Origin of the sequence: Verrucomicrobium sp. BvORR034, from assembly GCF_000739635.1 — a bacterium.
In the GTDB taxonomy this organism is placed as follows: domain Bacteria; phylum Verrucomicrobiota; class Verrucomicrobiia; order Verrucomicrobiales; family Verrucomicrobiaceae; genus Verrucomicrobium.
The window spans coordinates 1-55,025 of sequence record NZ_BATQ01000009.1; the positions used below are offsets into that span (position 1 = coordinate 1).

A 55,025-nucleotide genomic window follows, 5' to 3' on the forward strand; every position below is an offset into this window, starting at 1 on the left:
CGCGGGTAGCTCGTAGCTGCACTTGTGAAAGTGCGGTGGAGCGCAGTCTGACGCGAGAGATCGATGGACGCAGTCTACCGTCGCCACTGATAATCCCATCGCTCGGACACGGGGCGGGCTTCATCCAGCAGGTCACATGTCAGTTCCACCAGATCGGTGCCTGGCGGGATCTCCACGTTCAGGCTTACGCGCCAGCCGTTGGTTTCAGGGTTTGACTGCACCTTGCAGCCCACCAGCTTAGCCGCTCCGCCACGTACATTGACTCCGCACTGGGGGACCCACTCGCCGGCCTTGGTCGCGCCGAGGGCCCCCTTGGCAAAGTCCACCACGAACGTGCAGACATTCGGAAGATCCAGCGCACGGGGCGCAGCCCCCCAGCGGGTGGCGATGACCCGGGCCAGGGGATGGGTGTGAGTGTCCTGCCAGTGCAGGTTGTAGGAAATACGCATGGGCTGGGTGGCGGTGGGCAGATTTTCCGGCTCCCAGAATGTCACGATGTTGTCCCAGGTCTCCTCACCGGTGCTCAGCTCAATGAGGTGCAGACGGCCGCGGCCAAATCCCTCACGGGGCTCCACCCACACGGCGGTGCGCTCATGATAGCGGGCCTCCAGATCCTGGAAGTTCCGGAAGTCACGGTCCCGCTTCTGTAGGCCAAAGCCCTTGAGCTGGTCGATGCCGAACACGCTGTGACGCATCTGTTTGCCGTTGTCCAAGGGACGCCACACCACGGGCTGCCCTTCCTGCTCAAAGAGGAGCCCATCGGAATCATGCACCTCGCGCCGGAAGTCTTCCGGCTTCGGTTGGGTGTTTTCCCCGAACCAGAACATGCTCGAGAACGGGGCCACGCCGAGCAGTGCCACGGGCTTGCGGAGAAAGAGCGACGCCGTCACCGCAGTGGTCGTGGTGGCTGCATACTGCACTTCAAATTCATAGGCCCCAGTGATGCTGGGACCGTTGAGCAGGGCCAGAAAACGAAACGTGGTGTCTCCCTCCTTGGGCTTGAAGAACCAGATGTGGGTGAAGTCCGGGAATTCCTCGGGGGCGCCGCCTACGGTATTGATGGCAATCCCGCGGGCCGACAGTCCCCATCCCAACCCGGCGCCCACGGCGCGGAAGTAGCTGGCCCCGTTGAAAGCGAGAAACTCGGGACGATTGCCCGTCGCGCGGTCCACTGCCGCGATCTTGAAGCCGGTGTAGCCGTCAGGGTAGGAAACGCCATCCGGTACTTTGAGACCAAAGTAGTCAAACTCCTTGGGATCGAACGGCACCTTGGTCGGTTGGCCAGATTGGATCTCATAGAAGTGCACCGGCTTCTTGAACATCCAGCCAGGATGGAAAAACTCCACGGCCACTGGGCCTGCATTCGCATAGTGGGAGCGATCCTTGCGGAACTGGATGCGCCGATGGTCGTCGTAGTTGAGCTTCGAGAAGAACGGGTCCAGATCTGGGGTCGGGATCACATGCGGTTTCTGCGCCAGTTCTGATGCATAGGCCTCAAGGTCAAGCAGGTTGCGGATGTCTGGCGGCTCCGGATCCCGCCCGGAAAGGCCTGGAACAAGCCCAAAGAGCAAGGCGAAAACCGCGAATCCCGCGGAGGGGTGAGACAGAAAGTGCATGGTAATTTCCATAGTCCCCAGTTTTGGGGACGGATTTGAGACGGCGGCGCATTGGCTGCTCGTGAGACGAGGCTGGCCTTTGACCTATTCACCGGACTTCTGTTTCTTTTTTCTCAACGGAGTTGCGATTTAGATCCGGTCAGTGAATGGCTTTAGTTTGGAAAAACTCAAGAATGGATCGTAGAGACACGACCTTCCGGGTCTAAGAATCTTCATAAGCTCGCATTTAGCCTCCTGTGGAACAATGCGATCAGGTTCACACAGCAGACACCCCTTCTTTGTTTGCCTTGAATCGTGTGGCGGGTTTTCTCATCTGCGCTGCGCGCATGGAACTTTGCGTGGGGCCGCGTCCAGGATGCATTCATCGAACCCGGAGGGTTCGGAACCAGGGCGGGCATCCTCCCTTGAGGGAGTTGTCGCCCATTCACTTCGTCACGCCAGCCCCAGGGCTGGGGGCGGTGCCTCCCGTTATCTCCGCGATGTTTCCCTCCTTGACGGCATCTTTGGAGTGGATCAGCCACATCACGGCCTTGTTGGGGATGCCGTAGCTCGATCCGGTGGCTGGAGGAGGCTCCTGCTGGGGGTTCAGAGACCGGTTGTTGCGTAGCACGAGACCCTCGGATGATGAAATAACAAAGTGCGGCCCGGCACCGCATTCAACGGTGTTGCCTTCAATGACGAGGTTTTTGAACACCGGGTCGGCACGCAGTTCGGAGCTGCCGTTCGTGGCGGTGATCGAGATGATGCCCGCCTGACTGGACCAGGGGGCGGCGCAGAACCAGCCCCCATTGCGGATGGTGTTGTTGCGGATGATCAACCCTTCAATGCCAGCGGCGGCACCAGCGGGGAGCTCGGGACAAACGACGAGGCCATGCGGTGTGTCGAGCGTGTTTCCTTCCATCAGCCCGCCTGCTTTCAGCAGCACACGTCCGGGACTGTGCAGGTGGTTGTTGCGGAAGATGAAGCCGTTGCCCATGCGATCGGGTGAATACACGCAGTCACCGGGAGCGAGGCTGGTCGGCGCGTTCAGCGTCACCACGATGCATCTGGGGCTGACCTTCCAGAGTGACCAGGTCGCCGCTTCACGCAGCTTTTGCAGCACGTCCTCAGAGAGACCCGCTTCGGCTCTGCTCACCACCTTGCGGGAAGTGATGCGGAACTCGGGGCCTTTCACGGCCTGGCGCAGGCGGTCACCGTTTTGCACGCCATCGGTGAACTCATCCCGGCTGGCGAGGACCACCGTGCCGCCTTCGTTTTTCAACACCAGATAGTCCGAAGACTGCACGCTCCAGGAGTCATCACCAGCGTGGGAGATTTCGCAATCTTCGACCACGGGGCCTTTGCGGATGGTCTTGCTTTGAAAGGCATCCCAAGAGGTGCTGAGGAGCCGGATCTCCGTGGCTCCCACCGGCTTGGGCCCCGGGACGATCTTGCATTGAACGAAGGAGGAGCCGCCTTCGCCATCGGCTTCGAGAATGCCCATGCCCGGAGCGCTGTGCACGGTCACGTCGCGGAACGTGATCCGCTCACACCCGTCCACCGAGATGGCATGAGGGGCTCCCGTTTCCTGACCGGTGCTGAGTGAAACCAGATCACCTACCTGCGCTGCCCTGGCAATGCCGGGGAGGCGGACTCGCACTACATCCACTGCCACCATCTCTGCTTTGGTGCCCCAGAGGAAGGGCATGCCCTTTTTGCGGTAGTGGGTCCTCGGGTCCACCACGTCGATGCGCGAGTACGGCTTGCGGGGATAACCAGCGTGAAGCTTCACGTCGATCGAGCCGTTGTCTGCCGCAGCGGCGATGACTTCGCCTTGAGTGAAGGGCAGGGGATCATAGTCCACGGTGAGACCTTGCAAGGTCAAGCCGCTGCAGCGGTGCAGACCGATGGCTCGCATCAGCTTGGTCCCCAGCAGGATCACTCCGTCCGCGACGATTTCCACGTCCCGGGCACCCTGGATTAGCCACAACTCGCCTCCACCCTGCGGGCCGAGCCGATAGGTGCCGGGCGGAATGACGATGCGTTTCTCGCCTCGCTGAAGGGCGGCCTTCACTTCGGCGCGAAAGTCCGCGGTTGGCTCGGCGCTCCGCAAGGTGACGGTGGCAACGAACAACAGGCACCAACTCAGGCTCAAGCTTAAAACAGGGCGCAGCATAAGGAGCAGGGAGCCTATGCCGGGAAATCCAGCCCGAACAATGTCCGACTTGCACCAATTCCCGGCCTACTCCACGAGGCGCCCGATGTTCAGCAGCGCCGCCTCACTGTTGGCGGGGCCTACGATCTGCATGCTGGTCACCGGGAAGCTGGAGCCTTGCATGGGCACCGGCACGGCCAGGGCGGGTACGCCGGCGTAGCTCGGGGCCATGGTGCACTGAATGCTCATGAACTTGGCCTCGAAGATCCCGGTGAAGAACCAGTTCAACTTGAGCGGCGGCTTGCTGATCACTGGCAGCACGATGGCATCCACCTCGGCGAATTTCTGGTTCAGGAGGGCTACGAACTGGTCACGCTCGGCGATGGCGGCCTTGCGTTTGGTCTCGTCTTTGAAGCGGCGGGAGAAGATGATGTCGCCCACAAAGAAGGCCTTCCTGGCCCGGTTCTCGATGCCCTCATCGTTCTCGATCTTCTGGTTGTTATACCATGAAGCTGCGGCGGCCACGAGGCCTCCGTTTTCCTGTGCCTTCAGCCACTGCTTAAGGAAGTCTTTGTCCATCGGTACCACCTGGAAACCGCGGGCGGCCAGCCGCGCGTCGATAGCGCGATCAATGGCCGGGTCGGTGTCGGGGACCCGCAGCCGCCCGATGCGGACGACAGCGGCGGTTGGTTTGGCAGCTTTGGCCTTCGCGTATTTCGACGCAAACCCCTCCTCCAGCAATCCCATGCCCGTGACCAGGCCGTTCACGTCCCGCGCGATCGGACCCACGGTGTCGAGGTAGTTGGGAGAAATGGGGTACACGCCCTTGGTCGAGATGGCCCCGAAGGTCGTCTTCAACCCCGCCACTCCACAACAGGCAGCCGGCACCCGGATGGAGCCTGCTGTATCCGTGCCCAATGCCACATCGGCCAGACCCAGGCCCACCGCCGATGCCGAGCCGCTGGAGGAGCCGCCGGGAACGCGGGTTTTGTCCACCGGATTGACCGGGGTGCCAAAGTAGTCATTGGAGCCGGACACACCCACGGCGAACTCGCTGAGGTTGGTCTTGCCCACGATCACCACGTCGTTGCGCTTGCGAATCAGGCGCAGGCATTCCGCGTCCTGGGCCGCCGGTTTGCCGTGCTTGTAGTAATGCTCGGACCCCGCCGAGGTGACCTCGCCCTTCATGTCGATGAGGTCCTTCACGCCCAGTTTCAGCTTGGTGTTGCCCGCTGGAGGCGGACGATAGCTGATGAAGGCGTGCGGCGGAGGCGTGGCGGCCTGTTTGTACGTCAGCGGAGAGCAGCTGCTACCGCCCAACACCTGAAGCAAACCCAGAACCGCTCCAGAAGAGCGGGTGACGCAGCAGAGAGGCACAAGGCAGGCGCTCATGAAGAATTCATAAGGCCTGGAACAAATCCCGGCAAGCTTCTATGGGTAGAACTTAAGCCATGGGGAAAGTCGATAAGGAACATGCCCCCAAGGGCTTGCGTGCTCCTACTTCTGCCAGAACCACTTGAACCGGCGCTTGGGAGGCTCGGCAGGCGGGGGTGGCACGGGAGGAAGGGATGGCTTCTCCACGTAGGCAGGCCGCGGGATGGGGGCCGGCCCTTCGATGATGACCGTCATGCCCTTGGTGATCAGCTTCACCAGTCGCACCACATCCCAGTTCGCGGTGCGCATGCAGCCGTGGCTCGCGCTGCGCCCGATGGTTTGTGGCTGGTTCGTACCGTGCACACCGATGCCGGCGCGATTCAATCCAATCCACATCACTCCCACCGGGTTGTTGGGACCAATGGGCAGTTCGTAGTAGTTGCTGGTGCGCACCCCGTATTCCAGCACGCCCTTGTCCCAGCGGAAGGTGGGCAGCTGGGTGATGCCGACGATCTTCCAGGTGCCGGGTGGGGTGGCGAGATAGCCACTGCCCGGGGTGATGGGCAGGCTGGCGAGCAGCTTGTCTCCTTCATACACACCCAGCAGTTTTTCGCGTGTGTCGATGCGAATCACCCGGTTCAGAAATTCCGGCACTTCTGGCAGGCTGGGGACCGGTTCCAGCTGCTCGATGAGGAACGGTTCCACGTTCGGGACCTTCACCACGTCCCCCGGCTTGAGCTTGCTCATCTTGAGCGGCTGGTTGATGAACTCGAGCAGATCCGGCGAGCAATGGAAGCGCTCAGTGAGAAACTCCAGCAGCGAGTCGTAGGGCAGATACTTCTTCCGGCTCTGGGCGGCGGGTGAACTGGGCAGCTCACCGACAAAACGGGTGTCTTCTTCCCGGATCGTGTAGGTGGTGTACAGCTGGGTGACGCTGGAAACGTCCAGCGTGTGGTTTTCCACCTCTGTCTCCGGCAGACCGTGCGACTGCTGATAGCGCCTGAGGGCCTTGGTGGTGAACTCACCGGGACGGCCATCCACTTTGCCGGGCCCAAACAAATGGGTGTCCAGAAAGATCTGGAGGCGCAGAATGGGCTCGATCGGTTCCGGGGCCTTGGGCAGCTCCACCACGGGGATCGCCACAGGGGGAGGTGGGGTCTGAGCCCGGAGCATGCCGGGGGCGTTGGCCAAGACGAGCAAGGCAAGGAGAAGCTTTTTCATCGGGGGCAGTCGGAAGAAAGATGCCTCATGAACCCGGCAAAGCAACCAGGGAAGGGCAACGGGCATTCCTTCTGGTACGGGCGTGGGGCATAAGAAGGACGTTTGTTGTCCCAGCCAGTTTCTCAAGAGGAGCTGTCTTCGGCGAAAGATAGGACCACTGCCTCATGCTGCTTCCATTCCAGTATGAACTCCTTTCCGTTCCCCAACTCCTGCCCGGAGCGCTCGTTCCGTACGTGTTGCACGGGTTTATTGAAGCGGAGGTTCACAGGGAGTGTCGAAGATTTGAGTCCTACGGAATTACCCCCTCCCAGTGAAGTTCCCCGGATTTCAGGATTCAGGCATAGATAAAGCAAGGTCCGCCCCGACGGCAGTTTCCAGTAGGTGATCTCATAGCCGTGCTCCCTCTCGCCTGCGTTGGCGAGGCGCACCCAGGGAGTGATCCCGGCATCTGCCACATGACGCATGAAGACCTCACGCTTCATCGCCGCCTCAAAACCCGCTTCACGGTAGGCATTGTACCACTGTGGAGAGAGGTTCATCAGCACCGCACGACCTTTGCCTTGCGCTTTGACTTGATTGGTCGGCTGGGTGCGCACGGCCTTGTGAAACCCGCTGTCGTCCAGGATGCAAGTGTTCTTGTTGGTCAGGAATTCTCGATAAGTCTTCCAGGAGTAGTTGGCATCCTGATCCACCTCCACCCAGAGGGTGCCCCCAAAGATGTCTGCCTGGCGCATCTTCGGATCGTGTTTCACGCCAAACAAATCGTCCAGGCCGCCCCCTTCAGCGCGGCCTCGGCCGTGCTGGTCCCACACGCCTGGCAGATAGTCGGCGATCACGGTGCCGCCACTCCGGCAGAACGCCTGAATGGCACGGATTTCAGCGTCGGACAAACACAGGCATGCAGGCAGGATGAGCACGCGATATTCATCGGGCACGCCTTTCTGAATCACGTCCACATAGCTGAGGAAGTTGTACTGCAGGCCGCTGTCACGCAGCATGTTTTCCCAAGCGCGACGAACATGGGCGGCGCTTGCGAGCCGCTCATCGGCATTGCGGTTGACCCATGTTTTGCGGTGCGCTTCGGCATCAAGAATCCAGCCGAGCTGAATGCTTGCGTGGCTGTAGTAGATGGCGACCCTGTCATGCCGCCATTGGGCGCCGGCCATCAAGGGGCCGACCTTGTCGCCTGCTTCACGCAGGGCTGGAGCCACCTGCGCATGCCATTCCCTCGAAGTTGCCCCATCGAACCAACCCTCCACCCAACCGATGTGCCCGCGGTTGCCGTGGGCCAGGTAGTACCATGTCTGCCAGATGGTGTCGTTCACACTCTTGTGAAAGTGCGTGGTCACAGCGGGGAGCGCCCCTTGGGGATTGAACGACCGGATTATGGCCTGTGAGGATCCCAGATTGTAGCTCTCGATGAACTGCACCTTGCGCATCAGCCGGGCATAGTCATAGCCGCCAAAGGCACTGGGTGCTTGGCCCCCGACCAGACCGCAGGGCGTTGCGGGATCCAGCGTGTTGGCATGTTCCACCAGCCGGCCAATGAAATTGCACCACTGGGCGTCATTGAAGGTCCACTGGTCCATGAGCGGACTGGCATCGAATTCCGCCACGTTCCACTCGGCAAGCTTTGGGCGCAGGTCCTCATAGCTGATCCATCGATCCCGTTTCGGCACGTGGTCCGTGCCGTAAACGGTGGCCAACCAACGGGGATAAGCTGACGCATCATCGGTCACCTGCCACATCGTGGGGTGCACGAAGTGTCCCCAGGAAGGCTCATCATCCAGTGCGTAGGCGGCCCGCATGGGGGAGGTTGAAGAAGCCGCGATGTTTCTCCGCATGACAGTCTGCAGTTTCGCAAAGGTGTCGGCGTTGAGCGGTGCGGGACGCAAACCGGTGCCGTGGACTTCATTGAGATGGGGCTTCACCTTGTCACCATCCCACAGATGCAGCACCCCTTTGCCTGCCACGTGATCCACATAGAATCGCAGGCCATGCTGGTTGATCCAATCCAGCCTGCCGGTCTTGGACTGGGCGGTGCCGATGTGGTCGTGATCGATGAAAGCCCCGTTGTAGCCGTGGTCCCGCGACCATTTCCCGGAGGCATCATCATAGCCAATGCCCCACTGGTAGGTCCATGGCATGTAGATCCAACCCGGCCAGGCCTTTCGTGCCCACGCGGCATCCTGTTTCACCGCGCGGAAGTCCTCGGAGGTGCGGATGTAATTCTCGTATGGATCTTCCGCTGCGGGCAGACAGGTCAACAGACCGCCAGAGGCGAGGAAGAGGAGTGACCAGCGCATGCGGCATATGTACAGGTTCCGCGGGTGGGGACTTGCAGACAAATGGGTGGGGTAACCAACTCCGATGGAGTTGTATCCAAGGAGCGGCGGTTTGTGCTTGCACAACCGCCGGTGGTGGCCGGAGGAAGACGGATCTCAAACAAGCAGGCAGCGATGGGGCCGCATGCGACGATAGGAATCTGACGGTCAGTCGCTCCGATTCCAATCGGCGGTTGTGCAAGCACAAACCGCCGCTCCTTGGGGAAGATACGAGCGCGGATCCTGGCGATGCTGAGGAGGAGGCAGCCCGCAGATGCGAGACTACCAGGTTTTGTAGCCGAGGAACTTGCCGTTCATCACGATCTTTACCCGATCGCCTTTCAGGTCGGGCACCCGGTCGATGTCCATCGTGAAGTCGATGGCGCTCATGATGCCGGGGCCGAATTTCTCTTCAATCAGCGCCTTCAAGGTGGAGCCATAAACATAGATGATTTCCTGAAAGCGATACTGGAGGGGTTCCTTGGAGATCGTGGAGGCAGCCTCGCCTTTGTTGGCATACTCCGTCAGGGCAAGAGCGATTTCCGGGCCCAGATCCAGAAAGGCGGCCACCTGTCGGGCGGCTTCTTCAGGCAGGGCATTTTCACCCAGGCAGGCGGAGGTGGTGTACACCTCGGAGAGTCCTGCGGCCTGGGCAATGGCGGCCCAGGTGGTTTGTCTGGCGGATTTGGCGGCGAGGATGGCTTCGGTCAGGGCAGTCTTGTTCATGACGGTTTGGAGTTTGGTTTGTATGAGTTGGATTTGAATGAGGGACAATGGATATAGGAGTCAACATTGCAGGGTGCAATGCGTCCCGGAGTGTTGTTGGGAGCATTGTTCAGGAAAGGGCCGGCACGGCCGCAGAGACGGCGGCCAGCGCCTCCTCATAGAGATCTTCCCGGAAGAGGGCTCGGACCCGATCGCGGGTCATCTGAGGCAGATCCCGACCCAGGCCGTGGGTGCGAATCTCGTCGATGACCCAGCGGGCCTTCGCCTCTGTGGGACGGCTGGCATCATGGCGGCTGAAGATGATGGCATCCCGGGCATCCGTGCTGCGGCGTCCACCCAGTTGATAGGGGCCTATGAGAGCATTGCGCATGGCCTCCACCGGCACCCCCAGGTAGCTACGCGAGGCCATCAATGCGGCCAGGGAGGGACGGTTCGAGGGTTTATCGCACCACCGTGCCGCCTCAATCAGGGCAGAGAGCAGGCCCATGTGCTCCTCATGCCGGTCGAGCTCAAACTCGCTGCGCACCATGAAGACCTTCTCCGGGTGCATGGGGTCCAGTTCTGAACTCAGGGCCACGCATTGACCTACGCCGCGAAGCAATCCCACGGAGGTCCATGGTTCGGCCACGCAATAGCCGTCCAGATGGCCCTGCTCCATGCATTCGGCCACCAGCGGGGGCGGGACAATGGCCAGATCCACATCATGGTCGGGATCCATGCCACCGGAGCGCAGCCACTTGCGCATGAGATAGTGTTGGGAAGAGTATCTCAGTACCCCGGCAAACTTGAAGCGACGGCGACCGCGATGCTTTCGCACCACCTCGCCGAGAGACGAGGCATCTGTGACACCCAGCTCGACCAGTTCGTTTGAAATCGCGATGGCATTGCCGTGGTGCGCGAGCATCATGCCGGTCAAGCAAGACACAGGGGTGACATCCAGGCCGTGGGAGATCTCGATGACCATGCTCGCCGGAGCATGGGCCGCATCCAGTTCGCCATGGAGCATCTTTTCCCGCACCGATGCCCAGCCTGCCTCCCGCGAGAGGCGTACGTCCAACCCGCGTCGCACAAAGAGTCCCAGCTCATGGGCTGCGATCAGCGGGGCGCAGTCCGTGAGGGGCACGTAGCCGATGGTGATGCGCCGGAACGACCGCGCCCGGGCGGCTTTGGCAGGCTTTTTCTTGGTGGCGGGCATAGGGCAGTATCACCGCCAACAGGAAGCGGGCCAAGCTGCCGATTGTGCGAAGCGCTGAAACGATTTGAACTGATTGATGAATCAGATTGCACAATCTGCACCTGCCCGGCACTGGGCATGCTGGCAGATGGAGTCATGGATGATCTGGTTGAGTCCCGTCATTTGCGAGTGTTTGTCACCGTGGCCCGCATGGGTAACATGCGGCGTGCGGCCCGGGAGCTGCATCTTACGCCATCGGCGGTTTCCCACGCTCTGAAGGCGTTTGAAGAGTCGATTGGCTGCCCCTTGTTTGAACGCACGACGCGGCGTCTCATGCTGACCCAAGAGGGCACCAGGTATCTGCCCGAGGCTGCCCAGCTTCTGGAAGGGCTGCAGCAGCTTCATGGCTCAGCGCGGCGGAATCTGGACCGCAAAGCATCCCGATTGCGAATCGGTGCCAGCCCCACGGCCTGCCAGTATCTCGTGCCCGCTGTGATCCGTGAGTTCAAGGAAAGTTGTCCAGACGTCTCCATCCAGATCACACAGGGTTCTGCCGCGATGATCGCCCAGGAGCTGACGGAGGGGCGCATTGATCTTGGCCTCTGTCCGCGTACGCCGGATCACCGTGGCCTGACCTGTCTTTCCATCGCCTCAGACGCGCTGTCATTCATCATGCATCCGCTTCATCCCTGGGCTCAGGCGGGACGGGTGAATCGCAGCGAGATCGGCACTCAGCGTTTCGTTCTCGCTGAGAGCCGGTCCTTTACCAAGCGTCTGATCGATGACTACTGGCGCAGGGAGAAGATCAGCATCCAGCCATTCATTGAAATCGGCAACGAAGAGGTCATCAAGGAACTCGTACGGCTCGACATCGGGGTCGGCATCTTTCCCGCCTGGCTGGCGGCTGATGAGCTGGGCAAGGGGCTGCTCACAACGCTGCCGCTCGGCAGGCGGCCTCCCGTGCGGGAATGGGTGATGTGCCATCGGACGCATCACCCGTTGAACTTCGGGGAAACTCTGTTCGTAGGCATCAGTCGCTTGGTGGCGGCCAATCGCATCGGCTGGTCGCGTACGGGATAGAACGCTTCTGAAGTTTGGAGTTCAGCTTGGAAACCCCATCTTGCACAAGCCCACGATGAACGCCACGAGCCCCGCCGCGGTGGAGAGGCTGCGCAGGTGGTTCCACATGGTCCACACGCGCAAGTAGTACTGCCAGAACTCCTGACCGTCCCGGCTGTAAGGATCGGCCGCGGCGAGGCGGTTGTTGAGCGGCACGTTGTACGCCATGGTGATGATCAGGCTGCCCACCAGGTAGCAGACGCTGCCACGCACCAGCCAAGGACCGCCGCTGCCCGAGGAGGTCATGATCGCGAGGATGAGGATGGTCGCACACAGCGCGCTGGTGCCCAGGAAGAGCAGCAGGAACCACGGGGTGAGGATCTTGACGTTGATCGCCTGCATGGCTGCCATGCCCTCCGCCGCGGGACGGCTGCCCAGGGCCTGCATGATGAAATGGGAAAAGGCGAAGAACAGTCCCGCCATGAGGCCGCAGCCCACGGCGGCGACCCCAGAGAGGATGAAAAGCAAAACGAGGTTCATAGAGGGGAGCAGAGAGAATTCGTTCTATTGACCGCTGACGGACTCCTCCACCCAGCGGAGATACGCAGGAAGACCTCGCTCCACTGGCATTGCCAGGATCTCAGGCACATCGTAGGGGTGCAGAGCCTGGAGGCGTGCTTCCAGCGCATCGTAGGCGGCTGGAGTGGTCTTCATCTGCGCCAGGACTTCTCCTGCAGTTTCCACCTTGCCTTCCCACCGGTAGATGGAGGTCACGGCAGGATTGAGATTCACGCAAGCTACGAGCTCCTCCTCCACTAGGGTGGTGGCGATGTTGTGCGCCACCGTTTCATCAGGAAACGTGCAAAAGACGAGCAGGACAGCGGGCGATTCCTCGGGCATGGCGGCATCGTCGTGTGAAACCGGGCATCCCGCCAAGTTGAAAGGTAAAAAAACGGGAGACATGAGGCCGGTTCGCTGACAGGATTCGGGAGGATCTCCGCCGCTCCCCACGGCCACCCGTTGCCCGCCCTGGAAGGATGAAATCGAGCTTTTTCGACAAGATTGTCAAACGCATGGACCGCCTGGAACCGGCGGATGTGCAGCGCTACCTTTTGCGTCTGGTGCAGGAGAAGGGGTTCTTTGAAAAAGTCTTCGAGGCGCTGCAGGAGGGGGTGATCCTGCTGGATGGCGAAGGGGTGGTGACTTACGTGAACCGCGCGGCGTGCGGCTTCTTTGGGTTTGATCGCGAAGTCATTGTGGGCCGCAGTCTGGCGGAAGGCATCCGCGGTTTTGACTGGGAACTGCTGGCGAAGTCCGGCGGCTCCGTGAGCCGGGACCTGGAGGTGTTTTATCCCGAGAACCGCTATCTCAATTTTTACGTCACCGCGATTGATGAGCATGAGGATCTCGGATTCGTGATGCTGATCCGTGACATCACCCAGACGCGCAAGCTCACGGAGGAAAAGATCGAGAGCGAGCGCATCTCCGCCCTCACCATGCTGGCCGCCGGCGTGGCGCATGAGCTGGGCAATCCGCTCAACTCGCTCACGATCCATCTGCAACTGCTGGACCGCCGGCTGCGCAAGCTGAAGGCGGCCGAGGCGGCCCGCCTGCGCGAGATGGTGGAGGTGGCGCAGGGAGAGATCAAACGGCTCGACTTCATCATCGGCCAGTTTCTCGCCGCCATCCGTCCCACCCATCCGCAACTGCAACGCGTGCAGTTGAATGAGCTGATTGAAGAGGCGGTGAAATTCCTCGCACCCGAGCTCAAGCAGCACAAGGTGGACGTCCGGCTGGACCTCACGCGCAGCCTGCCGCTCATGCCGCTGGATGCGAACCAGATGAAGCAGGCGTTTTACAATCTGATCCGCAACAGCACCCAGGCGATGGGGGAGGGGGGGCGTCTCACCATTATCAGCACCTTCACCGACTACGAAGTGCGTCTGACTTTTGCCGACACAGGCAAGGGGATCTCGGGTGAGAACTTGAGCAATCTCTTCCAACCCTTCTTCACCACGCGGAAGACGGGCACTGGCCTCGGCCTGCTCATTGTGCGCCGCATTGTCCGCGAGCACGGCGGCGAGATCGAGCTGGAGAGCCGGGAAGGGGAGGGGACCAAGGTCAACATCTACCTGCCTCGGGTGGAGAAGCAGATGCGCTTCCTGGAGGCACCGGCACCCCCGGTGGTGGAAGTGGATGTTGGGGAGGACCCTGCCCGGGAAGGGAAGAAGGGGCACCAAGATCAAGGTTGAGAGAGGAGGCTGACTCCATGAAACCACCCGACCCCGCTGCGGAACTGCTCGCGATTCTGCGCGAGACGCGCACGCTGGTAGCACTGCCCGGCAATGACTTTGTTTGGACGCGTTGGGAAAATGCCGCCGAGGCGCTGGCCGAACTGGACGCTTTCCTGGCAGATCTGCATACAGGGACTCTCTCCCAGTGGTGTGATCTGGAGATGCTGTTCGCTCCCACAGGGCAGTTGCAGGAGCTCAGCATGAGCAGCGGCTGGGGCGAAAGATATCTGCATCTCGCCGCCCGGTTTGATGCCGTGCTGGGGAAGAGCTGATCCGCTTTCGCAGTCAGCTCTCGTTGCGGGCGGACGCCCGGCTTCTTACACGTTGAAGCGCCACTCGACGACGTCGCCGTCCTTCATGATGTACTCTTTGCCTTCGATGCGCAGCTTGCCCTTTTCACGGCACTTGGCGTAGGAGCCCAGTTCGGAGAGGTCGGTAAAGGCGACGATTTCGGCGGCGATGAAGCCGCGTTCGAAGTCACTGTGGATGACGCCGGCGGCTTGAGGCGCCTTCATGCCCTTCACAATGGTCCAGGCGCGCGTTTCTTTCTCACCGGTGGTCAGGTAAGTCTGCAGACCTAGCAGGCTGAACACGCTCTTGATGAGTCGGGACACACCGCTGTCTTTCACACCCAGGTCGGTGAGGTAGGCGGCGGCCTCTTCGTCGGAGAGATCAATGAGTTCGCTTTCAATCGCGGCGCTCACCACCACAGCGGAGGCGGCGTGAGCGTGGCTCACGTACTCGCGCACCTTGCTCACCAGCGGGTGCTTGTCGGGATCATTGCTTGCCTCAGCCAGTTCGTTCTCGGAGACGTTGCACGCGTAGATGCAAGGCTTGCCGCTGAGAAGGAAGAAGCTCTTGAGCAGCTTGGCCTCTTCGTCGCCGAGTTCGAGGGTCACAGCGGGTTTGCCAGCATCGAGGTGCGGGATGAGCTTCTCGCAGAGGGAAAATTCGGCCTGGGCTTCCTTGTTGCCACGCTTCGCTTCTTTCTCTGAGCGGTTCTTGCGCTTGGCCACGCTGTCCATGTCGGCCAGGATCAGCTCGGTGTTGATGACTTCGATGTCACGGACGGGATCAACATTGCCGTCTACGTGGTGAATGTCGGAGCTCTCAAAGCAGCGCACCACGTGCACGATCGCGTCCACTTCGCGGATGTGGCTGAGGAACTGGTTGCCGAGGCCTTCACCCTGGCTGGCGCCTTTCACGAGACCGGCGATGTCTACGAACTCAATGGCGGCGGGGATCAGCTTCTGGGAGCCGCTGATTTTGCTGAGTACTTCCAGACGATCATCCGGCACCACCACCACGCCCTGGTTCGGCTCAATCGTGCAGAAGGGGTAGTTGGCCGCCTCCGCCTTCCGCGTGCGGGTGACCGCATTGAAGAGGGTGGATTTGCCAACATTCGGAAGACCAACGATACCGGCGCGCAACATAGGGCGGGCAGAGTAGCGGACTTGGCACTTGGCGCAAGCGCGGAAGGGTGCATAAGTGGCCGCACATGAAGCTTGCGGATCTCGTCGCCTATGTGAATGACCTGTTACAAACCGCCACCGTTCCCGACTACGGCAACGCGCTGAACGGGTTGCAGCTGGAGAACTATTCCGGGGACGTTTCCAAGATCGCGGCAGCCGTGGATGCCCATCTGCCGGTGGTCAAGATGGCCGCTCAGCGGGGCTGCGACCTGCTGCTAGTGCACCACGGCATCTTCTGGAGCGGCCTGCAGCCTCTGGTGGGGCCGCATTACCAGAAGCTCCGTGTCTGCGGCGAGAACGACCTTGCCATCTACAGTGCCCACCTGCCTCTGGATGGTCATTTGGAGCTCGGGAATGGCATCCAACTCGCGCGCGCGCTGGAGCTGCCGGGCGTGGAGTGGACCTCGTTTTTCCCTTACAAAGGCTTCCCCATCGGGGTGCGGGGTGAGGTGGCTGCGGGAGTTTCGCGGGAGGATCTGAGTGCCCGGCTGGAAAAGGCCCTCGGTGCGAAGGCGCACCTGTGCCCGGGTGGGCCAGAGGAGATTCGCCAGATCGGGATCGTCACCGGTGGGGCGGGGGATGCGGTGGCGACGATGAAGGAGCAGGGGATCGATACCTTCATCACGGGAGAAGGGCCTCACTGGAGCTACACGCTGGCGGAGGAGCTGGGCGTGAACCTGTACTATGGTGGGCACTACGCCACAGAGACCTTTGGCGTGAAGGCGCTCGCCGCACATCTGAGCACCAAGTTCGGTCTGCCGTGGGAGTTCATCGATCACCCCACGGGCTTGTAAGTCAGAGCGGGGATCAGAGTTCTCGCAGAGCCGCGACCTCACGGGCCACGCCCTCTGCCAGCGTCACTGCTGGCTGCCAGCCGGTGGCGGTCGTGAAGTGGGTGACGTCCAGACGATTGTCATAGACATCCCAGGCGGGACCGGGACGGCTCAGAATCGGCACGGGGTGTCCGGTTTCCTTTTCCACCAGCTCGACGAGATGGGAGAGCGGGGTGGCGTTGCCGCTGCCGACATTCCAGGTGCCGGTGAGCCGCAACTCCCGGACCCTGGTCAGGGCGGCAAAGAAGTCATCACTGTGGAGGTAGTCCTTGATCGGATCATCTCCCCAGCGCTGGAAAGGCTGGTTCGCCAGGGCGCAGCGCACCAGTCGGGCCGTCACGCCCTGGCGGTCTTCCGGGCTTGAGGGAAGGCCATACAGATTGCCCACGCGCAGGATGCAAACGGGCAGACCCGAGGCCCGCAGCCGCTCCTCAGCGGCCAGCTTGCCTTTGGCATACACCCCGAGCGGGTACGGCGTGTCATCCTCCCGATTGCCCCTACTGGGTGCGAGGCCATAGACAGCACCGGTGGAGATGAACAGGAGCACCGGGGGACGGGACTCTTTCTGGAGACGGGCGATGAGCCGGTCCAGGAGCGGGAGGTCGATCTGCCCGATTTGTTCGGGGTGTTCCTCGGCATTGGCCGGGACACAACTCCAGGCGGCATGGATCAGGAGGTCGGCCTCCAGCGGGGCATTCCCGGTCAGCAGGGTGTCGAGCGACTCGACCGATCCATCAGGTGAGGCCGTCCGTGAAAGCAACCGCAGTGGCCAGGTGCTGCCATAGGTCATCTGGATAGCCCGGCCAACACGACCGCGGGCTCCGGTGATGAGGATGGAATCTGGCATGAAAAAGGGCGGAGGGGACGATGAGGGACCTCACTATGCGAGGCCTGTCCGGGCTGTCATGAGGATTTTGGCGGTGTGGGTGCCACAGCGGATCTGCTGGTTTGATTATATAACCAGTATGGAGAGGGAAGCCACGCCCGTTTGCCTCTCATTCACCGCGGCATCGATATCATGCCCTGCTTCATCGAACCCCACGCCATCCTGCTTTGCTTATGCGCTTTGCCTCCGTCCTCCTAGCCGCTGCCCTCCTTGGCAGTGTTTCCTGTCCTGCTGCTGAACCCTTCCTGGAAAAGGACGAGATCTTCAGCACCAAGCTGAACCCCACCTACAAGCTGGTGCATATTCCCGGCATCCTGGTCACCGCCAAAGGCACGGTGCTGGCCTGGTGTGAGGCGCGCAAAAAGGGTGGAGACTGGGACCAGATCGACATTGTGCTGCGTCGCTCCACGGATGGAGGCAAGACTTTCGGCGAAGCCAAAAGCATCGCCAATGTGCCGGGGCCCAAGACCAAGAACGAGTTTGCCCTGCGGGTCAAAGGTGTGGACCCCAATGACGTGACCTACAACAACCCCGTGCTCATCGCGGACAAGGATGGCACGGTGCACATGGTCTTCTGTCTGGAGTACATGCGCTGCTTCTACCAGCAGAGCAAAGACGATGGCGTTACCTGGAGCACACCGGTGGAGATCACCACCACCTTTGGGGCCTTCAAGAAGGACTATGACTGGAAGGTGCTGGCCACGGGGCCGAACCACAGCATTCAGCTCAAGACAGGCCGCCTGGTGGTGCCGGTCTGGCTCTCCACCGGGACTGGCGGCAATGCCCATCGTCCCTCGGTCACCTCCACCATCTACAGCGATGACCAGGGCAAGACTTGGAAGGCAGGAGAGATCGCCGTGCCATGCACCGAGGAATGGATCAACCCCAATGAAACCGTGGCCGTGGAGCTGGCCGATGGCAGTGTGATGCTGAACGTGCGCAGTGAGTCCAAGAAACACCGTCGTCTCGTGACGGTGAGCAAAGATGGAGCGACGGGCTGGAGCACCCCGCGGTTCGATGAAGCACTGTTGGAGCCCATCTGCATGGGGGCGATTGTTCGTTACTCGCTGGCAGGCGTGAACGGAGCGGACAAAAACCGCATCCTGTTCACCAATCCCGACAACTTGGCCCGTGAAGACGGCAAGGAAACCGAAGGCAAGAATCGCGACCGCAAAAACGTGACCGTGAAGCTCAGCGAAGACGAAGGCAAGACCTGGACCGCCATTCGCGCCATCGAGCCCAGCTTCAGTGGCTACAGCGATGTGGCGGTCACCCCGGATGGCACCATTCTGTGTCTCTATGGCAAAGGAGAGAAGAAGGAGTTCGGCGGCTTCGCGTTCGGGCAAATCGTGCTGGCGCGGTTCAACCTGGAATGGGTTCAGGGCCGGTGAGTGGTAGGTGGTAAATGGATAGTGGAATACGGCGTAGCGATGTCATTTGCGCCATCGGGGTGCTGGAGTATGCTGCTCCAGCGCCCCCGTCATTCAACATCGTCTCCACCATGACTGCGATAGATGAGATTGCTCCCGATGTGTTCCGGCTTTCGGTCTATGCCCCGGAGTACGACATGCAGTTCAACCACTTCCTGGTGCGCGATGAGGAGCCGCTGCTTTTCCATACCGGCCTGCGGGGCATGTTCCCCGCGTTGAAGGAGGCCTTGGGAACACTGATCGATCCAGCGACACTGAAGTGGATCGCGTGGAGCCACTTTGAATCGGATGAATGCGGCGCTCTCAACGACTGGTTGCAGATCGCGCCCGAGGCCCAGCCTGCCTGCACGCTGGTGGGCAAGCTGGTAACGGTGGATGACTTTTCCCTGCGCCCTGCCCGGGGCATGACGCCGGAGGATGTGCTGGAGACGGGCAAATACCGCTTCCGCTTCCATCCCTCTCCCCATCTGCCTCATGGGTGGGATGCGGGCGTGTTGTTTGAGGAGACGCAGCGGACCTTGTTTTGCTCGGATCTCTTTCATCACTTCGGCAACACCGATCCCATCACCGAATCGGACCTGATCGGTCCGAGCCGGGCCGCCATGGAGCGGTTGGAACAGGGACCGTTGGCCGGCTACATGCCTTACACCCGCAAGACGGAGGGGGTATTGAGGGGACTGGCCAGCCTGCAGCCGAGCACCTTGGCGGTGATGCATGGTTCTTCCTATCGCGGGGACGGAGCGAGCCTGCTCACGGGGCTTGCCGGGGTGATCAAGGAGACGTTCGACAGGGAGTGAGTGGGAAGGGCAAGGGTGAGGGTAGTTTCATGAAGCCTGGAAGGAGCGTCAGCGGCTGGCGCTCGTCTCTCGCGACCCTTCAGGCCGCCGATAAAAGGTACACACAGCCCGGGTTTCCCGATGCCGGAGGCATCAAAGCCATTAGCCGGACGGTTGAAGGAGCGTGGCGACTGATACCTCCGGAAGATCAGATTAGTTATTGCATCCCGGAGTGGATGCCAGCGACGTCCCATTGCAGGCGCACCTTGCTGTCACCCCTCGCGGGGTGAGTGAACGGGGGAGCAATCCGGGGGTATCGCTACGCTCAACCCCCGGCTAAGGGCTGAGATGCCTCCGGCATCTGGCCTTCGCCCTTGGGCTGGGTTCTCCGGGCCTTTCAGGCCAGAATGCCTCGCCAACGAGCCCTGGGAGAACCCTTCTGGCAGATCCTTACTGACAGTCCTACAACGGTGCCAGCAGCTCACGCACATCTTCCTGCGTGAGCCTGGAGGCATCGGTGTTGCCAGTGAGCAGCCCGTTGATGAGGGCGGACTTGCGACGTTGCATCTCCACAATGCGCTCCTCAATGGTGCCCTGGCAGATGAGCTTGTGGACGAACACGGGCTTCTTTTGCCCGATGCGATACGCACGGTCGGTGGCCTGGGCTTCAATGGCCGGGTTCCACCAGGGGTCATAGTGGATCACGGTGTCTGCAGCCGTAAGCGTGATGCCCACGCCACCGGCCTTGAGGCTGATGAGGAACACCGGCATGTCGCCGTTTTGGAACTGTTCCACGGGCTTCATGCGATCCTCCGTGGAGCCAGTGAGCTTCACATAGCGAATGCCGCGCTCTTTGAGCATGCGCTCCAGGATGTCGAGCATGCTGGTGAACTGGGAGAAGATGAGGATGCGCCGGCCTTCCTCGATGAGCTCCGGGAGCATCTCATCCATGAGGTACTCGGTCTTCGCAGAGGTCTCGACCTTTTTGGCACTTTCCGTCTTGAGCAAGGACGGATGGCAGCAGACCTGGCGGAGCTTGAGGAGGGCGTCCAGCACGATGAGCTGGCTCTTCTCGATGCCCTGGTCTGCGATGGCCTCGCGCACGCGCTTGTCCACCGTGGCGCGGATGGTCTCGTAGAGATCCGCCTGCGCCTTGTCCAGCTCCACGGCATTGATCAGCTCCGTCTTGGGAGGCAGGTCCTTGGCCACGGCGTCTTTCGTGCGGCGCAGCAGCACCGGCTGCAGCCGTGCGGTGAGCCGTTGTTGGGCCGTGGGATCCTGTTTCTTCTCGATGGGATTACGGAAATAAGCCTTGAACGCGTCCTGCTCGCCCAGGTAGCCGGGCATGAGGAAGTGGAAGAGGCTCCAGAGCTCGCCCAGGTGGTTTTCCATCGGCGTGCCGGTCAAACAGAGGCGGTGGCGGGCATTGAGCGCTCGGGCGGCCTGGGCGGCCTTGGCCCGGGCGTTCTTGATGCCGTGGGCCTCGTCCAGCACGACCACATGCCACTCAAACTTCTGCAGCCGCTCAATGTCGCGGATGAGCAGCGGGTAAGAGGTAACAACTACGTGGTAGTTCTTGATGAACGGGAAGCGCTCCTTCCGGTTTTCGCCGTGCAGGATGAGCACCTTCATCGCAGGGGCGAACTTCTTGGCCTCCGCCACCCAGTTCCGGATCACGCTGGTGGGGGCCAGGATCAGGCTTGGCCGGTCAGCCCGGCCGGCTTCCACCTCTGTCAGCAGGTGGGCGATGGTTTGCAGGGTCTTGCCCAGGCCCATGTCATCCGCCAGGATGCCGTGCAATCCGTACTCGCGCAGAAACTGGAGCCACCCCAGCCCTTCCAGCTGGTAGGGACGCAAGGTGGCTTGCAAGCCGTTTGGTGGCGTGACGACGGGCAGGCTGGTGAAGTTGGCCAGCTTCTCGCCCAGCTTGGCGATCTCCGTGGGCATCTGCAGGGCCATGCCCTGCTCACGACCCAGCTGCGCCGCGCGCAGACGGTCCACCTTGATCTTGTCCTTCTTCTTCGCCCCAGGCGTGAAGAGTTCGTGGAGGACACTCAGGATGGGCAGCAGCCGTTTGCCCGGCAGGGAGATGAGGCGGTCTCCCAGCTCGGGTACGAGGAACAGGAAAGGGGTGTCCGGGTTCTCGGAAACTTCCTGCACGGTGAGGCCCTTTTGCACGGCCTCGGCGAGGATCGGGATGAGCGAGACGCGCTTCCCGTCGATTTCGACGCCCATCTCGAGGGAGTACACCAGGCCGTTGCCCGGTTCGGGGCGAAGTCCCGTCACCCAGTGGTGCTCATGGAGCTCGACGACGTCGTAGCCGAAGTCACTGGAGGACTCGATGCGCCACCCGCGTTGCTGCAGGTGCTTGGATTCCTCCTGACGAAAGCCCTTCCAGAATTCCAGCTCATAACCTTGAGAAACGGCAAGGTGATTGAGCGGTGCGCTGGTGACGACGCCGGGATGCGCCTCCATGAAGGGGATGAGGCCCAGCAGCATGACATCGCGCAGGAAGGAGCGCTCCAGCTCCAGATCGCGCTCCAGGCGCTGGAGCTTGCCATCCGCCTCCCACTCATGTTGAGAGGATCTCACCGTGAGCAGCAGCCGCTCAGGGCAGCCCGGGTAGGTGACCATGGGATCGGCCACCGGCAGCCGCAGCAGTTTCGAGGACTTCGCGTCCTTGGGCAGAGAGGCGTCGATGCGGCGCAACACCAGCACGGGCTCAGGCCGGCCTGCCTCCAGCAGATGCACCGGCAGTTTTGCCTTGGCGATGGCAGCGGCTTTGGCCACAGGCGGCGGGGGAGGCGGAGCGGTGACACGCTCTTCGATTTCGTCCTGAAGCTTGCGATCTGTCGCCTGCACGAGTAGCGCCGCGGCGTGCTTGCAATACGCACCTGCGGGGCAGAGGCAGCGACTCATGATGCTGAGTCGGCGTGCGTCCTTGAATTGAAGCGTGACGGTCGTTTCAAACTGCGTCAGCCGGTTGTCGGTGACGAAAGCCGTGATCTCCAGTTCCTGTTCGCCCAGCAACTCGGCCGCGCGCACTTTCACCCGGCCTTGTTTGGCCAGTTGCGCGCCTTCCATGGCATTGCGCCCGAACGTCCACATCCATTCGCGGGAAAGGAGCTGTTGCCAGACGGTCGGGAAATCCATGGGGTGGGTTCCATAGCCCGTGATGGCGAAAGGCGGAAGAGATTTATGATGAGGATGAAGGGGAAATGGGAACCAGAAGATGCGAACTGGTCAAGAAACGAGGTCGGTCGCCATGTCCCGGAGGGACGCCGGAAATCAGCCGGTGGTGAAGGCCTGTCATCAGGCCGGGAACCGCCGGAATATGTGAATAACATAGTGTTCCGTCCCCGGATGGGACGGCGGATCACGATGGTGCGGATGCGCTAACTCTCACCGTCCATTGATCACCGTGAGAAACTCTGGCAACCACCGGGAGGCCTTCGCCTCGCCGATGCCACGGATTTTCAGCGCGGCATCCATGTTCCGCGGCTTGAGACGCGTCAGGAACTCCAGGGTGTTGTTGTGGAAGATCATGAAGGGCGGCACGCCCTCCCTTTGCGCGATCTCCTGGCGCTTCTTCTTCAGACGGTCAAAGAGGCTTTCGTCAAAGCCCAACTCGCTGACGCCCAGTTCTTCGCCACCGCCCCCATTCGCACCTTCACGCAGATAAGTGGAGCGGGAGTCGCGCTTGAGCATCTCCACCGGCTTGCGGAGCTCCGGCCACTGGAGGCGGATGGCCCCTCCCTTGCGCATGACCTCGTTGCCCTTCGTCGTCAGCCTTAGCAGCGGGTATTCGCCCTCCGTAGTCGTTTCAATGAACCCGGCTTTCTCCATCTCCTTGAAGAGCTGGTGCACCCCGGCGCTGCCCATGTTCTTGAGCATGCCGTATGTGGTGAGCTCATCGAGACCGGCATCCACCACCTCGCGAGACTTGCTGCCCAGCAGCATGGCAATGATGCGCCCCTTGCCAAAGCGGGGCGACCAGGTGCCGTCCACCTCCTTGCGGCTCATGCGGGCCACGCCGCTCAGGGCCTTGCGCAGCACCTCCACCTCCTCGCTGCTGCCCATGCGGGCCACGGCCCCCACCCCGCCGCGCTTGCACACATCGCAGTTGCCGCAGGTGCTGGCATCGGGTTCGCCGAAATATTCCAGGATCATCTGCTGGCGGCACTTGTCCGCGTAACACATCTCCACCATGGCCTTGAGCTTGGAGCGGTCTCGCCGCTCCTTCTCTTGAATGGCCTTGCGGTCCAGCGTGAGATCCTTTGCGCGCACGTCCGGGCGGAGCATGCGGGTGCCGCGGATCCGTTTTCCAGGAATGTCGAAGCGCTCAATCCAACCCTGGCGCGCCAGATGGCTCAGGGCGCTGCCCACGGCCATGCTGTTCTTGGCTCCGGCGCGATCCGTGATGTCATCGATGCTGGCCATCACCTCGTGGGCGTGGTCCGCCCAGCTCAGGAGCGCCTCGTACACATCCTGGATGGTTTCAAAGGTGGGGTTGCTCCCATCGATGAAGAAGTCCTGCGTCTTGGTATCCGCGTAGTTGAAGAAGAGTTCACAGTGTGAAGGCTCGCCATCGCGACCCGCACGCCCTGCTTCCTGATAGTAGGCCTCGACGCTGCCGGGGACCTCAAAGTGCACCACGAACCGTACGTCCGAGCGGTCAATGCCCATGCCAAAGGCGTTGGTCGCCACCGCCACCGCCACCTCACGCTGAAGGAAGCGGTTTTGTGCGTGCTCGCGTTCCTTGTCATCCATGCCGCCGTGATAGGCGACGGCCCGGATGCGCCATTCGTCCAGCAGGGAGGCGACCTCCTCCACCTTCTTCCGCGTGGCACAGTAGATGATGCCGGTCTGCCAGTGGCTTACGATGTCCCGGAGACGGTCGTACTTGTGCTTGGCTTTCTCCGTGGGCGTGATGTGCAGGCTGAGGTTGGGCCGTGAGAAACCGCGGACGCTCAGATACGGGTCACGCAGTTTGAGCGTGTTGAGGATGTCCGTCCGCACCTCTGCGGTGGCGGTGGCGGTGAGGGCCAGCACCTGCGGGCGGCCCAGCTTCTCCAAAGCTTCCCCAAGACGGATGTAGTCCGGGCGGAAATCATGCCCCCACTGGGAGAGACAGTGCGCCTCATCCACGGCAAACAGGGCGATGTTCACGTCCTGAAGAGCGTTGATGAACATGTTGCTCCTGAACCGCTCCGGGGCCACGTACACCAGCTTGTACTCGCTGTTGCGCAGGCCGCGGATCCGCTCCTTCTGCTCCTCAAAACTCAGGGTGCTGTTGATGAGCGTGGCGGGGATGCCGCGATTGATCAGCGCATCCACCTGATCCTTCATGAGCGCGATGAGCGGGCTCACGACGATCGTCACCCCGTCCATAACCATGGCGGGAAGCTGGTAGCAGAGAGACTTGCCCCCGCCGGTGGGCATGATGATCATCACGTCCCGGCCGCCCAGCACGGAGGCCACCACCTGCTCCTGGCCGTCCAGGAACGCACGGAAGCCAAAGTAGCGCTTCAGCGCCTCCCGGGCATCGTGGATGGGGGTGTCTTCAGTCTCAGCAAGCACGAGGTAATGTGGCCCGCTTCGCGGGAGACACAAGACTAGAAGACTCCAGACACAAGACTTGAGCTCACGCATGGGAGACCATGGCCAGCGGAGCTGGTCGGTGAAAGGAGGGAGGGACATTCCTGTCCCGGATGTAGCAGGCGGTTATCTAGCCCGAACACCTCCACCCTCCCGCTTCGCTCCCAAATCCGGCTGGCACAACCGGACTCCTCCACAAAAAAGCCGCCCGGCGCGAGGGCACCGGACGGCTCTGATCAATCAATCAATGATCGACCGCTTTCAGATCAGTCTTCGTCCTTGCCACTGGCTTGCAGCGCGGCGACGACGTTCAGGTCTTCCAGGGTGGTGGTGTCACCTTTCACCTGGCCGCCGGAGCAGATCTCCTTGAGGAGGCGGCGCATGATCTTGCCGGAGCGAGTCTTCGGCAGGGCTGCGGCGAAGCGGATGTCGTCCGGGCGGGCGATGGCGCCAATCACGTTGCTGACGTGCTTCTTCAGCTCGGCAGCAAGGGCGTCGGTCGCTTCCACACCAGCTTTCACGGTGACGAAGGCCACCACAGCCTGGCCTTTGATCTCATCGGGGCGGCCCACGACGGCGCTTTCCGCGACGGCCTCATGGCTGACGAGGGCGCTTTCCACTTCGGCAGTGCCGAGGCGGTGGCCAGAGACGTTCAGCACGTCATCAAGGCGGCCCACGATCCAGAAATAGCCGTCTTCATCCCGACGGGCGCCGTCGCCAGCCAGGTAGATGCCTTCATACGTGCCCCAGTAGGCGGACTCGTAGCGCTCAGCATCACCATAGATGGTGCGGAGCATGGAGGGCCAGGGCTTGCGGATGACCAGCTTGCCGCCCTCGTTCGGGCCCACTTCCTGGCCTTCTTCGTCCAGAATCGCCGCATCCACGCCGAAGAATGGCAGGGTGGCAGTGCCCGGTTTGGTGGGCGTCACGCCCGGCAGCGGGCTGATGAGGATACTGCCAGTTTCCGTCTGCCACCAGGTGTCCACGATCGGGCAGCGGCCGCCACCGATCATTTCATGGTACCACATCCAGGCCTCGGGGTTGATGGGCTCACCCACGCTGCCCAGCAGGCGCAGGCTGCTCAGATCGTGCTTCTTCACCCAGTCATCGCCCCACTTGATGAAGGCGCGGATGGCGGTGGGGGCTGTGTAGAGGATGGTGGCCTTGTACTTCGCAATGATTTCCCAGAAACGACCCTGGTGTGGGGTGTCTGGAGCGCCCTCGTACATCAGCACCGTGGCTCCGTTGGCCAGCGGTCCGTACACGATGTAGCTGTGGCCGGTGATCCAGCCCACGTCCGCGGTGCACCAGTAGATGTCGTCCTCGCGCAGGTCGAAGATGTATTTGCAGGTCAGGTACGTACCCACGAGGTAACCACCACTGGTGTGGAGGATGCCTTTGGGCTTCCCGGTGGAGCCGCTGGTGTAGAGAATGAAGAGCGGGTGCTCGGAGTCGAAACCCTCTGCCGGGCAGTTTTCATCCGCCTTGGCCACCTCATCATGCCACCACACGTCGCGGCCGGCCTGCATGGCGATGTCGTGCTTCGTGCGCTGGAGGACGATCACGGACTGCACGGCGGTGTTGCCTGCGAGGGCCACATCCACATTGGCCTTCAATGCCACTACTTTGCCACGACGATAGCCGCCGTCGGCCGTGATGATGGCGGTCGCGCCGCTGTCCTGAAGGCGGTCCTTGATGCTCTCGGAGCTGAAGCCGCCGAAAACGACGTTGTGCACGGCGCCGATGCGAGCGCAGGCCAGCATGGCGATGGCTGCCTCTGGCACCATGGGCATGTAGATGAGCACACGGTCGCCAGTCTTCACGCCACGGGCCTTCAGCACGTTGGCAAACTTGCCCACTTCCACCTGCAGCTCGCCATAGGTGATGCTGCGGGAATCGCCGGGCTCACCCTCCCAGAGGATGGCGACCTTGTCCTTGCGGCCATTGGCCACGTGTCGGTCCACGCAGTTCTCGGCGACGTTCAGTTTGGCACCGACGAACCACTTGGCGTAGGGGGCCTGCCAGTCGAGTACCTTTTCCCAAGGCTGCTGCCACTGGAGGTCGGAGGCTTCGCGCGCCCAAAACACGTCAGGTTGATCCACAGACTCCTTCCACAGCTTCTGGTACTCCTCCATGCTGCTGATCCGCGCTTTGCTCTTGAATTCTTCCGAGGGTTCAAAGATACGGTTTTCGACAAGGACAGATTTAAAGTCGGTGCTCATGGATCTGAAATATGAATGACTGGCAAGGGGCTAAAGGGAAGCGCTGATGATGGGAAGGGCGGGCGCTGGCGTCAATAAAGAAGCGCAAACGTCAACCAAACGGTTGGGGGGAAAGTTAATCGGCACGTAGGTGAGCAACCTTTCAGCGGGGAGGGTGGCGCGACAATTGCATCGTTAAATGTCACAAAACGAGCGACTGCCACATCTTCATGGGAAAGGAGGGTGAATCCCTTCTTCAAAACAACACCCGAAATGCATAACGACATGAAAAACACGCTGGTCATCGCCGCTCTGGCCTCCGGCGCCATCGTGACGCTGGCCCACTGCAGCAAACAGAGCCCCGCTGCGGAGACGTCTGTGGGGTCACCTTCTGCCCTGGCAGCCTCTGACCGCGCCGCGTTGGTGGAACGCGGACGACACCTGGTGGAATCCGTAGGGATGTGCACCGACTGCCATGCGCCCCGTCTGCCCAGTGGCGAGTTTGACAAGAGCCGCTATCTCATGGGGAGCGAGTTGCCCTTCAGGCCCACCATCCCCATGCCGTTTGTTCCGGTGGCCCCGCCTCTGGCCGGGCTGCCCACTCTGCCTACGGACGAGGTGGCCGTGGAGTTCATGATGACGGGCAAGCGGCCCTCAGGAGCACCGGTGATGCCGCCCATGCCGCAGATCCGACTGAAGCGCGACGAAGCGGAGGCCGTGGTGGCCTACCTGCGCAGTCTGAAGCCCGCCGCGTAGAGCACGGCGGGCACTTCGAAGTTTCCCTCTGACAGATCCGCCTGCCAGGACCACCTAATCCCGGGTGGGCGGATCTTCCATTTTCAGATTGGGGTACAATCCCCGTTCCAGTTGCCCTTCACGATACGGCACCCGGCGTTCCCAAAGGGGGACGGCGTGGGGATTTGGCGGCAGCGGGGCCGCGTAGGGCTGGCTCACTGCCGGCTCAGGGGTGAACTGCACGGGTCGCAGCAGCGATCCTGCGGGCGCAGGGGAGAGGTCCGTACCGAAACTCCAAGACCTTTCCTCGCCCGGAGTCAGCCATGGGGGGCTGGGGATTGGAGCGAGAAGATTCTCGGCCTCAGGCAGTTGCGGTGGGGTTGTGGTGTCAGGTTCCACCAGCGAGAGGGATGGCGGCGGCGGGGCTGTTGTCGGCGGGGGCGTTCGCCAGAGTGACCAGGCGAGGGCCACGTTTAGCGCCAAAGATATGGCAAGTGCGAGCTTCAATGCTTTCATTGATGTTCCTCCAGCCTTTCTTTTGACACTCCTGCTGCATTTCCTGCTCACTCCCGCCCGTTCATGGACTCCCTTCAGATCACCTTTCTTGGCACCGGAACCTCTGTCGGGATCCCCATGATCGGCTGTGACTGTGCGACCTGTACGAGCAGTGACCCCCGCGATCAGCGTTCGCGGTCGTCGATCCTCGTGCGCACGCCGGAGGGCACCTATGTGGTGGATACCGGACCGGATTTTCGCACGCAGTGCCTGAGGGAGAAGTTGAAGGAGCTGGATGCCGCGCTCTACACGCATCCGCACATGGACCACCTCACCGGGTTCGATGACCTGAGGCGCTTTTGTGTGCCGGAGGACGCGGTGATGCCAATCTACGGCACCCCGGCATGTCTCCAGGTCATCCGCCGGATGTATGAGCACGCTTTCAATGGCGAGAACCGCTATCGCGGGTACCTCAAGCCGGAGGAGCATCCTGTCACCGGTCCGTTTTCCCTGGGTGAGACCCTGATCACCCCTCTGCCAGTCAAGCACGGCAAGGTGGAGACGGTGGGCTATCTCTTCTCCCGCGGGGGCCGCAAACTCTGTGCCTACCTCAGCGACATGAAGGAGCCGCTGGAGGGCACGGTGGAGCTGATGAAGGGCGTGGACACCCTCATTGTGGATGCCCTGCGCCATACACCCCACCCCACGCACATGAATTTTGAGGAGGCTCTCGCGTTCCGTACGGCGGTGGGGCCGCGCCAGACCTGGTTCACCCACATCCAGTGCGAGATTCTGCACGCGCCGGAGGAACAGAAGTTGCCCGAGGACGTTCGCATCGCCTACGATGGCCTGAAGTTGAGCTGGCCCTAGTGGGCAGTCGTTTCCATGTACCCGAGACTCCGCCGCCTGTCCTTCCTGCCGCGATTCCCGCACCGCAGGGCGGGTTGTCTGCAGCTATGGGCAGTGGGATTGGGAGTCTTGATGACCGTCCTCGGTCCTGGTCAGGACGCATCGGCTCAGAGTCCGTCCCCGCCGCATGCCCTGCTGGAACCGGACGGCTGGGATCCCGCGGCAGAGACCATCGTGGTGTACAACAAGGACTTCGAGGGTTCTGAGGAACTGGCAAGGTACTATGCCTCGAAGCGAAAAATTTCCTCGGACCGTGTGATTGGCCTGAAGTGCCCGGTCGAGGAAACCATCTCAAGGGAAAAGTTTGAGTCCACAGTGCGGGAGCCCCTGTTGCGGCGGTTGATTGAGAACAAGTGGTGGGCGCTGGAGAAGCGCGACCTGGTGGACCCGTCTGGCAAGCGCTACGGCCAGGTGCCCCAGGTGGTGCGGCAGGACATTCGTGTGGTGGTGCTCATGCGTGGCGTGCCGATCCGCGTGGAGCGTGTGCCCCACAACCGGGAACCGGCCATTGGCGAGGTGGATGAAGCCAGTGTGGACAGCGAGATCGCTGCGCTGGGCCTGTTGCAACGGCCTATCAAGGGACCCCTGGAAAACCGGTACTATCAGAAGGGACAGCGTTTCGCCGATTGTCCGGAGGCCCGGGGGCAGCTGCTGGTGGGCCGCTTGGACGCGGCCGATGACGCCACGGTGCGTCGCATGATCGACGACTCTCTGAATGCCGAGCGCACCGGGCTTTGGGGGAGGGCGGTGGTGGACTTCTCGCTCATGGACGGCGGCTACGAGGAGGGGGAGCAGTGGCTCGCCAAGTGCGTGCAGATGTACCAGCGCGCTGGTGTGCCCGTGGCGGTGGATCGGTATCGCGAGGTCTTCCGGGATGAGTGGCCGCTCCCTGACACCGTATTGTATTTTGGCTGGTACACGAGCCAGATCACCGGGGCCATCGCCTCGCCCAACTTCCGCTTCAAGCCCGGGGCCATTGCCTGCCACCTGCATTCCTTCAGCGCCAGTGTGCTGCGCACCAAGTCAGAGGCCTGGGTCGGCCCGTTGCTGGAGAAGGGGGCCGCTGCCGCTCTTGGCAACGTGTGGGAGCCCTATCTGACGTTGACGGTTCACTTTGATCATCTCAATGAGCGCCTGCTCTCCGGGGCCACCCTTGGAGAGGCCGCATGGTCGTCCATGCCTGGCATCTCCTGGATGAACGTCGTGGTGGGGGACCCGCTCTACCGGCCGTTTCCCCGTCGACGGGTCATGCCAGATGCAGCCTCGCCCGACCACGACTATGCGCTCTATGCCAGTCTGGTGGGGCGCTACCTGCCGCGCGACCCCAAGAAATTCCGCCGTGAGCTGCTGAAGACTGCCGAGGAGAAGCGCAGCGCGAATCTCCTCGAACTCATGGGCCTGCTCTCCGCAGTCGAAGGAAACAACCGTGAGTCGGCCGATTTCTTTCAGCATGCCGGTGCCTGGCAGGATGCGCCCGGTGACCAGCTCCGCTGTGCCCTGTATGAGAGTGAGGCCATCCGCCGCAAGGGGGAGTCGGATGCCAGCCTGGAAATGATCAAGCGCATGCTCAAAGACCAGCGCTATGCCGGCGTGCCCGCCCTAGGGGCGGCGACGGTGCTCAAGAAGGAGATGGGAGGAGGATAGCAATTAAAAATTAGGAATGATGAATTAGGAATTCTGAATGATGAAGGCGGTGATTGGCCGATTGCATCGATTGTGGGAGCTGTCCGCGCAGTTGGTTTGAAGGAGCGTGACGCCAAGGGCGTCAAACAAACTAGCCCAGGGTAAGGCGAGGCACGAGCCGCCACCCTGGGTACTCTGGAAGGTAGATGCGAACTCCGAAGTGAGTTCTACAGACCGTAACAATCCCCCCTGAGATTGGTTGCCTCAAGCGGGACGGCTGTCTTTGCGCCATCTGGACGGTTTGTTGAACTCCGTTGGAGTTCCATCGCCTCATCATCGAAACCCAGGGTGGCGACCGCTTCGCGATCTTACCCTGGGCTACTTTGTCTCACGCCGTTGGCGTGAAATTTCCATTGTTGAATTCAAGCTGTCATGGAATGTTCCACGCCTTATGTGTCAAAAAACTCACTTGACGACGGGGAGGGTGATGAGGGAAGCTTGTCGCGAGCATGATAGCATACAACGACCCGTTGTGGCAGGCGCTCCAGGCTTTCGAGCTTGATGGAGCGAATGCCGAGCTGAGTTTCACCAAGAGACTCGCCCGGGAAAACGGATGGCACCACGCCTACGCAGAGCAGGTGGTGGTGGAGTACAAGAAATTCCTCTGGCTGGCCATGCGTGCGGGGCATCCTGTGACGCCGTCAGACGAGGTGGACCAGGCCTGGCACCTGCATCTGGTGTACACGGAGTCCTACTGGGATGATCTGTGCGGCAAGGTGCTGGGGCGACCACTGCATCATGGCCCGACCAAGGGAGGAGCGAATGAGGACGCGAAATACCAGGACTGGTATGCCCGCACCCTGGCTTCTTACGAAGCGGCCTTTGACAGCCCGCCTCCCGTGGCGGTGTGGCCACCGCCGGAGGCGCGATTTGATACCCATGCGAGATTTCGCAGGGTGGATACCGGCAGCCATTGGGTGATTTCCAAGAACCTGTGGCGGCCGCGACTGTGGAAAGCAGCAGCCGCCGCCGCGGCGGTGACGGGGCTGGTTCTGACACTGGCGCAAGAGGCCCCCCATGCCGCCGACATGGCCCCCGTGAAGAGCGCAGAGATATTCTGGCTGTTCTTCATTGGCGTGGCGGTGGTGATCGTGATCAGCACCGCCGTAAAAAACCACCGTGGTGGTGGCAGAGGGGGGAGCGGATGTTCCTCGGTAGGATCAGGTTGTTCCAGCGGAGCGGGAGGTGGTTGTGGCAGCAGTCACGGTCACAGCCATCATGACGGCCACTCCGGCTCAGGCCATGACAGCAGTGGCTGCGGCAGCGGCTCCAGTGGTTGCAGCAGCAGTGGCTGTGGAGGCGGCGGTTGCGGAGGCGGAGGCGACTGACTTCAGCTCTGGGCGGAGGCCGGTAGATGCTTGGTGGCCTCCCACACGGCATCCATCTCCTCCAGGGTGCTGTCTTCCAGCGTCTTGCCCTGGGCGAGGATGATTTCCTCAACCCGACCGAACCGTCGTTCAAATTTGGCCGTCGCCGCAGCCAGAGCCGTCTCGGCATCCACTCCCAGCCGCCTGGCCACGTTGACCACGCTGTAGAGCAGGTCACCCACTTCATCCTCGATGGCTTTCTGATCCTGCTGGGCCACGGCTTCGGCAATTTCCTGAACCTCCTCGTGCACCTTCGCCACCACTTGCTCGAAGTCCGGCCAGTCAAAGCCCACCTTCGCGGCTTTCTTCTGGATCTTCTGCGCACGCATCAGTGCGGGCAGTCCATGGGAGACGCCATGCAGGTGGGGTTTGCGATCTGAGGCGCTGCCGCCCTTCTCCTGTTTCTTGATCTCATCCCATTGTTTGAGCACCCCTGCGGAACCGTCCACGGTGGTGTCCCCAAAGACATGAGGGTGGCGGCGAATGAGCTTCTCGGTGAGTTCTCGGGCAATCGAGTCCAGATCGAACACGCCGGTTTCTGAGGCGATCTCGGCATGCAGCACCGGCTGGAGCAGCAGATCACCCAGTTCCTCGCGCAAGTGCGCCATGTCGCCGTTGCGAATGGCTTCCGCGACCTCGTAGGCCTCCTCGATGAGGTGGGGGATGAGCGTCTCGTGAGTTTGTTCCTGGTCCCACGGGCAGCCGCCTGGGGCGCGCAGTCGGTGCACGACGGCACGCAGGTCAGCCAGGGCGTCGTCGGTGGGGGCAGGGGCAGGGGTCGGCACGGTGCTCATGGTGCCAGCATCATGGGAGTGATGCGCCCCCCGTCAACCTCTGGCTCGTGCCATCATCGTAGAGGAATGGTGGTGCGGGGTTTGTGGTTCTCCTTCAGCCAGGCCTCCCAGGCGGCCATTGCAGCATGGTATTTCTCCGGGGAGACCAGCTCGACTGACGAGTCATTGTATCCCATCACGTAGCGGCTGCCGTGCAGCGGGATGGGGGAGGCCAGAATCGGAAGCCCTCCGGGAGCGCTGTCGTTCAGTCCCCCCAGCACCATCCAGGGGATCTTCATCTGCTTCTGCATAATGCCATGGGTGAGCTTCTCAAAGGGCTCTCCGGGATCCAGGATTTCTTCTTTGACCAGGTCTTCCAGTGTTTCGGGATATTCTCCACTGTGATCACTGGCGTAGATGCGCAGGGCGGTGATGAGCTGTCGGGCGTTGCTGATGTTGCGGGTGCTGTCCCAGATGTCGTCGAAGTAAAAAATGGGTTCCCGGAAGAAGTAGGAGATATGGTGAATGACAAGCCCCGCGGCACCTCCGGCACCCGTGATCAAAAAGAGCACTGCCATGAACTGAGAGGTCCAGCGCCAGGCCCATTTCGCTTTCAAGCGAGCGAGCGCCATCCACTGACAGGCGACCAGCAGCACGACCAACAGGAGGAACGCAACACCGATGCTGGTCCCGTCCCATGCGGTCAGGGACGCGGTCTCTTTGAAATGGCGGATCCAGCCTGTCGCCAACCGCGTCAGAATTTCAAGCGCCCGGCCCCGGGCGAGATGGGCAAAGAGGAAGCAACCCAGGATGGCCAGAGTCGTGGCTCCCGCCCAAGCCAGGAACTTGCGATCAAGAATGGGCATGGTGAAGTTATTGGGTTGAACCTGAAGCCTCCCGCCGGCGCTGTAGAGCGGCCTCGCTGGCGGCAGGGTTAATCTCAGACGCACTGCCGTCGCGAGTGATCATGATGTGAACACTGCCCGAGACTGGGGTCGGCGAGAGTAGCAGTGGGAGGTCAGCGGCGTCTGAAGCGGCTCCTGCAGGCAAATAGATCCATGTTTGAGGCACCTCACCTGCTGGTTGCACCTGGATCAACCTGTTGAATTCGGAGGGTTCGACCGTCCCTGCCGTCACGAGATCTTGCAACTTTGGAGGGTAATTGCCGCCATGAGCTTCGGCGTAAGCTCGCAGGTGTTGAGCGAGGTGGTTGCCACCCACCTTGGCCATCAAAAGGTTCCGATCAACTCTTGATCGGAAGCAGTCGTTTTTGAGGAGCCACACGGCGTGGTGCAGGATGCCCACCGAGGCACATGTTGTGGCAAACAGAATGAGCAGCATGCTCATGATGGAGGCGGACCAACGCAGCTTCCAGGGGCGGGTACCCGCGTCGCTCCGCCGGGTGAACATTCGTAGCAACAGGTGCAATGCTCCGAGGGTCGCAAGAAGTGTTGCTGAGCCCGCCGTGAATCCCTGCCAGGTGGGAACGATGGATGCGATTGCCTGGGCCGCGTGGAGGGTCCACCCAAACAGCAACCGGATCACAAACAAAATCAGGGGCACAACCACCCCAGGAATGAACAGCAGCATCCCCGCCGCCAGCAGGCCGCCGCAGACATACTGGAAGATCCGGTGCAGCAGGGATTCTTTCATGAGCGCCGCCCACTTTTGAGTGTACTTTCCTGTCCCGCGGAGGCGCAGAGGGAGAGGACGCCCGCAGGACGATTCACCGCCATTGTATCACGAAACATCAGGAGGCGCGCACTATGCGGGGATGGAATCCCCGCCTCCTTTTTGCAGGTGCAACCCCATCGGTTCACCGCTTGGCTCCTTCCAAGTTGGCGCGCTGTGCCCTGTATTCCCGCCAGCGTTGCGCCGCTGCCTCGCGTTCTGCCACCTTTTGCAGCGAGACGCTGGAGTCGTTGTAGGCGATGAGGTATTTTTTTCCCGTGACGGGGAGCGGAGACACGAATATCGGAACGTTGTCGGGTGCGTCATCCCGGAGCCCTCTCAGAAAGATCCATGGCGCCGGGACTTCACCTGACATGTAGACCCAGTTCAGGGTGGCAAGACTTTCGGGCTCCAGGATGTCAGCGGCGACGAGTTCTTCAAGCTGATCGGGATATTTGCCGTCGTGTTCCGATGCGTAGATTCGCATGGCCGTTACAAGCTGCCGCCCGTTGCTGATGGACTTGGATACATGGTCTCGTCCGGAGACTAGAATTTCATCCTGCGTGGTCAGAAGAACCGCCGTGCGGGCCGCTTGCATGGCGGCCGCCCCTCCGCCCAGAAGAAGGAGGGCCAGTGCGAAGACCCTGGCGCTCTGAGGGAGTTGCCAGCGGGCGCCTTTCCTACTCAATAGAATCATCAGCCCATGCAGCCCAAGGAATGCGCCCACCAAGATGCCCAAGGTCCACAGGGCATGGCTGACAGAGCCAAAGGCATAAGGAAACGACGCCACGGCATGCATGATGCTGCCCAGGAGCAGGTGAAAACCGATGGTGAAGAGCCCCTTCAGGAGGTCGGTGGCGAACAGGGCATCCAGGATGAATAGCGCCCCGAAGAACAGCAGCGCCGGGATCAGGCAGCTTTTGTGATTCATGGAGCGCCGCCTCCTTTATTTGGATCCTGTTTAGAATGCCCGCTCAGCTTTGCCTTTGCTGCATGCCAGCGCGCGATGGCCTCGTCGTACTCCTGCGGGGTGCAAAACCTTGGCCTCCCGTCGGCAAAGGCGACGATGCGTCCTCTTTTGGAATAGGCACGGGGTGCGCAGATGATCGGTATGTCGGTGTCGACTGATTCATCAATTTCGCCGAGACAAGTCCAGACCTCAGGAACATCAAGATTTGTGGCCGTCAAAACAACGGCCCGCCACGCCAGGTCTTCGGCATCTTCTGGCAACGATTTGAACATCTCCGACCATTTTTCAGTGTTTCCTCTTTCAAGACGATAGGGAACAGACACTTTCGAAAGAGCACGGAGAATCTTTGCATTTTGTTTGTCCCGGGCCTCAGGTTCCAGGATTGAAAGGTGCCGAATGGGTTCTTGAAATAACCTAATCGTATGGGTGACGATGCCGGTCGCGGTGACACAGATGCCAAAGAGCATCGCTAGCATGACGGGTCCGGCCAGGGTCCATTTCAAGCGCCAGTGTCCAGGGCTTTCCCGAAGGTGTCGGCTCACGAACTTCAGCACCCAGTGTAAAATCCAGGTCCCGAGGGCAACCGCCAAGAGGCCGTTGAAAATGAGGAGGGGGTTCATCTGGACCCTCGGAGCCGTATTCGCCAGGAACACGATCCAGCCGATGGCAAGCCGGATGCAGGTGGATAGCAACAGGTCAAGCCAGGGGAAAAGGGGTTGAAACACCACGATCCCAAACAATCCCACCAGCATGATCCGCAGCCAACCGACCACCCTTGGAAAACGGATCGTTTTCACGGCCGTGCCACCTGTTGTGCGAAGTTCTCCAGTTCTTTCCTCGCCCGGTCGGCCAGTTCCGTCAGGGGGAGGTTGATGATCTCCCCGCTGGAGAGCAGGACGTACCGGCGGGAGCCGTACACATAGGGCTCAAAGGCAACGATCAGGTCGCCCTGCTCTGCCTTGCGACCCGGGTAGTATCCGTAGGGGGTGCGGGCGGGATCGATGCCGCGCCACAGTTCCCGGGGGAAGTCCTCGGCCTCCACATGGGGAGGAAATTCTCCGTTGTGGGATTTGGCGTATTCAAAGAGGGCCGTGCGCAGACGCTCCATGGACTGGCGGCGGGCGGAGTCGATCCATGGCTTGGCCTGTTTCTCCGGCTCAGTGATGCGGTAGGTCAGCCCTTCCTTCTGCCAGGCCCCGGGGGTCATGAGCTCCCGGGCGCCGGAGATCATGGTGAGGACCACATAGAGGAACATGCCGCAAACCACCATCAGGCCGAGAGCCCGCTTGTAGGTGAGGGGTGGCATCCACTTGAAGTCTTTGGCCAGGCTGTTCCAAATGACCTTGAAGAGCAACGTGAGGACCAGATAGGTCATCAGGAAGAAGGAAATCACGTCCAGCCGGGCAGCGGCGAGATCCGTCAGCTGGAAGGAGGGCATCCCAGCCCACGAGGTGGCGGGACAGGTCAGCCCAGACATCAGGGCAATAATCATCAAGGCCCCGGCGGACCGCCGGGACCGAAAGTTTGGGGGTTTCACAAAATTCAGGCTACCAGAACCGCCGGGGCGATGACAAGCCTTCATCGAACAACCCGCCGGACGGCCATGGCGGAATTTTTCTAAAAAACGTCGAACAGTTCCAATAAAGAGGGGTCAGTTCCCGTCCTAACCGTGAGGGTGTGCTACACCCATCTGGACAAATTTTATCCCCATCGACCGGTGATTCTCATTGCCAGCGCGGTGGGGATCAGGTGTTAATAAGTTTTCCTTTCTGCCTCCCCTGTCACGACCATGCCAGATCCAGCCTCCTCTCCGCTGCCCAAGGACGATGTCGCCGCCATTGATGAACTTCGCGAGGTGTATGTCCGCCTCTGCAACGAGTTGAAAAAAATCATCGTCGGTCAGCAGAAGGTGGTCGAGCAGTTGGCCATCTGTCTCTTTGCCCGTGGTCACGCTTTGCTCATGGGGGTGCCGGGTCTGGCCAAGACGCTCCTCATCAGCCGGCTGGCGGAGACGATGTCCCTTTCCTTCAGCCGCATCCAGTTCACGCCGGACCTCATGCCCATGGACATCACGGGCACCGACATCCTCCAGGAGCTGCCGGGAGGAAAGCGCAGCTTCGAGTTCGCCAAGGGTCCGGTGTTCGCGAACATCGTGCTGGCGGATGAGATCAACCGCGCGCCTTCCAAGACGCAGGCTGCCATGCTGGAGGCCATGCAGGAGCATCGCGTGACCGTGGCGGGGCGCACCTACACGCTGGACTCTCCCTTCTTCGTGCTGGCGACGCAGAACCCCATCGAGCAGGAGGGCACCTACCCGCTGCCCGAGGCGCAGCTGGACCGCTTCATGTTCATGATCGGCGTGGACTACCCCTCCCGGGAGGAGGAAGTCGCGATCGCGCGCAGCACCACTGGCCTGACCCTGCCGAGGCTGGAGCATGTGCTGGACGGACCCAAGGTGCTGGCTTTCCAGGATCTGGTGCGCCGTGTGCCCGTGCCGGATCATGTCTATGAGTTCGCCGTGGATCTGGTGCGCCGCACCCGGCCGAACGGTGGGGAAGCTCCCTCTTGGCTGAAGCCGCTGGTGAGCTGGGGGGCAGGTCCGCGCGCCGTGCAGTACCTCATTCTGGGGGCCAAGGCTCGCGCCGCGCTCCAGGGCAGCTACATGGTGCGCCTGGAAGATGTGACCGAGGTGGCCGATCCTGTGCTGCGTCACCGGGTGATGACCACCTTTACCGCCGAGTCAGAAGGGGTGACCAGCCGGGACCTTACCAAGCGGCTCGTGGATGAGCTCAGCAAGGCGGCGTGAACTGGGTGCCATAGCCTAGAATTCAAGATTTCAGCCTCCACACCCCAACATGGCGGAAGAGAAGCGATCCTTTCTGGAGCCTGCCGTGCTGGCCAGGCTGATGGCGCTTCCCCTCCATGCCCGGCAGACCATGCTGGGCAGCGTCTCGGGGAAACACCGCAGCCCGGTCAAAGGCTCGTCCTTGGAGTTCGCCCAGTATCGCAAGTATGTGCCGGGCGATGACACGAGGCGACTGGACTGGCGCACTTGGGGCCGGAGTGATCGCTTTTACATCAAAGAGTTCGAGGCGGACACGAATCTTCGACTCTGCCTTCTGCTGGACACCAGTGGCTCCATGGGCTTCGGCCCGGCTGGGGCCACGCGGCTGGACTATGCCCGCAAGCTGGCCGGAACGCTGGCCTATCTCGCCGCTCAGCAGGGGGACGCGGCAGGCCTCTGGAGCATGGCTGAACCTGCGATTGAGATCCCCCCCAAACGAGGAGCCTCGCACCTCGGACTGGTGCTGGATCAGATGGGCACTATCCAGCCCCTCGGCGGCACCACCCTCCTGACAGCCCTGCACAATGCGGCCGAGAAGATCCGCCAGCGGGCGCTCATCGTCATCTTGTCGGATTTCTTCGTACCTCCGGTCGAGCTGAAGTCGGCCATCCAGCATCTCCGCTTCCGCCGGCACGATGTGGCCGCCTTTCATCTGCTGGACCAGCAGGAGCTGGACTTTGACTTCGACCGGCCTGCGAGGTTCGTGGACATGGAAGGCGGGGAGATGGTCCTGGCCGATCCCTCCCTCATCGCGCGGAACTATCGTGAAGCCGTGCGTCAGTACCTCATGGAGATGGACGAACTGGTGCGCACCACCGGCATGGACTACCATCGCGTGAAGCTGCACGACCGGTATGAGGACGTGCTCGCGCGGTTCCTCCTCGGACGCACCCCCAAACGCGGCTCCCGATGACTTTCCTCGAACCAGCGTTGCTGTTTGCCCTGCCGCTCGCCGCGCTGCCGGTGATCATTCACCTCATCCACCTTTATCGGCGGCGTCAGGTGAAGTGGGCGGCCATGATGTTCCTGCTCATGGCGCAGCGGATGAACAAGGGGTTGTCCCGCCTGCGGCAGGTGCTCATTCTCGCGTTCCGCGTGCTGGCGGTGGCCGCCATCATCTTTGTCATCACCCGCCCGCTGGCTGGCGGCTGGCTGGGCCTGACTGGGGGCGCGCCAGACACGGTCATGATCCTGCTGGACCGCTCCGCGAGCATGGAGCAGCAGAATACCACCACCGGGGTGAGCAAACGCCTGGCGGGGCTGCGCAACATCGCCCGCGCCATTCATGATGCGGTGGGCACCCGTTCCCGGCTCGTGCTGGTGGACAGTGCCGTGGGGGATCCTCAGTCGCTCGACAAGGCGGAGCGTCTGCTGGACATGCCGCACACGGGTCCCACGGACACGAAGGCAGACATTCCCGGCATGCTGCAAAAGGCCCTGGACTACATCACCACCAACAAGTCCGGACGGACGGACGTGTGGCTGCTGAGCGATCTGCAGCAGGGCGACTGGGACGCCGCAGGAGGTCGCTGGGAAACCCTGCGTAGCGCCTACGCTGCTCTCCAGGGGGTGCGGTTCCACTTGCTCGCTTATCCTCAGATAGCGGAGGACGATCTGGCGGTGCGGGTGGAGCGGGTGACCCGGCGCGAGACCTCTGCGAAGGCGGAACTACTCATGGATCTTCGCATCACGCGACAGGCCGGACAAGCGCTCGTACCGATCGAAGTACCGCTGCGGGTGGTCATCAATGGGGCCGCGACCACCGTGAAAGTCACGCTCAAGGAAAGTCAGTTGGTGCTTCAAGGGCAGACCTTCCCCATCGACAAGTCGCTCAAGCGGGGCTGGGGCCGGGTGGAATTGCCGGGGGATGCCTGCCTGCCCAACAACGCGTGGCACTTCGTCTTTGATGAGCCTCCTCCCATGCGCTCCGTGATCGTTTCCGATGATGAGCTGGAGACCTCCGGCCTTGCCGCCGCACTTGGGGCTCCGGCGGATCCCTCTCGCAAATACGCCGTGACTCGCTTGCGCAGTCAGCGGGCCGCAGAGATCCCCTGGGATGAGACGGCCTTGATCGTCTGGCAGGCCCCGCTGCCCAAGGCGGATGACGTCCTGGCCCGACAGCTGGAAAATCATGTGGCATCGGGCAGGTCGGTGCTGTTTCTCCCGCCCGAGTCACCGGATGACGTGCGTTTTCTGGGACTGGGCTGGGGACCCTGGCAGGGCGGAACCGGCACCCGGGCCCAGGCGGTGGAGTGGTGGCGCAATGATGCCGACATCCTGGCCAATCTGCGCGACGGCACCGCGCTGCCAGTGGGCAGTGTGGAGGTGACCCGTCACGTGCCGGTATTGGGGGAAGGCGTGCCCCTGGCCCGGCTGCCCAACCGCGAACCTCTCCTCGTCCGTGCAGGTGGCGAGCAGGGCGGGGGAGTTTATTTCCTAGGGACCCTGACCGGCCCTGGCGCGTCCAGCCTGGCGCGGGACGGCGTGGTCATGTTCGCCATGCTGCACCGGTCGCTCAACGAAGGGGCCCGCACCCTGGGCAAGGCCCGGCAGCGCTCTGCTGCGCTGGGCTCGCTCGGAGCGGATCCTTCGGCATGGAAATCGATCGAGGCGCGTGAGGACAACGTTCCTTCCATCAACCTTCCCCTCATGGCCGGAGTGCGTAGTTCTGGCGAGCTCCTCACCGCCCTGAACCGGCCCGCCACGGAGGACGAGTCTCTGCACCTCACCAGTGCGAATCTGGACGAGCTTTTTACGGGTCTCGACTACCGGGTGCTCACGGACAACCTGGACGATGGCCGCAGCCTCACCAGTGAGATCTGGCGTACGTTCCTCATGGTGATGGCGCTGGCCTTGTTGGGTGAGGCCCTCCTGTGCATGCCCGGGCGTCCGGAACCGGGCCGGGCTGCCGCGAACCCCTTCTTCGCCCGGGCAAATGCAGATCCCGCCCAGAACGGAACTCCTTCTTTCCGCGAACCCGCGCAACCCACGGCATGAAACCCGCCAGCCAGACTCTGGTCTTCAGCCCCAGCCCCCTTTCCGTCACGGTGGGGGTGGTCTTCGTGCTGCTCATCGCCGGGCTGGCCTGGATGGCGTGGCGGCGCAGCGGCTATCGGCGGGTCACCGGCCTGCTTGAGGCATTGCGCGTGTTCATCGCCGCAGCTATTGCAATTACCTTGAACCAACCCGAGTGGCGGGAGCTTTTCAAACCGGAGAGCAAGCCCACCCTGGTGGTGCTGCGGGATGTCTCGCGCTCGATGGAGACGCAGGACATGATCAACGCCGCCAGCCCGTCGTCCGAGCCCCTGGCGAGGAAGGCGCTGGCCGCCCCGCTGGCAGAGGCGGCCACCTGGGCCTCCCTGACCGAGCGCATGGAGGTGGTGCTGCAGGATTTCTCCTCCGCTCAACAGCCGCCGGAGGAGGGGACGGATCTTAACGGAGCACTGAATCAAGTGGCGGAGAAGCACCCGCGCCTCCAGGCCGTGGTGCTCGTCTCTGATGGCGACTGGAACAGCGGGGAAGCCCCGGCCCAGGCGGCCACACGGCTGCGCATGCGGGATGTGCCGGTCTTTGCCGTGCCGCTGGGTTCGGAAAGCCGCCTGCCGGATGTGGAGCTCGCCAGTTTCGAGGTGCCCACCTTTGCCATCGCGGGCAAGCCGTTGCGCGTGCCCTTCACCATCGAGAGTTCCCTGCCGCGGGATGAGGCCGCCGTGGTGGAGCTGCGGTCGTCCACTGGCGAGGTCATCACGAAGTCCGTCGTCATTCCCGCCATGAGCCGGCTGCAGGATGTGATGGTCTGGCGTCCGGAAAAACCCGGTGAACTGAAGCTGACCCTCGCCGTGCCCAAGACCGGCGGTGAACGGTTCCTGAACAACAACTCCATCGAGGCTCCGCTTTCCATCCGGAAGGAGCAGCTGCATGTGCTCATCATCGAGAGCTTCCCACGCTGGGAGTACCGCTACCTGCGCAACGCCCTGGAGCGTGATCCCGGGGTGGAGGTGAACTGCCTGTTGTTTCATCCAGCCCTGGGCAAGTCCGGCGCCGGGCGTGGTTACCTCAGCGCCATGCCCAAGGCCGACGCCCTTGCCAAGTATGATGTGGTCTTCCTGGGCGATGTGGGGATCGATAAAGGGCAACTCACTCTGGAGCAGTGTGATGCGTTGCAGAAGCTGGTGCGGGATCAGGCCGCCGGTCTGGTCTTCATGCCGGGGCTCAACGGCTACCAGAGCACCCTGCAAAACACGACCCTCGCCGATCTTCTACCGGTGGTGTGGGACACCGCCCAACCGCGTGGCTGGGGCACCTCGTCCCCGGGCAAGTTTTCCCTCACGGAGTCCGGCACCCGCAGTCTCCTGACGAAGCTGGAGGACACCGATGAGGCCAGCGCCCGTGTGTGGCAAAATCTGCCGGGCTTCCAGTGGTACGCCCCCGCGATCCGGGCCAAGGCGGGGAGCGAAGTGCTTGCCATGCATGGCACGGAGACGAATCGCTTCGGAAGAATCCCTCTGATCGTGACAAAGACCCACGGAGCTGGCAAGATCCTCTTCATGGGCACAGACGGAGCCTGGCGCTGGCGTAAAGGGGTGGAGGACAAGTACCACTACCGCTTCTGGGGTCAGGTGGTGCGGTGGATGGCGTACCAGCGCAACATGTCCCAGGGGGACAAGATGCGCCTGTTCTACTCCCCCGACCGGCCGCGCACCGGGGCGGTGCTCACGCTCAACGCCAACGTCACCAGCCAGACAGGGGAACCTCTGCGCGACGGCACCGTCATTGCCCAAATCACTGCCCCGTCTGGGAAGACCTCCAGCGTCAGGCTCGTCTCCGCCGGGGAGGAGGCCTGGGGACTCTTCAGCGGCGTCACCACACCGACGGAGCCCGGCGAGCACCGCGTGCGCCTCACCTCGGCCGATGCCGGGGCCGCGCTGGACACGCTCATTTCCGTGCAGGGCACCCCGCGGGAAAAGCTCGGCCAGCCCGCGAAACCCGATGTGCTGCGGGAGATCGCTCAGCTCACCCGGGGCAAGCTCATTTCCTCCACCGATCCTGCCGAGGTCGTGGCTGCCGTCGCGGCCATGCCCCGACCCGAGGAGCAGGAGCGCCGGGTGCAGATCTGGGCGCATCCCATCTGGTCTCTGCTCCTTGTGACCCTCATGGGCGTCTTCTGGGTCGGCCGCAAGGCCGCCGGTGCCTTCTAGCCTCTTCCACTGTTCCTCCTGCCAACTTTTCAACCAAACCAAGCCGAGTCATGAAGACCACCCTGCCACCCGTGCTTGAAAGCAAACTCGCGGACTTCCGACGCCGCGTCTGGACGGTGAAGCTCACCGAGGGGTTGCTGGCCGCGGCGTTCGGCCTGGTGCTATCGTACCTCCTGGTCTTTGTCCTGGACCGGTTCATGGAAACACCCTCCTGGCTGCGTCTTGCCCTCCTGCTGGGCGGGGCCGCGACGCTGGGCGTGGGACTGCCTTGGAAATGGCACCGCTGGGTGTGGCGTCAGCGCCGTCTGGAGGATGCCGCCCGTCTCCTGCGCCGCACCTTTCCCCGCCTGGGGGACCAGTTGCTGGGCATCGTGGAGCTGGCCCGGATGGAGCAGGGTGAGGCGGGCCGGAGCGAGCGGCTCGTGCAGGCGGCCATGGCCCAGGCGGCGGAAGCGGTGAAGGACAAGGACTTCACCCACGCCGTGCCGGATGCCCGGCATCGCCAGTGGGCCTACGCAGCCATCGCCGTGGGCGTACTCATGCTGGTCGCCTTTGTGGCGGTGAGTGACGCGGCGCGCAACGCTCTCTCACGCTGGGGTCTTCCGTGGCAGAATGTGGAGCGCTATACCTTTGCCAAGGTGGAGCAGCTTCCCTCGCGTCTCGTGGTGCCGCTGGCGGAGCCTTTTGAGCTGCCGGTGAAACTCTCGTCCGACACCCGCTGGTCACCTGGCGCGGCCTCGGCCCGCATTGGGAACCAGCCATGGGTGGAGACCTCGAATGCCTCGGGCGTGTATCCGCTGGCCTTCCCACCGCAGAAGGTGGACACCTCCCTGCGGCTTAGCCTGGGTGATGTGCGAAAGACCATCACCCTCGCGCCCCGTCCTCGTCCGGAACTGGAGGATGTCTCCGTGAAGCTGCGCCTGCCTTCGTATCTGGGATACAAGTCTGAGCAGGGGCAGCCGGTTCGAGGAGGCACCGTCAGCATTGTGAAGGGCGCCCAGGCCGCCTTTGAAGCCCGGGCCAGCCGGGATCTTGCCGCCGCTGAGCTGGATGGGACCAGCCAGACGGTGAGCGGGGCCGTTATCCGCACCAGCTATGCCCCGGTGAACGCCGATACGGAGCGCAAGTTCATGTGGCGGGATGTGGATGGCCTCACCCCGCGCGAGCCGTTGCTGCTGCGGGTGCAGGCTGTGGAAGATGAGGCCCCCAAGATCATGGCCCGCCGGGAAACCATGGAGCAGGTGGTGCTCGACACGGAAGTCGTCAGCTTCGACATCAATGTCACCGATGACTTCGGCGTGCAGCGTGCCGGGCTGGAGTGGCTCGGTGCCCCGCCCCTGGATGGCAACAAAGACCAGCCACGGCACAAGGGAGAGAAAGTGGCTGCCGCCGGAGCGCATGAAAAACGGGAGCTGGCAGCGCGCGCCACGTTCTGCGCTGTGCGTGATGGCGTTCCTCCTCAAACCATTGAGGTGCGGGCCTGGACGGATGACTACCTGCCGGGACGGGCCCGGGCGCGATCTGCCGCCTTCACCCTGCATGTGCTCAACAAGACCGACCATGCCCTTTGGCTCACCGAGCAGTTCGGGAAGTGGATCGAAGCCGCCCGTGAGAGCTATGAAATGGAGCAGCAGTTGCACCAGACCAACAAGGACCTGCGGGCGCTGACAGCTGCCGAGCTGGATCGTCCGGAAAACCGCCGCCGGGTCTCCCAGCAGGCGGCGGCGGAGAATGCCAACGCCGCCCGTCTCGACAGTCTGACCACCGCCGGGCGCAGTCTGGTGGAGCAGGCGACGAAGAACGATGAGTTCGATGCGAACCGTCTCGAGTCCTGGGCCACGCTGCTCAAATCCCTCAAGGACATCGCGGCCAACCGCATGCCCAGCGTGACCGACCTCCTCAAGCAGACCGCAGGAGCGGCCAGCAAGCCCTCCAGCGGCCAGCCTTCGCCCAGCAACCCGTCGCAACCCCAGACTGCCGAAGCCAAGCCGCCCACACCTGCGGGGGACTCCAAGACTGCGCCGAATGTGAGCCAGGGACCCAACCTGCCCACCACCCCTCAGCAGGGGGCTCCCATCGCTCCGGGGCCTGCCAAGCCTCCGGCTCCGAGCATTGCGGACCGGGAGGCGGGTTTCGGGAAACCACCTGAGGCCAAGCCCGCGGATCCCAACGCCCCGCCCAAACCCCCTGGTGCCGGTAAACTCGGCCTGCCCTCCACCACGCTGGGTGCCGCTCCCACGAAGCCAGGTGACGAGGCTCCCAAACCGCCGGAATCGCCTGCCCAGCAGAAGATGGACAACGCCATCGCGGAGCAGCGGGATTTGCTCAAGGAGTTCGCCAAAGTCTCCGATGAGCTGAGCGCCATCCTTGCCAGCCTGGAGGCCAGCACCTTTGTGAAGCGGTTCAAGGCCGCCTCCCGTCAGCAGATGCTCATCGCCAGCACGGTCAACGAGAAGACACTGGACTCGTTTGGCATTGAGCGCACGCCGCCCAAGGAGGCGGAACCGATCGCCCAGAATGCCAAGACCCAGAGCAACACGGTGCACACCATCCAGACCGACCTGGAGGCCTACTTCCAGCGGAAGCAGGACAGCCGGTTCAAGACGATCCTCGACCAGATGAAGAAACTGGAGGTGGTGCGCGCCCTGGCCCGGGGTGGTGAGAAAGTTTCCATGAACCTCACTGGCCAGACCATCTCAGGCTCCGAGTACTGGGCGGATGTTTTTGACCGCTGGGCGGAGGAGTTGGTGGCGGCGAGCAATTGCAAGTCCTGCTCCAGCTGCAGTGGGGACAGCCTGCCCCCGGAGATTGTGCTCAAGGTCATGCAGGCGCTGCGGGATGAGATGAAACTGCGGGATGAGACCCGCGAGCTGGACAACGCCCGCGCCGCGATCGATGAAGACAAATACGTGGCCGCCGCCCGGGCGCTGGCGCAAAAGCAGGCCTCCATCGGGAATCACACCCAGAGCGCCGTGACGGACATCAGGGCCTTGCCGGAAGGGGAGACCAAGTTTGGCAAGGAACTGCAGCTTCTTGGTGCGGTGGTGAACATCATGGATGAGGCTCATGGCCTGCTGGGAGGTGGCAATACCGGCGCGGATGCCATTGCAGCCGAAACAGAAGCCATTGAACTCCTCCTCCAGGCCAAGCGCATGAAGCCCAACGGTGGTGGCGGTGGCGGCTCGAACCCTGGTGGAGGCGGCACTGCAGCCAACGCCTCATCCGCTGCACTGGCGGAGCTGGGTGAAGGGGCGGATGCTGACAGCAACGTGGGAGCCCGTCCGGTGGGCCAGGCGACAGGCCGGGCCGGGAAAGAGTTCCCCGAGGAATTCAAGGCCGGGCTGGACGCTTACTTCAATCTCCTTGAGGGCTCGCAGGACAACAGCAAATGATCCCGTCTTCATTTCCACGAACCCTGGTCCTTGGTGCGGTGGCTGCCGGACTCTGGGCGCTGCCTGCATCAGGTGTTGCCCAGCAGCCTCCGGTTGCTCCTGCCGTCGTGCTGCCGTGGTGGGAGCGGGTCAAGCAACCGCTCGCTCCTGAGATCGAAACTGCGCTGGCCGAGCTGGCGGCCAAGGTCACGCCGTTGCGCAAAAAGGACCTGACCGACTTCATGCAGGCCGAGCAGGACTGGCTCGTCCAGACCTTCCAGATCAAAGAGGAGACCAGGGTAAAGGCTCTCAAAGCGGCCGCCGATCAGGCGGTGGAGGAGGCGATCAAGCCCTACCCGCAAAGGCTGACCGAGACCCATCGCAACCGGTTGCCTGCTGGCGAGGCGGCCGCAGCAGTCGCCGCGATCTCGCGCTGGGAGCCGGAAGTCCTGGCCTGGAGCCGCCTTGTTCTGGGATGCACCCTGCCGGATGAGCTTCCCGTGTGGAAGGATGCCGTGAAGGCGGCGCTGGATCCCACCCAGTTGGCGGCATGGGAAAAGCGCCGCATCGAGTCTCGCGAGGCCTGGGACAAGCAGGTCAAGGCCTGCATCACTCCCTGGCTGAATGCTGGCCGCATGCAGGCCATCGCCCAGGTGACCACTCGCATTGACTCCATGCTGCCCATCATGAAGCTGGATGCGGACAAGGCGACCCGCCTCCGGGAGGCTGCCAACAAGGCGGTGGACCAGCTCTCCGCGGAGGAGGAAAAGCGCGCCACCGAACCGATGTGGTTCATCACCCCGGCGCGACGTCAGCAGTTCGTGGAAACAAACCCCGTTTTCCGGGCCTATGCGCTGGACGTGGACCCCGGGTCCCGACCGGACTGGAAAGAACTGGTCGCCTCTGTGGCGAGCCCGGACGAACTGGCCCGCTGGGATCAGCATCTCGCGGAACGGAAGGAAAAGGCGGAGAAGGAGATTCCCGGAATCCTGAAGCTGTCCCTGGACCGCGTGCGGGCCAGTTGGGAGAAGAGTCTCGAACGCGACGCCGACCAGACGCTGCTGGCGCTCAGGCTGCCCAAGGAGCGGCTCAAGACCCTGGAAGGTGTGAAGCGCACGGTGCTGGAGCGGGCGGAAAAACGCTGGACCACCCAGGCGACAGAGCAACTTCAAAAGATGGAGCCACCGGCCCGTGATGAGATCATCAAGAAGGGGCGCGGGTATTACCTCTCCCTTCAGAATGACGACCAGCCGCAGAATGATACCGAGTGGAAGAAGGCACTCGAGGGATTGATCACACCGGAGGAGCGCAAGCAGGTGGAAATCGCCAATGGCGAGCGCAAGAGCCGGCGTGAGGATCAAGTGGGACGTCTGGTGCTGTCTGAGCTGGATCGCAGACTTGCTTTCACCTCGGCCCAGCGTGTGGTGCTTCTCCCGCTGGTGTCAAAGGCGGCTCTCGGAGACGGCCGGTTGTTTCCCACTGAGCCCACGGAGTACGGTTACGATTTCCAGAGTCAGAACTTTGCCGCCATCGCGGCCAAGGTGAAGGAGGCCGATCTGAAGTCCGTGCTGGACGAGTCCCAGCTCAAGGCGTGGAGAGAGCTGGAGAAAGCCCAGGCCTCCCAGCAGCAGGAGAACTCCCCCAAACCGGTGGCCAAGCCCGACTTCGGCACCCGCAAGCCGGAACCTGAAGATTTGGAGCAGATGGTTTCCTTATTCCTTTACGAGAAGTCCCTGGCCCGGCACACCAACCTCATGAACGCCATGGTCACTGCGGCGGAAGATGCGGCCCGGGTTACCGGTCTGGCTCCGGACCGCATGGCCAGGCTGCGCACGGCGGCCCGCGGTGCGGTGGAGGCGGCCATGGATGAATGGCGGCCGACGGTTGACTCCGTGGTGCGCGCCCGCCTTCAGGGGGCTACGGTTCAGGATGTGGGCCAGCGCATGACGAGCATCGACAGCTACTACTTCAACATGTACCGCTCCCGCAAGACGGAGGATTATCCCGTGTGGCAGAAGGCGCTCAAGGCGGAACTCAACCCTGACCAGTTCAAAAAGTGGGAGGGGGAGCAGAAGGCCCGCCAGGACTTCCAGGACGAGGCCGTGGCCGCCTTTGTGCTGGCGGAGTTTGACCGCAAGGTGCTGCTCAATGGAGCGCAGAGCGAGGCCTTGAAAACCAGGCTGGCAGCGGTGATCCGGGACTATCAGCCGGACCTTGCCACCTACTTCTCCGGGTCGGAAGGCGTCCCCTGGTACCTGCAGTACTACAGCATGCTCATCCCGATCGTGGGTGTGACGGAGAAGGATCTGAAGACCATCATCACCCCCGGCCAGTGGGACGCATGGAGCAAGAGCAACGAGTTCAACAACTGCATGTCCTACTGGAGCGGGATAGAGCAGAACCACAACAGCCGGGTGCGCAACAAGCAATGAAGGGTACGATGAAACAGCTCAAACTCCATGCCCTGCTGACGACGGCCGGCGTCGTCCTTTGCGGAACAGTCTCCTTGCAAGCCCAGGACCCGTCCCTCCGGTTTGGGGGCCAGATCCCCGCGGAGGTGGGCACTGTCTATGAACGCGGACTGGCCTGGCTGGCCACCGCACAATCGCCCGATGGCACCTGGAAAGGGGGCAACTCTGGCAGCGGGGTGGATGGCATCTGCCTGATGTCCTTTCTCGCCAGTGGAGAGGACCCCAACTATGGGCAGTATGCCCAGGTCATCCGCCGTGCCATCCGGGCGATGATCAAAAGCCAGGATGCCAGCACCGGCTACTTGCCCAACAGCATGTATCATCATGGGTTTGCCATGCTGGCCCTCGCGGAGGCGTATGGAGCTGTGGATGAGTCCCTGCTGTGGGAGGGGGAGAAACCCGTGCGGACGATCTGCCAGACTCTGGATCTGGCCATCCGCTGTGCCTCTACTTCGCAGTCCAAGAACCGCTGGGGGGCCTGGCGTTATTCTCCAGATGCCAGCGATGCCGACACCTCCGTCACCGGGGCCGTGCTCATGGGTCTGTTTGCCTGCAGAAATGCGGGTCTGGAAGTTTCTGACGAGACCATCAACGGAGCCATGGACTACATGCGGCGCAGCACGGGCCAGGACGGATCGGTTGCCTACTCCGGCGGGTTCGGCGGCATGGGAGGTTCGATGAATCTCTCGGCCATCGCCGCGCTGGTGGGCGCCATCTCCCATGCCAAGGAGTCAGAGCAGTACCAGGCGAGTCTCAAGCGCATCAAGGAGAACCTGGAGCATCGCGAGACCACCTACCCGGAATACTTCCGCTACTACATGGCCCAAGCCCTCTTCCAGGGGGACTACGAAGCCTGGCAGAAGTGGAACGCCGTGAAGGTGCGCGAGGTGCATGAATTGCAACGCGATGACGGCGCGATAGGGAGCTCCGCCTACAGCACCGGCATGTCCCTCCTGGGACTGGCCCTGAACTACCGCTTCCTGCCGATCTACGAGCGATGAGCCGCCTTCTCCCCAGCCTCCTTCTGATCGCCACGGGCGGCCTGCTCGCCGTTCCGGCGGCGTCCCTCCGTGCCCAGAGTGCCGATGCCGCCCCGCCTCCGGCGCGGTTGCGATGGCAGAACAGTGAAACCCTGCCCGGTGAGATGGTGGGGGCCACGGAGAAGACCGTGCGATGGAAGAGTCCGTTGTTTCAAGAACCGGTGGATGTTGCCTGGTGGTTTCTCCGGCGGATGGACCGCACGGTCTCTGCGGTGCCGGTCACGGACCCCTTTACCGTGTCCCTGCGGGATGGGAGCCAGCTCCATGGGAACCTCGTGGGCATCAGCAGTGATGCCATCACGTTGACGAGCAGCCGCCACGGTGAAGTGTCGCTGAAACGCAGCGAGGTGCTGAATCTGCGGCGGCTCAAGGGGAACGATCTGTTGTGGTCGGGCCCGGTGGGCGACTCGGGCTGGAAGCTGGAGAAGCAGCAGTCCGCCGCCGGCAACAGCGGAAACCAGCCCCCCGCCATTGTCCTGCAACTGCTTCCCGGTCCGGGCGGAGCCCTCTCGCTTCCTTACTGGAACCGCATGGTGTCCCTCACCCAGAAGCTGCCTGAGAAGGTGGAGGTGGCGTTCAAGGTCCGGTCCAGCCAGCGTCCGGAGTTTCAGCTCAAGTTCCGCAACTTCCGGATGGAGACCTGGGGCAGTGAACTGGTGGTCGCGAGCGGGGACCAGTACAAGTCCCTGCGCATGATCGCTGACAGCGAACGCGTGGTGGACCTCCGCATCCGGTGGGATGAAACAACCGGGAAAGGCCAGGCCTATGCCGGTAACGGGGAGCCCGTGGCCGATTGGACGTTTGAACCGGACAAAAGCAGCCGGGACGACAAAGTGTATCTCAAAGGGAGGGGGCGCGACCTCACTCTCGAGCAGCTCACGTTCCAGAACTGGAGGGATGCCGCACCTGCCCGGCATGATCCCTTGCAGGCGCATCTGGAACTCGCAGACGGCAGGGTGGTCGCCGGCGTGATTCGATCTTCGGCGGCAGGGAATCTTTACATCGAACCCGGTGAGGATGGCCCTCCGCTGGCAGTGGATCTGGCCAGCGTGAACGAGATCCTCCTTTCACCCGACCGCCCCGCCAGCCCTGCAACGGAAATGCTGCTGACCTACGCCGACGGCACCCAGTTGCGAGGAAGGATCGAGTCGGTCAAAGACGGATATGCCTGGTTGAAGACGAGCTTCAGCAGCGGGCCCCTTCCCACCCGCACGGATGCCTTGCGACAGGTGCTGCTGGATGTGAAGCGCCCTGAAGGCGTGTCTGCGGAACTCCCCTTCGCCCAGATGGACAAGCTGGTGGTCCAGGGCACCAGTCTCCATGGCCGGTTCATGCCGGCCGGAGACGCGGCGGTGCGCTGGCTGTTGATTGGGGCGGAGACACCCTGCACGCCAGTTTCAGGGGCTCCCGTTGAAATTACCCAGGTGGTGCCCGCAGCGCTGCCGGCGGCGATCAAAGAGCCACCTTCCCTCTTTTACACTCGGGCCGGGGATGTCATTCCGGGCCGGCTCATTTCCCTGGACGCCACCGGAGTGGAGCTGGAGTCTCCCATCACCACCGCCCGCCGCCTGGCCGGCACCAGCCTGGCTGCGGTGCAGTTCCAGGCCGCCGCCTCCACGGATGTGACGAGTTTCCTCGATCCGGGCTGGCAGATTCTCAAGGGATCGGACAAGACGGTGAAACGCACGGAGAAGAATCTTGATCTCCCGGTCGGGACCGCCATGGCGCACTGGGGCGCCTTGCAGAGCAGCGAGGTGAAATTCAACATCACCAGCAGCAACTACTCCACCTTCCGCCTGACGCTCTTCGCCACAGGTGGGGAGGACAAGAATTGCATGCGTTTCATTGTGGCCAATTTCGGCAGCCAGATCTACTCCGGCACCGAGGCGGAGGACGGACAGCTCGGCGACAGAAACCAGCTGCCCGGCACCGGGGGGAAGCCCGTACCCATGCGTCTGGTGATTCAGGACAAATTTGTGGAGATCTTCATCAACGGGAGCAAGCAGCACCGGTTTTCCCTGGATGCAGGAAGGCGTCCGGGCACGGGGTTGATCATCGAACCGTGCAGCGTGTGGGGCAACGAAGTCACTCCGGTGAAGCTGGCAGACTTCAGCAGCCGGGCGGCACCGGGTTCACCGGGGCTTCCGGCCGTGACGGCGGAGGCCCGCACCCAGGCATTGAGCGTGCCACGGTTCAGGAAAGAACACCCGCCCCGCCATGTGCTCATCGCTGCCAACGGAGATGTCCTGCGGGGAGAGATCGAGGCGGCGACCGCCACCCATCTCGGTTTCCGGTCGGGTCTCGAGACCCTGAAGGTGCCGCGTGACCGTGTAAAAGCGGCGGTCTGGCTGCAAGCTCCGGGAGGGACCGATGAAAGCTTCAAAGAGGACCGTAGTGCGGAGCTCCCCGCCCTGGACCGGATGACCTCGCGGCGGGTCAACTACTCAAGCGCCACGCTTTCAACCCTGATCAATGTCCTCAAGGCGGAAGTCACGGATGTGAAATTCAAGCTGCCGGAAAAGAAGGACGGCAGATCCTTCAAGTTCCAGTTCGGAGTCCAGACCGTTCGGGAGGCTCTGGACCAGATTTGTGCGCTGGTGGGCTATCGCTACCGGATCGAACCTGGAAACGTGGTGGTGATCGAGTCTCCGCCTCCTGTACAGCCTGACATGGTGCTTCGGGCTTACTGGCTGAGACCTCATGCCCTGGGGAAGGCGGAATCCACCCAGAAGCTGCTCACCGCCCTCAAGCTGGAGTTCCCCCCGGGATCATCTGTTTCATGGAACCCGGCCGCCGGTCTGCTCACGATGACCAACAACGCCGTCAATCATGACCGGCTCAAGGAACTGGCCCGGGAGAAATGGGGCGGAGTGCTCGGAACGCCCACCCACTGGCTCCTGTTGTCTGATGGCGGTCGTCTCGGGCTGGCAGTGGAAAAGTTTGAGCCGGAATTCATCGTGGGAACCCATCCCGTCTATGGGACCTGTCGCGTTCCCCGGGCGCAGGTGTATCTGTTGCGCACCCAGCCGCCGGACGAGAGCCCCGCCATGAAAACGCTGGGTGACTGGAAGCTTGTGTCGGCTCCAGAACCGGTCATTCCCGGAGCGGAGGGGTCTTCAGACCCCTCCATGGGTCAGGAGGCCAAGGCGTTCAAGCTGCCCATGTTGGGTGGGGGCGAAGAGTTCGAACTCTCCAAGCACAGGGGCAAGGTGGTGGTGCTGGACTTCTGGGCCACGTGGTGTGGCCCCTGCATCAAGTCGCTGCCGGGCCTTATGGAATCCCTGGGGTCATTGCCTGCGGAGAAGGTGCTGCTCCTTGGCGTGAATCAGGGCGAACCGGCCGAACAGGTGAAGCGGTTCATTGAAACAAGAAACTGGAACCTTAAGGTGGCCCTGGACTCCTCCCAGTCCGTCGGGCGGCTCTACGGGGTCAGCGGCATCCCCCACACCGTGGTCGTTGGACCGGACGGCAAAGTTGCCCTCGTGAAAACCGGCTTCAGCCCGGAGAATGAGAAGGAGATTGTGGAGGCGGTGAAGAAGCTGATGCAGTAGCCGGGCGTCGGTGAGTCGGTGAGTCGGTGAGTCGGTGAGTCGGTGAGTCGGTGAGTCGGTGAGTCGGTGAGTCGGTGAGTCGGTGAGTCGGTGAGTCGGTGAGTCGGTGAGTCGGTGAGTCGGTGAGTCGGTGAGTCGGTGAGTCGGTGAGTCATTTTGCGTGTTATCTCATGAACCAGGAGGGTTCGCCATGCGTAGCCATGGGTCGGCTGAGCGTAGCGAGGACTACCCATGGAAGGTGATGAGAAGGATTTCTACCGCGGAGCGGTAGGCCAATGGAGTCCAAATGACGGATGGTGTGGATTACGGTGTTGTCGTCTGGGGGGGCGCCATGCGATGGGCCTACCGCTCCGCGGTAGCAGGTGAAAGGTGCTATCCAGGGGTAGCCCTCGTTCCACTCGGTCGACCCCTGGCTATGCATGGTGAACCCTTCAGGTTCGATGCCGGGAGGACGATCACGACGATGGATGCTGTGATCGCAAAGTGCATCGATGCCTCATTTTGACGTCATCATGCGGCCAGGATAACTCGTGGTGTCGCTGATGAATGTACACAGAAGGAGCTCCATCGGAATGACGGGCACTCCGAGGATGAGGAACAGATTTTCATGAACCCGGAGGGTTCGAGGGCATTGCAGGGCAAGCGCTCCCCTTGCCTTGCGCTGGCCCTGACTGAGGCAACCGAGGCGGTCGCCCTACAACCCAGGGTGGTTGGCTGTGGGTTAATGGATACAACGGAAACCGTCCTTTTCCCGTGATCCCCCCCCCCCCCTGATGCCCTGTAGGGCAAGCGCTCCGCTTGCCGCGAACGTCCCCTGGTGAGGCAACC

General features: G+C 62.1%; 39 protein-coding genes. 18 read left to right on the forward strand and 21 right to left on the reverse strand.

Features of this window, described 5'->3' with window-relative positions; translation table 11 throughout:
- Positions 1–74 precede the first annotated feature (74 nt).
- The 7 genes from BV034_RS01565 to BV034_RS01595 all read right to left on the reverse strand — a co-directional run bounded on the left by BV034_RS01565 (position 75) and on the right by BV034_RS01595 (position 10,590).
- Positions 75–1,616: a glucan biosynthesis protein gene (locus BV034_RS01565; RefSeq protein ID WP_081887517.1), complete on the reverse strand. Its 1,542-nt coding sequence runs from the start codon at positions 1,614–1,616 to the stop codon at positions 75–77.
- Positions 1,617–2,040: 424 nt separating this feature from the next.
- Positions 2,041–3,750 carry a right-handed parallel beta-helix repeat-containing protein gene (locus BV034_RS01570; RefSeq protein WP_265592510.1) on the reverse strand — a complete coding sequence of 570 codons (1,710 nt, stop codon included), beginning with the start codon at positions 3,748–3,750 and terminating at the stop codon, positions 2,041–2,043.
- Positions 3,751–3,837: 87 nt separating this feature from the next.
- Complete coding sequence (locus tag BV034_RS01575; RefSeq protein ID WP_050023447.1) at positions 3,838–5,142, reverse strand: amidase; 1,305 nt, start codon at positions 5,140–5,142, stop codon at positions 3,838–3,840.
- A 105-nt stretch (positions 5,143–5,247) separates the two neighbouring features.
- Positions 5,248–6,345: a L,D-transpeptidase family protein gene (locus BV034_RS01580; protein WP_050023449.1), complete on the reverse strand. Its 1,098-nt coding sequence runs from the start codon at positions 6,343–6,345 to the stop codon at positions 5,248–5,250.
- 122 nt (positions 6,346–6,467) lie between these two features.
- On the reverse strand, positions 6,468–8,651 hold the full coding sequence (locus BV034_RS01585; RefSeq protein WP_050023451.1) for a beta-galactosidase trimerization domain-containing protein: 2,184 nt from the start codon (positions 8,649–8,651) through the stop codon (positions 6,468–6,470).
- A gap of 300 nt (positions 8,652–8,951) precedes the next feature.
- The gene (cynS, locus tag BV034_RS01590) at positions 8,952–9,395 is read right to left on the reverse strand and encodes a cyanase (RefSeq protein WP_050023457.1); all 444 of its coding nucleotides are present in this window, start codon (positions 9,393–9,395) and stop codon (positions 8,952–8,954) included.
- A 109-nt stretch (positions 9,396–9,504) separates the two neighbouring features.
- Complete coding sequence (locus BV034_RS01595; RefSeq protein WP_050023459.1) at positions 9,505–10,590, reverse strand: CmpA/NrtA family ABC transporter substrate-binding protein; 1,086 nt, start codon at positions 10,588–10,590, stop codon at positions 9,505–9,507.
- A 135-nt stretch (positions 10,591–10,725) separates the two neighbouring features.
- Here BV034_RS01595 and BV034_RS01600 point away from each other — a divergent pair, with 135 nt between their 5' ends.
- Positions 10,726–11,649, forward strand: a complete 924-nt coding sequence (locus BV034_RS01600; protein ID WP_265592511.1) for a LysR family transcriptional regulator — start codon at positions 10,726–10,728, stop codon at positions 11,647–11,649.
- Between the two features lie 21 nt (positions 11,650–11,670).
- On the opposite strand, the gene BV034_RS01605 is transcribed toward BV034_RS01600, so the two are convergent.
- Together BV034_RS01605 and cutA are read right to left on the reverse strand one after the other, a co-directional pair.
- Positions 11,671–12,168 carry an anthrone oxygenase family protein gene (locus tag BV034_RS01605; RefSeq protein WP_050023462.1) on the reverse strand — a complete coding sequence of 166 codons (498 nt, stop codon included), beginning with the start codon at positions 12,166–12,168 and terminating at the stop codon, positions 11,671–11,673.
- Between the two features lie 24 nt (positions 12,169–12,192).
- The gene (gene cutA / locus BV034_RS01610; RefSeq protein ID WP_265592512.1) at positions 12,193–12,591 is read right to left on the reverse strand and encodes a divalent-cation tolerance protein CutA; all 399 of its coding nucleotides are present in this window, start codon (positions 12,589–12,591) and stop codon (positions 12,193–12,195) included.
- Between the two features lie 74 nt (positions 12,592–12,665).
- Between cutA and BV034_RS01615 the strand changes: the two genes are divergently transcribed.
- Together BV034_RS01615 and BV034_RS01620 are read left to right on the forward strand one after the other, a co-directional pair.
- Positions 12,666–13,880, forward strand: a complete 1,215-nt coding sequence (locus tag BV034_RS01615; RefSeq protein ID WP_050023466.1) for an ATP-binding protein — start codon at positions 12,666–12,668, stop codon at positions 13,878–13,880.
- 17 nt (positions 13,881–13,897) lie between these two features.
- A complete protein-coding gene (locus tag BV034_RS01620; protein WP_265592513.1) occupies positions 13,898–14,194 on the forward strand; it encodes a hypothetical protein in 297 nt (98 codons plus the stop codon).
- A 45-nt stretch (positions 14,195–14,239) separates the two neighbouring features.
- Here BV034_RS01620 and ychF read toward each other — a convergent pair whose 3' ends face one another.
- Positions 14,240–15,355, reverse strand: coding sequence for a redox-regulated ATPase YchF (gene ychF, locus BV034_RS01625; protein WP_050023470.1), 1,116 nt, complete (start codon positions 15,353–15,355; stop codon positions 14,240–14,242).
- Positions 15,356–15,420: 65 nt separating this feature from the next.
- Between ychF and BV034_RS01630 the strand changes: the two genes are divergently transcribed.
- Positions 15,421–16,188: a Nif3-like dinuclear metal center hexameric protein gene (locus tag BV034_RS01630; RefSeq protein ID WP_050023471.1), complete on the forward strand. Its 768-nt coding sequence runs from the start codon at positions 15,421–15,423 to the stop codon at positions 16,186–16,188.
- 13 nt (positions 16,189–16,201) lie between these two features.
- Here BV034_RS01630 and BV034_RS01635 read toward each other — a convergent pair whose 3' ends face one another.
- Positions 16,202–17,074: an NAD-dependent epimerase/dehydratase family protein gene (locus BV034_RS01635; RefSeq protein ID WP_050023476.1), complete on the reverse strand. Its 873-nt coding sequence runs from the start codon at positions 17,072–17,074 to the stop codon at positions 16,202–16,204.
- Positions 17,075–17,286: 212 nt separating this feature from the next.
- Here BV034_RS01635 and BV034_RS01640 point away from each other — a divergent pair, with 212 nt between their 5' ends.
- Both BV034_RS01640 and BV034_RS01645 read left to right on the forward strand, forming a co-directional pair.
- Positions 17,287–18,504 (forward strand): sialidase family protein, encoded by a 1,218-nt coding sequence (locus tag BV034_RS01640; protein ID WP_050023478.1) that lies wholly within the window; start codon positions 17,287–17,289, stop codon positions 18,502–18,504.
- A gap of 110 nt (positions 18,505–18,614) precedes the next feature.
- A complete protein-coding gene (locus tag BV034_RS01645; RefSeq protein WP_050023515.1) occupies positions 18,615–19,340 on the forward strand; it encodes an MBL fold hydrolase in 726 nt (241 codons plus the stop codon).
- Between the two features lie 441 nt (positions 19,341–19,781).
- Here BV034_RS01645 and BV034_RS01650 read toward each other — a convergent pair whose 3' ends face one another.
- The 3 genes from BV034_RS01650 to acs form a co-directional block, all read right to left on the reverse strand.
- Complete coding sequence (locus BV034_RS01650) at positions 19,782–22,472, reverse strand: DEAD/DEAH box helicase (RefSeq protein WP_081887515.1); 2,691 nt, start codon at positions 22,470–22,472, stop codon at positions 19,782–19,784.
- Between the two features lie 249 nt (positions 22,473–22,721).
- Entirely contained in the window at positions 22,722–24,899 is a 2,178-nt protein-coding gene (locus BV034_RS01655; protein WP_050023481.1) for a RecQ family ATP-dependent DNA helicase, read from the reverse strand.
- 284 nt (positions 24,900–25,183) lie between these two features.
- A complete protein-coding gene (acs, locus tag BV034_RS01660; protein ID WP_050023482.1) occupies positions 25,184–27,139 on the reverse strand; it encodes an acetate--CoA ligase in 1,956 nt (651 codons plus the stop codon).
- A 264-nt stretch (positions 27,140–27,403) separates the two neighbouring features.
- Here acs and BV034_RS01665 point away from each other — a divergent pair, with 264 nt between their 5' ends.
- Positions 27,404–27,874: a c-type cytochrome gene (locus BV034_RS01665; protein WP_050023483.1), complete on the forward strand. Its 471-nt coding sequence runs from the start codon at positions 27,404–27,406 to the stop codon at positions 27,872–27,874.
- 54 nt (positions 27,875–27,928) lie between these two features.
- On the opposite strand, the gene BV034_RS35535 is transcribed toward BV034_RS01665, so the two are convergent.
- Positions 27,929–28,369, reverse strand: a complete 441-nt coding sequence (locus BV034_RS35535; RefSeq protein WP_265592514.1) for a hypothetical protein — start codon at positions 28,367–28,369, stop codon at positions 27,929–27,931.
- A 63-nt stretch (positions 28,370–28,432) separates the two neighbouring features.
- Here BV034_RS35535 and BV034_RS01670 point away from each other — a divergent pair, with 63 nt between their 5' ends.
- The 3 genes from BV034_RS01670 to BV034_RS01680 all read left to right on the forward strand — a co-directional run bounded on the left by BV034_RS01670 (position 28,433) and on the right by BV034_RS01680 (position 32,268).
- On the forward strand, positions 28,433–29,218 hold the full coding sequence (locus BV034_RS01670; protein WP_050023485.1) for an MBL fold metallo-hydrolase: 786 nt from the start codon (positions 28,433–28,435) through the stop codon (positions 29,216–29,218).
- A gap of 15 nt (positions 29,219–29,233) precedes the next feature.
- Positions 29,234–30,901, forward strand: a complete 1,668-nt coding sequence (locus tag BV034_RS01675; RefSeq protein WP_081887516.1) for a TIGR03790 family protein — start codon at positions 29,234–29,236, stop codon at positions 30,899–30,901.
- Between the two features lie 488 nt (positions 30,902–31,389).
- A complete protein-coding gene (locus BV034_RS01680; protein WP_063768646.1) occupies positions 31,390–32,268 on the forward strand; it encodes a hypothetical protein in 879 nt (292 codons plus the stop codon).
- A gap of 2 nt (positions 32,269–32,270) precedes the next feature.
- Here BV034_RS01680 and mazG read toward each other — a convergent pair whose 3' ends face one another.
- From mazG to BV034_RS01710, 6 genes are all read right to left on the reverse strand, one after another.
- Complete coding sequence (gene mazG, locus BV034_RS01685) at positions 32,271–33,101, reverse strand: nucleoside triphosphate pyrophosphohydrolase (RefSeq protein ID WP_063768647.1); 831 nt, start codon at positions 33,099–33,101, stop codon at positions 32,271–32,273.
- 53 nt (positions 33,102–33,154) lie between these two features.
- Positions 33,155–33,946, reverse strand: coding sequence for a hypothetical protein (locus BV034_RS01690; protein ID WP_050023491.1), 792 nt, complete (start codon positions 33,944–33,946; stop codon positions 33,155–33,157).
- A gap of 7 nt (positions 33,947–33,953) precedes the next feature.
- On the reverse strand, positions 33,954–34,733 hold the full coding sequence (locus tag BV034_RS01695; RefSeq protein WP_050023493.1) for a hypothetical protein: 780 nt from the start codon (positions 34,731–34,733) through the stop codon (positions 33,954–33,956).
- Positions 34,734–34,896: 163 nt separating this feature from the next.
- A complete protein-coding gene (locus BV034_RS01700; RefSeq protein ID WP_050023495.1) occupies positions 34,897–35,682 on the reverse strand; it encodes a hypothetical protein in 786 nt (261 codons plus the stop codon).
- Complete coding sequence (locus tag BV034_RS01705; RefSeq protein WP_265592515.1) at positions 35,679–36,518, reverse strand: hypothetical protein; 840 nt, start codon at positions 36,516–36,518, stop codon at positions 35,679–35,681. The genes BV034_RS01700 and BV034_RS01705 overlap by 4 nt, the downstream gene beginning before the upstream one ends.
- Positions 36,515–37,159 (reverse strand): hypothetical protein, encoded by a 645-nt coding sequence (locus BV034_RS01710; RefSeq protein WP_265592516.1) that lies wholly within the window; start codon positions 37,157–37,159, stop codon positions 36,515–36,517. Before BV034_RS01710 ends, BV034_RS01705 begins: the two co-directional genes overlap by 4 nt.
- A gap of 351 nt (positions 37,160–37,510) precedes the next feature.
- Between BV034_RS01710 and BV034_RS01715 the strand changes: the two genes are divergently transcribed.
- Genes BV034_RS01715 through BV034_RS01750 form a run of 8 tightly spaced genes read left to right on the forward strand, consistent with a single transcriptional unit; the run spans position 37,511 to position 54,197 of the window.
- Entirely contained in the window at positions 37,511–38,527 is a 1,017-nt protein-coding gene (locus BV034_RS01715; protein ID WP_038160763.1) for an AAA family ATPase, read from the forward strand.
- A gap of 49 nt (positions 38,528–38,576) precedes the next feature.
- Positions 38,577–39,479, forward strand: coding sequence for a DUF58 domain-containing protein (locus BV034_RS01720; protein ID WP_050023500.1), 903 nt, complete (start codon positions 38,577–38,579; stop codon positions 39,477–39,479).
- On the forward strand, positions 39,476–41,563 hold the full coding sequence (locus BV034_RS01725; protein ID WP_050023502.1) for a BatA domain-containing protein: 2,088 nt from the start codon (positions 39,476–39,478) through the stop codon (positions 41,561–41,563). The genes BV034_RS01720 and BV034_RS01725 overlap by 4 nt, the downstream gene beginning before the upstream one ends.
- Positions 41,560–43,764, forward strand: coding sequence for a vWA domain-containing protein (locus BV034_RS01730; RefSeq protein ID WP_050023504.1), 2,205 nt, complete (start codon positions 41,560–41,562; stop codon positions 43,762–43,764). Before BV034_RS01725 ends, BV034_RS01730 begins: the two co-directional genes overlap by 4 nt.
- Before the next feature lie 50 nt (positions 43,765–43,814).
- Positions 43,815–47,156: a hypothetical protein gene (locus tag BV034_RS01735; RefSeq protein WP_050023506.1), complete on the forward strand. Its 3,342-nt coding sequence runs from the start codon at positions 43,815–43,817 to the stop codon at positions 47,154–47,156.
- A complete protein-coding gene (locus tag BV034_RS01740; RefSeq protein WP_050023508.1) occupies positions 47,153–49,567 on the forward strand; it encodes a hypothetical protein in 2,415 nt (804 codons plus the stop codon). The genes BV034_RS01735 and BV034_RS01740 overlap by 4 nt, the downstream gene beginning before the upstream one ends.
- An 8-nt stretch (positions 49,568–49,575) precedes the next feature.
- Complete coding sequence (locus BV034_RS01745; RefSeq protein ID WP_050023510.1) at positions 49,576–50,607, forward strand: squalene--hopene cyclase; 1,032 nt, start codon at positions 49,576–49,578, stop codon at positions 50,605–50,607.
- The gene (locus BV034_RS01750) at positions 50,604–54,197 is read left to right on the forward strand and encodes a TlpA disulfide reductase family protein (protein WP_050023511.1); all 3,594 of its coding nucleotides are present in this window, start codon (positions 50,604–50,606) and stop codon (positions 54,195–54,197) included. Before BV034_RS01745 ends, BV034_RS01750 begins: the two co-directional genes overlap by 4 nt.
- The last annotated feature ends 828 nt before the right edge of the window (positions 54,198–55,025 follow it).

Bases quoted from the DNA above. Each gene is read 5' to 3' on its own strand.
- BV034_RS01565 (WP_081887517.1), bottom strand. From the start codon at position 1,616: ATGCACTTTCTGTCTCACCCCTCCGCGGGATTCGCGGTTTTCGCCTTG.
- BV034_RS01575 (WP_050023447.1), bottom strand. From the start codon at position 5,142: ATGAGCGCCTGCCTTGTGCCTCTCTGCTGCGTCACCCGCTCTTCTGGA.
- BV034_RS01580 (WP_050023449.1), bottom strand. From the start codon at position 6,345: ATGAAAAAGCTTCTCCTTGCCTTGCTCGTCTTGGCCAACGCCCCCGGC.
- BV034_RS01585 (WP_050023451.1), bottom strand. From the start codon at position 8,651: ATGCGCTGGTCACTCCTCTTCCTCGCCTCTGGCGGTCTGTTGACCTGT.
- cynS (WP_050023457.1), bottom strand. From the start codon at position 9,395: ATGAACAAGACTGCCCTGACCGAAGCCATCCTCGCCGCCAAATCCGCC.
- BV034_RS01595 (WP_050023459.1), bottom strand. From the start codon at position 10,590: ATGCCCGCCACCAAGAAAAAGCCTGCCAAAGCCGCCCGGGCGCGGTCG.
- BV034_RS01600 (WP_265592511.1), top strand. From the start codon at position 10,726: ATGGATGATCTGGTTGAGTCCCGTCATTTGCGAGTGTTTGTCACCGTG.
- BV034_RS01605 (WP_050023462.1), bottom strand. From the start codon at position 12,168: ATGAACCTCGTTTTGCTTTTCATCCTCTCTGGGGTCGCCGCCGTGGGC.
- cutA (WP_265592512.1), bottom strand. From the start codon at position 12,591: ATGTCTCCCGTTTTTTTACCTTTCAACTTGGCGGGATGCCCGGTTTCA.
- BV034_RS01615 (WP_050023466.1), top strand. From the start codon at position 12,666: ATGAAATCGAGCTTTTTCGACAAGATTGTCAAACGCATGGACCGCCTG.
- BV034_RS01620 (WP_265592513.1), top strand. From the start codon at position 13,898: ATGAAACCACCCGACCCCGCTGCGGAACTGCTCGCGATTCTGCGCGAG.
- ychF (WP_050023470.1), bottom strand. From the start codon at position 15,355: ATGTTGCGCGCCGGTATCGTTGGTCTTCCGAATGTTGGCAAATCCACC.
- BV034_RS01630 (WP_050023471.1), top strand. From the start codon at position 15,421: ATGAAGCTTGCGGATCTCGTCGCCTATGTGAATGACCTGTTACAAACC.
- BV034_RS01635 (WP_050023476.1), bottom strand. From the start codon at position 17,074: ATGCCAGATTCCATCCTCATCACCGGAGCCCGCGGTCGTGTTGGCCGG.
- BV034_RS01640 (WP_050023478.1), top strand. From the start codon at position 17,287: ATGCGCTTTGCCTCCGTCCTCCTAGCCGCTGCCCTCCTTGGCAGTGTT.
- BV034_RS01645 (WP_050023515.1), top strand. From the start codon at position 18,615: ATGACTGCGATAGATGAGATTGCTCCCGATGTGTTCCGGCTTTCGGTC.
- BV034_RS01650 (WP_081887515.1), bottom strand. From the start codon at position 22,472: ATGGATTTCCCGACCGTCTGGCAACAGCTCCTTTCCCGCGAATGGATG.
- acs (WP_050023482.1), bottom strand. From the start codon at position 27,139: ATGAGCACCGACTTTAAATCTGTCCTTGTCGAAAACCGTATCTTTGAA.
- BV034_RS01665 (WP_050023483.1), top strand. From the start codon at position 27,404: ATGAAAAACACGCTGGTCATCGCCGCTCTGGCCTCCGGCGCCATCGTG.
- BV034_RS35535 (WP_265592514.1), bottom strand. From the start codon at position 28,369: ATGAAAGCATTGAAGCTCGCACTTGCCATATCTTTGGCGCTAAACGTG.
- BV034_RS01670 (WP_050023485.1), top strand. From the start codon at position 28,433: ATGGACTCCCTTCAGATCACCTTTCTTGGCACCGGAACCTCTGTCGGG.
- BV034_RS01675 (WP_081887516.1), top strand. From the start codon at position 29,234: ATGTACCCGAGACTCCGCCGCCTGTCCTTCCTGCCGCGATTCCCGCAC.
- BV034_RS01680 (WP_063768646.1), top strand. From the start codon at position 31,390: ATGATAGCATACAACGACCCGTTGTGGCAGGCGCTCCAGGCTTTCGAG.
- mazG (WP_063768647.1), bottom strand. From the start codon at position 33,101: ATGAGCACCGTGCCGACCCCTGCCCCTGCCCCCACCGACGACGCCCTG.
- BV034_RS01690 (WP_050023491.1), bottom strand. From the start codon at position 33,946: ATGCCCATTCTTGATCGCAAGTTCCTGGCTTGGGCGGGAGCCACGACT.
- BV034_RS01695 (WP_050023493.1), bottom strand. From the start codon at position 34,733: ATGAAAGAATCCCTGCTGCACCGGATCTTCCAGTATGTCTGCGGCGGC.
- BV034_RS01700 (WP_050023495.1), bottom strand. From the start codon at position 35,682: ATGAATCACAAAAGCTGCCTGATCCCGGCGCTGCTGTTCTTCGGGGCG.
- BV034_RS01710 (WP_265592516.1), bottom strand. From the start codon at position 37,159: ATGCCCTCCTTCCAGCTGACGGATCTCGCCGCTGCCCGGCTGGACGTG.
- BV034_RS01715 (WP_038160763.1), top strand. From the start codon at position 37,511: ATGCCAGATCCAGCCTCCTCTCCGCTGCCCAAGGACGATGTCGCCGCC.
- BV034_RS01720 (WP_050023500.1), top strand. From the start codon at position 38,577: ATGGCGGAAGAGAAGCGATCCTTTCTGGAGCCTGCCGTGCTGGCCAGG.
- BV034_RS01725 (WP_050023502.1), top strand. From the start codon at position 39,476: ATGACTTTCCTCGAACCAGCGTTGCTGTTTGCCCTGCCGCTCGCCGCG.
- BV034_RS01730 (WP_050023504.1), top strand. From the start codon at position 41,560: ATGAAACCCGCCAGCCAGACTCTGGTCTTCAGCCCCAGCCCCCTTTCC.
- BV034_RS01735 (WP_050023506.1), top strand. From the start codon at position 43,815: ATGAAGACCACCCTGCCACCCGTGCTTGAAAGCAAACTCGCGGACTTC.
- BV034_RS01740 (WP_050023508.1), top strand. From the start codon at position 47,153: ATGATCCCGTCTTCATTTCCACGAACCCTGGTCCTTGGTGCGGTGGCT.
- BV034_RS01745 (WP_050023510.1), top strand. From the start codon at position 49,576: ATGAAACAGCTCAAACTCCATGCCCTGCTGACGACGGCCGGCGTCGTC.
- BV034_RS01750 (WP_050023511.1), top strand. From the start codon at position 50,604: ATGAGCCGCCTTCTCCCCAGCCTCCTTCTGATCGCCACGGGCGGCCTG.